Raw genomic sequence first — 57,671 nt, forward strand, 5'->3', positions numbered from 1 at the left:
TAAGGATTGTTAATATCCTATCTTTTTAGATATTGAATAATAGTTTACATTTAATGAATAAAATTACACTTATGAAAAAGAAACAAAAGTTGGCAAGTGCTTGTTATTTGATGTTGTTCTGCATCATGGTAAATTTAACTGCACAGAATAGTGGAATTGAACAAGACTTAGTTAAAAAGCATTTATACACATTGGCTTCAGATTCCATGGAAGGCCGTAAGGTTGGAACCCAGGGGATTGAAAAAGCGGCGCTCTATATTGAGGGAGAATTTAAAGCTCTGGGTTTAGAGTCTTTTAAGGGGACGAAAGGGTATCGTCAGACTTTTTCAAAAGAAGGAATGGAGTTGTCAAATATAATAGGGGTTTTAGAAGGAACTTCGAAAGAGAAAGAATGGGTAGTTGTTTCTGCACATTATGATCATTTAGGAATTCTAAAACCCGTAGCAGGTGATTCTATTGCTAACGGAGCAGATGATGATGCATCTGGTGTTGCAGCAGTTTTAACTTTAGCGAATTATTGGAAAAAAAGAGGAGACAATAAGAGAACAATTGTTTTTATCGCCTTTACAGGGGAAGAAAAGGGATTGTGGGGATCGACGTATTTTGGAACCCAAGTAAATCCAAAAAAATGCATTGCTGGAATTAATATTGAAATGATCGGAAAGGATTCTAAATTTGGTCCGAAAACAGCTTTTTTAACAGGATTTGAACGATCGAATTTTGGTAAAATTATTCAGAAGAATTTAAAAGGTACAGATTATACATTGCATCCTGATCCTTATCAGAAATACAATCTTTTTTATAGGTCCGATAATGCTTCTTTGGCAAGACTAGGTGTTCCTGCTCATACCTTTTCTACTTGTCCGATAAATACAGACCGTTACTATCATACGGTAAATGATGAGGTGGAAACTTTAGATATAGTGACAATCACCAATACTATTGAAGCGATTGCGATAGGTACAGAAAGCATCATTCAGGGAAAGGATACTCCTAGAAGAATAAAATTGACTGCTGAATAGATAGCGATAAAATATAAGTAAGAAAGACCATCCTTTGATGGTCTTTCTTGTTAGAATTAACAGGGGTTAAAATAAAATCACCTGTTTACTTAGGGTAGTTCCTTGTGCAGAAATTTTTACGATATAAGTTCCGCTATTAAGGTTTTTGTTACTAACGGTTTGTCCAAAGATATTATATACTTGAATATGACTTCCTTTAGGTGCATTTTTTACAAAGATATTTGAATTTTCCGTGGTTACATAGGTGTTAGCTTCCTCAAAAATAGTTTTATTATTTGCTGTAGCGTCTGACTCTATGATGATAGAAGTGAATGTAATTGTTTTTCCTGTGGCAATATTTCCTGTACTTGCTGTAAAACGAAATCTTAACTGAATATCGCCAGCAGCATCTTTAAAATTGGCGTCATCGCAAAATTCAATTGCTTGCGTGGATGTTAGTGCTATGTTTGTTGAAACTAAATTATTTGCACTTTGCTTTAAGATTAATCCATCTACACCTGTTGTGTTTGAGGTGTAATTGATAGTTACTTTATTTTGTCCATTTGTACTAAGATTGTTTACTCTTAATTCAAAGAAATTTGCAGTTCCGTCTGTTGTTAAAGTAATTCCTTCTCCGTTCACAGCGGAAAGCGTTCCTTTGGAAGGAGAGTATTTAGAGCTTACGACATTATCATTAATGGTAAGGTCTAAATTTTCTTGAGCGCTAACAGTTGCAGCCCCGAAAATGATTAATAAAATAATTAAAGTTTTGAGTAATTTTTTGTTCATAAGAATTGAATTTTAATTGATTATGTGACAAAGTTATCTTGAACAGAAAAAGCTATGATATCTGCCAATAAAGTGAATGTAGTTTTCAGTCAAATAAAATTATTTTTAGAATGTTAATTTTTTGTAATGATGGTTTTGATGACCAGTTCAATACGGTTTGTATGATTCACTGATGTTTTGTAGATCTGTTAAATCTTTTTTATTGAGATATGGGTTTTTTAGCCTAAAACAGTATCTTGTAATAGAAAAGGAATTCAAAAAATGGTTATGGCTTACAATGAATATTTAGCAGAGCGCATAGAGAAATATTTTAGAGAGAAAAAAGTTCAACACAGGGGCATGAAAATGATGGGTGGTTTTTGTTTTATGGTTGATGAAAAAATGTGTGTTGGTGTTGTTAAGGATGAATTGATGGCTCGTATTGGTGCAGATCGTTATGAAGAAGCTCTAGAAAAGGAAGGATGTAAAGAGATGAATTTTACAGGAAGGTCTATGAAGGGCTATGTTTTTTTAACAGAAGATGCTACAGATCTAGAATCGGATTTAGAATATTGGTTGGAATTGGCGTTGGCCTTCAATCCCTTGGCTAAAGCAAGTAAGAAAAAAAAGAAAAAGTAATAATATGAAATTTGATAGAAAGGAATTGGTACATCGTGCCAAAGTGTTTTTATATAGTTTGATTGACATTGAATACGAGAAGAAATCAATGGTGATTGAGGAGGTCGACGAAGAGGTGTATCTACCGGATGGTTATTTGGAACGATTTTCAATTTATCCTGTAGAGAATCTTACTCAGTTAAAAGGAAGAGAGGATGAGCTTAAGAATCTAAAAACGGCATATGAGAATTGGAAAATTAACAATGCTCCCTTATTGGTTGTTTCAGATTTTGGTGAAGGGTCGAGTTCACTTATGTATAGTAGTAGCGGCTTGTATGAAAATGTAAAAATCATTGAGAATAACAGTGCGATACATTCTCAAGAGAAGCTATTAAAGATATTAAAAGGAGTTTTTGATTTAGAAGGGGAGTATAAAAACATCAGTGCACTCAAGGAAGATTTATTTGAGCAAGAGAAGAATTATGTAATTGTTTTTGAGAATATTGAACGAATATTCCTCAGAGAAATTGGTGGTTTTAAGTTGATAGAGGAGTTTTTATTGTTTGTCCATAGAACTAAACTAAGAGTGTATTGGATTGTTACTGTGAACAAATACAGTAATTATTTTTTGAGTAATGTAAAATTGTTTAGTTCTAATTTTTCTTCAATTCTTAGATTGAGTCCGATGGCTAATGAAGTTTTGATTGAAGAATTAGTTAATAGAAATGAAGGTTATAAATTGGTGTATTTAAAGCCTACTAGACTGACAAAGAAACTCAATAAAACTTTGAAAAAAGCAGCTCCAGAACAGAGACAAGAATTACTTAAAAACGAATATGATAGATTATTAACCCTTTATGCTAAAGGAAATATTTCTAGAGCAATACATTTTTCTAAATTATCAGCTATTAGAGTTAAGGATGATACTGTTTTTCTAAAACCTTATCAGCAAAAAGCAATACCAACTTTATCTTTAAATGAGATGTTTTTAATAGAGGCACTTTTGCAGCATTCTAGATTAACAATAGTTGAGTTTAATAACATTCTTAGAAATACGAAAAGAGAAACACGTTTGGCAATTGAAAAATTATTAGAACAGCAATTGATTTTAGTATATAGAGAAAACTCGGGGAGAGTGGAGTATGGAATCAATATCATTTATTTAACTCCCTTGAAAATATTAATGCAAGATAGGTTGAACCGAAAATATGTAATATGAAAAAGATATATTTATTAATTGTGGCATTTTTTATTGTGTTTGTATCGTTCTCTCAAGAAATAGTGCCTGTTTCCGATGTAAAGGATAATGTTTCTGAAACGATTACAGCGGCAACGGAAATTATTTCTTTTACAAAGATTTTGACCATTGTTGTGGTTTTAATTTTAGTTTGGGGATTTATCAAAGTTTTAAATTGGTTTATTGAAAATTTGGTAAAGAATTTTAATCGTTATCGATTAAAAATTTTAAGAGTGCAGCCTATGATTATTGTGGTAGTGTGGATTACTGCAATTTATACTTTGATCTTGACATTATTCAAGCCATCAGCAGAAACGGTGTATGCATTGATGGGATCTTCTGCTTTAGCTTTAGGTTTTGCGATGCAAGATATTTTAAAAAATGTTTTTGGTGGATTGCTGATTATTATTGATAGACCGTTTCAAATAGGTGATAAAATAGATATCAATAATAATTATGGAGAGGTTGTAAAAATAGGAATACGAAATACCATTATTAATACAGCAGATGACAATCTAGTTTCGATACCAAATGGAGCTATTATTAGTACGGATATCTCTAATGCAAATTCAGGATCATTAGACTGTATGGTAGTTGTAGAAATGTGGTTGCCCATAAATATCAATGTTGAAAAAGTTAGAAAATTAGCTTATGAAGCTACTATTACATCAAGATATTTGAATTATGATAAGGCGGTTTCTATTTTGTTTTTTGACCATTTTGACAATAGACCTGCAACAAAATTAGTCATTCAAGCTTATGTTTTGGATAATCGCTATGAAAGAGTCTTTTCTGGAGATGTAACTGAAACAGCTAAAAAGGCTTTTACGTTGCATAAAATGTATGAATAAATAGTTGAAATTAGTCGGAGATTAGTCTCAGACTTAGGGGGGGCATGTTTTCTTTAAAAGAAAAGAATTTGCTATTCGTTACATCGCATAGATTATTGAAAAATACCTGATATAAACTTGATTTGTTTGTTAAGTATTTGTTTTGTAGTGTTTTATTGGTGGTCGTAAATGCTGTTTTATATATGGAATAAAACCATTTGTGATTAAAAGTTTGTTCTTTTATGAGGTTATTTGCATATCAAAAACCAAACTTTATTCAGATGAAATTATCCCTAAAATTATTAGTCTATTTTCTTTTTGTTGTTGTAAGTTCAAATGTGTTTGCCACTACATTCTATGTTTCCACTACTGGAAATGATGCAAATGATGGTTCTATTTCTTCACCGTTTAAAACTTTTGATAAGGCCGTAACTGTAATGTCTGCTGGTGATGAATGTATCATAAGGGCAGGTGTCTATAGACAAACTTTAGCAATATCAAAACATGGAACCAGTCAAAGTCCATACACTTTTAAGGCAATGGATGGGGAAGAAGTAATTATTAAGGCTACTGAGTTTGTTTCAAATTGGGAGATCCATGATGGTACTATTTTTAAATCATCAGTTTCAATGGATTTGGATGTTTACAATCAGGTATATAATAACGAAGCATTGATGCAAATAGCACGTTGGCCTAATGATACAGATGGGGATAGGTTTACTATTGATGCAAAAGCTGTTACTACTCAGGGTACGCTTACTTCAATTATTACTTCTGATGTACCAGAAATAGACCTTGAGGATGCTAAACTTTGGTATTTAGGGGGGCACACAGGAACAAGTTGGACTCGAGTTACTACTGGAGTAACTGCAAATGAAATTACTTTCGGTGAATTACCAGATAAATGGCCATTTTCAACTCATAATCCTACTGTTTATAGAGATGGTGGTAAATATGGGCGTTATTATTTATATGATAAATTGAGTTTGTTGGATCATGGCAATGAGTGGTTCTATGATGTAAATACCACTACCTTGTATTTTAAACCTTCTAATGGGATAATACCTTCAGACGAACAAGTAGAGGTTCCAACAAGAATTGAATGTGCAAATATAACAGGTGATTACGTTGTAATTGATGGAATTCAGTTTTTTGGTGGGAAAATAATAATTGATGGAGCGAATGTTGTTTTTAAAAATAATAAAGTAACTCACGGTTTAGAACGTACGGATAGTGTAACAAGTGAAAATGCGCAAATCAGTGAAGGGGCAATAGAAATAAAAGGTGATAATACCACTATTGAAAATAATATAATTGAACATGGGAGTTTAACGGGTATTTATATTATTAGTTATGGGCAAGATAGAGGTAAAGACTCAAGATTAGAAAATAATACAATTCGTTATTTTGATGCCGTGGGAATTCATGCAAGTCCTATAAGATCTACGTCTTCTGGAGTGAAAATATTGAAAAATTTAATTTCACACGGAGGGAGAGATGGTGTTTATGTTTCTGGAATAAACTGTGAGGTTGCCTATAATGATATTTCTCAAAGTCAATTGATAAATGATGATTCGGGTGTTTTTTATACCGTTGGGAATGAAAATGATAAAAATGTAGAAATTCACCATAATTGGATTCATGATGCCGTGAGTAGAAGTTACTCAAACCAAAAAGCTGCAGGGATTTATTTAGATAATGACAGTAAGGGGTTTTTAGTACATCATAATGTGGTATGGAATGTGACGTGGACAGGGTTTCAATTAAACTGGGATAACTGGAATAATAATATTTATCATAATACAGTACTAAATGTAGGTGATGTTATGGGGGTTTGGGTAAACGGTAAGTTGCAACAGAATAATAGGGTATGGAATAATTATACTAATACTCCAGACTGGTTAACTGAAACTGGATTTGATCACAAGGATAATATTTTAGATGAAGGAGATTTGCTGATCGAAGATATTGATACTAGAAATTTTATGCCATTAGCGGGATCAAGTTTAATAGATGGTGCTGCTGTTATTGATGACTTTTCAAAGGAATTTAAAGGAAATTCTCCAGATATCGGGGCTTATGAATATGGTGGAGTACTTTGGACGGCAGGTTTGAATGCGAAAGAGGATATAGAATTGATCATGAGTGTAACCTCTCAGCCGAATGCTATTAATTTTGATGATTTATCAAATCCAACAAAAATTAACTCAAATGTACCATTTAGTTTGAAAATAACAGGACTGGATGCTTCTGAAACTTATAATTTGTACAATCAATTTATCAATGATAATACGGATGTTCAGGTGGCAGGATATAGTCAAACAAGTATTACAGGGGTTACGAGTTTAGAATTGGATTTAAACTGGGGATATTTTCCAAACAATCCGTTAACTACTCAATTAACAGATACTTTTACCTGGAATGCAAATTTGTTTTTACCGGGTACTGGACAAGTAGGAGCTATTTCAGTTGCAAATATTGGGTATAGCGAAAGTCTTTCCGTAAATAATTTTTCTCATGAACAAAATAGAATAAATATATATCCAAACCCTACTAAGGGGGATGTTTCTGTTGTTGGTTTAGAAGGGGAAAGAGTTTCTTATGAAATTTTAAATACGAATGGACAGTTAATTAGAAGTTCTAAGGATTTTAATGGTTTACAAACCGGTGTTTATTTCCTGAAAATTACAACAGATAAATTTAGCGTAGTGAAAAAAGTAGCTGTCAAATAAAATACATTTTATTTGACAGTAATTCTAGAGCCTTTACTGTGACTGCTAAACTCAGGAGCATACATACATTGAATTGTGGTAACACCATTGCTGAAATTTCCTATGTTGTTTACACGAAGATCGTATTCAAAAATATAAGTTCCTTTGTCAATTCTGTCAAAGAAAAAGTTTGTACTCGCATCCTTTGTGCTTTGATAATATCCTAAGTTATTTTTCCATTTGTAACCTGAAATTACATCGACTGGTTCTAGTCCTGAGGCTCTCAAGTCTTTCATATGAACAAATTCCATATCTCTGTCTGCTTTAATTTCTATTTGAACTGTAATTAGATCTCCTAATTTTAGTTCAGAATTTGGATTTAGTGCTTTTAGGGTTACACCGGAGCTTGTATTTTGTTTTAAAAATATGTTTTTTGAGATAGAAAGATTGGTAGTAGCGGAGGTGATTTTATCTAGTTTTTCAAAATATTGCCAATACAAAGCTCCCCAAGCCATGCCTTCACTATTCTTTTTTACGGTGACTTTAGCCAATTCAGGTTTGATTTCGGATTCTTTCCAGTTAACTTTATAATAACCAGTCCCTGCTTCTACTTTCGTTTTTTCTAATTTGTTAGATGGTATTGGCTGATTTCCAATAGTTACTTCCACCGAATCCTCGATAGATATCCAATCGGTTCCATTGAGCAATAGGGCATAAACAGCCTCAGTTGTGGCTTTAGTGGTTTTCCATCTAGTGGTTTGTTTATTTTTTAACAACCATTTTTTTAGCCCATCAATATCTTTTAGGTTCTTGTCTATTTTAGAAAACACCTCTATTAGAAGGGATTGGGTTTCGATGGGAGATTCGTACCAATACCAGCTCGGTTGATTTTCTCTCCAGTAAGTTCCTAGCTCTTCGGATGTAATACTATTTTCTTTCAGAGAAGCTGTGATTTTTTTTGCAGTTTCTGGAGTATCTGTATATGTAATAAGCGCAGTTAATGCTTTATTATATAACGAGAAATCTTGCCAATAACTTTTTGCCTGACCATTGTAGTATGCAATTGCTTTTTTGGTTTCTTGCAGCAATTTATGTTCTTTAAAGTTTTTTCTTAGATATAGATATTGCAATTGTGAACTATGAATATGTTTTTCATTCATGTAGGTTTTTTCTGGAGTCACAATTAATTGAGAATTGTGAAATGATTTTCCATAAACTTTAGCTTTCTTTTGAAGTTTTTCAAAATCATTTTGAATTTGTTGATCCAAGTATTGCAAAGCCTTTTTGATGATTTTCTTTTCTTTTTTTGACTTTTTCAATACCCCTAGATCTTGTAAATGTGCAAAACCTACAAGTATTTGTTGTGTAATATTTCTATTCGCATCATTACTTCCATCAAACCAAGGAAAGGCACCATTGGTCATCTGCATTTGTTTCAGTTTGTCAATTAAATTGGATTGATTTTTAGTTAACTCCTTTAAGTCAAATAATAAGCCGATTCGTTTATTTTGTTCGGTTTCAGAAACAGCATCACGTAACCATGGAGTTTCTTGTATGATAATAGATTTGAGTTCTTTGTTTTTTTCTAGGTTGCTTAGAAGTGCATCACTATTCTTCCATTGTGTAAAAACTTTTTTGATTTTTGGGTTTGAATTTATTACATGCTCAGCTAGGGTATTGGCGTAATATTTTGAAAATGTCTGCTCCGAGCATTCGTAGGGGTATTCAATTAAATATGGTAATGCTTGCAAGGCATACCAGGCAGGATTGGAAGTAAGCTCTAAAGTAAGCTTATGATGTTTCAATGTTTTTGATGTGTTATTTTTAAGTTTTGCAAGTTCAAATTTTCTGGTTTCATTAGCATTTACCCAGATTGGCATTGTTTCAGTAATCAGTTTTTTGTTTGATAAAACAGGAAGAACATTTTGTTCTCCGTCAGAAAAATCACCGGCTTTTGCAACGATACGATATTGCACAGCTTCAATGTTTTCTGGAATGACAATTTTCCATGAAACGTCAGTATTTCCTTTTGCGGTTAGATTGAAGGATTTTTGTGGATGCTTATTTTTTAAAAGTACATCGATATTCTTTCCCGTGAGGGCATTTGATAATTGTAGTTGCGCAAACCCATTTAGACTTTTATTACAAAGACTTGCAATTTTGCTAGATAAAACCAAAGTATCTCCTTTTCTTAGAAATCGAGGTGGATTAGGACTAACCATTAAATCTTTTTGAGTAATCGTAGTCAGTGTTTTGCTTGCTTTTTTAGCATCTTTAGTATGTGCCAAAAGTTGCATTTTCCATTTTGTTAATGCTTCTGGCATCGTGAATTCAAAACTTACATTTCCTTCTTTGTCTGTTTTTAGATCAGGAAAGAAAAAAGCAGTTTCGTTTAAATTGGTACGAGCTTGTACTTGGTTCAACTCTTCTTGTATCTTTTTTTGTCCACTTTTTGTGTTGATAATAATTACTCCATTAGCACCTCTACTTCCATAGATTGCTGTTGAGGCTGCATCTTTTAAAACATCTATAGATTCAATATCACTTAAACTGAGTTGTGGATCTTTATCCATAGGAACTCCATCAATAATATATAATGGGGTTCCTTCAATATTTACTGAACTTAGTCCTCTTATTGAAAGATTAGATTCTCCTACTGAATAAACTACTTCTTCTAATTCCTCACTGCTTACGGTTGATACTGCTCCTGTAACTGTTGATTTTTTTTGAGTTCCATAACCAACAACAATTACCTCATCCATGGTAACTCCGTCATTCGAAAACATTGCTATTTCATACTCGTTTTTATTTCCTATTTTAAATTCTAAATCATCATAACCTACAAAACTAATTACAATAATATCATTCTTCTTTGCGACTAATGAGAATTTTCCATCAAAGTTGGTCTGAGTTACGTTTTTAGAACCTTTTATTTTAACATTCGCAAATGGTAGAGGTTCATTATTCATGTTGCCATCATAAACAGTTCCAGTAATAATTCCCTTTTTGAAGTCTTTATTTAGCGTTTGTTTTGAGATGAAAGATTTTACTCGAATTCCTTTTAAGTATTGGTAATTTGAATTTTTACTATTTTGAAAACTAAACCCAAACCAATGCAAATGGTCATATGCTGGATACTGATAATAATTTTTGCCATAGATTGGGTTGGAAGCAGATGCGTTTTGTGTACCAAAACTATTATACGCATGTGTTTGCTCTCCATAGGAACGGTAGTTTCTTTGTTCATTCGGATTGAAATACCAATTATGTTCTTTAAATTCATCTAGGGAAGCATCATACATTGAAGCAAGAACTTCCGCAGCTACTTTTTCTTTTTTATTGCCTTTTATTTTAAAAGACCATTTCTGGTCAGATCCAGGAAGTAACTTGTCTCTAAAGCTAATCGTTTCAACAGAAAGGTTTTGTTGTTTATGTGGAACGGATACAAACAAAGAACCATTTTCAAATGTATTGAAATTGACATAATTGTATCTGATAATAAAACCGCCTCTGTCTTTTTCTAGAACAGGTATTTCAATTGTTTTCGTTTGGTTGTGCAACACAATAAAATGACTGGAAACTATTTTTTGATTTTTTTCAATATCAATATTGATAGTCATGTTTGGTGAGGCAGTGCCAATTTTTAACTTCACTATGTCATTAGGAGAATATTTACTTTTGTCTTTTTTAATAAAGAACAATTTATTGTCGGCAACCTTGTTTTCAAGTAATGAGAAAACGGTAAACTCATTTTCTATTTTTATTTTTTGATCATATTTGTCTGTACATTCTACTGCGGCAATATATTTTCCAGATTTCCAGTTTTTTATGTTCTTAAGTTGAATTCCTGTGGTGTCTTTTGTGTTAAAAGATTGGGTGAACACCAAAGCCCCTTTTGATTCATCCAGTTTATGATATGGCTCGTTTGGGAATAAGTTTTCAAATTCATTCTTTGTAATGTTTTGATAGTCAGGTGCGCTCCAAATTCTAGATTTCATAGGCCTTTTAGGAGCTGTTATTTTGTAGATTTTTATCTTTCCTTTCGTATCGACAGGTGCATTGTTTAAGTTTTTGGAATCGATGAAAATAGTATTGTCTGACACAGTTTTGTCAATTTTACTATCCATATCAAAGGTAAGCTCTAGTGCGTGATAACCTACTTTAATTTTTGTGTTGGCGTCATGTGTTTCTCCATTGATATCAGTAACGGATGCATAAACAGCGTAGTTGAAAGTTGGTTGGTTTTTTTGCGCTATTTTGTTATCTGGAATAGCTTTAAATGTAATGTTGTAATTTCCGTTTGCATCTGTAACGGTTTCTCCATGACATATTTCAAGTTGTGGGGAGGTGTCGTATTGTCTGTACCAAAAGGGGAATTTAGCGGTTCTTTCAACTCTATAAGTTACTTTTGCATCGGAAATTTTACTTCCAGAAAAGGCGATAGCTTCTCCTGAAACGGTAATGCTGTCATTTAAACGAAATGTTTCTGTAATTGGAGTAAATTCTGTCTTAAATTTAGGTCGTTTATATTCTTCAACAGTTATGTTGTGCCCTCTATAATCAAAGTCGAAATCTTCATTATCATAGAATTTACTGTCATGTTCATAGGGCTCATGAAATTTAAAGAAATAATTTCCAGTAATCCCATTATTTGGGATGGTAAACTCTCCATGGAAGGATCCATATTCATTAAATTTCAATTCTAAAGTTTTTACTTCATCTCCGTTAGGGTTTTCAATTATGATTTCTATATATTCATTGGTAAATAATTCTGTTTTGTTTTGTGTTCTTTTTAAGAAAATTCCCTTGAAATATACTTTCTGTCCAGGTCTATAAATACTTCGGTCTGTAAATAAAAATGGTTTGATAAGAATCTCATCATCGTAATAATAATCATTTGATCTTCTGAAGTTTTCTTCAATGTAATAATCCCCAAAATATGCAGTTTCATCAGGGGTCTTAATTGTGGCAATTACTTTTCTGTTCGTACGCTTACTTCTGTAAATAAACTGACCATTTTGATCTGTTTTGAAGTTTTTGTTCAAAGGTTTATATCTATGGTCATAGTTCTCAAATGTGGATAAGTTTACTGAGGCTTTCTTTATAGAAGATCCGGTTGTTCTATTTACAACTTGATATACATTCCTATTATTTTTAATGCTCTCTGTTAATACAAGGTCTGTAACTTGAATTGTTGTACACGCAGTTAACGGTGCTTTTTTATTGTTTTCGTTAACTTCAGAAACTTGTAATAGGTAATGACCAGTAGTCAGCTTTGGGATAATAATTTCGGTTTTGTGATGTTGGTAGTCTTTTTCGTTGGTTAAACCGATTTCAAAATCTTTAGATAATTCAAGAGTTTTTATGAATTCTTTTCTAATAGAATCTTTTCTTATTTTTTGATAAACTCTTAGTTGCGGATAGGAGAGGTTTAAAATGTTTATTTTAAGTTTGTCTAGATTTTTGTAATCAATTAAAATTCTAGAAAACTGATTGCTAGGAATATTTTTTTCAGATTTTAATTTTAGTTGCGGAGTGATTATTTTGTTTCTTAACACAGCACAGTTTTCCGCTGCTTTGGTTTTAGGAAATAAGTCTATTGATATGTCACATATAGCTAAGGCATCTTGGTTTTTAAATTGATGGTTGGTGTTTCTAGTTGGAGTGTAACTATTTGCTTCATCGCGAAGTAGTTGGGCAAGTTTGAAATCTACTTGACAGGAACTAGGGTGTTTTCTATATTTTTTCTGTAGCGTATAATAGTTTTGTTTCAGTAACTCTTTTTTGTTTTTAATAGAACTGTTAGAGTGCATGTAACTATATGCTTCTAGTAAAACAGTCAAAAAAGCGGTAGGGTTTTTGTCTTTTTTATGAAAATTGCATAATTCTTGGTAAAGTTGCAGAGTTTTTAATTCTTGTGATGTACTGTCTTTGTGTTGAAGAGGGATGTCTAAGAAATCTGTAAAATATTGAACTGAGTCAATTTCAAATTGATAACTAGGTTTTGAAAGTAAATATTCGTTGGTGGCCAAAAAAGACAATGCATTATGTGCTAAAAAATCATATAGTGTTGGGCGAGCTGTTTTAGAATTAGGTGCTGTAATTAATATGTCATCGTATGCTTTTAGATCTGTGCTTTGTAGTAATTTTTTATTTTGAAGGGAGTTTTCGTAATGGATCGTAATTTGATTAAACAATGTGTTAAGTCCCCAGGTTTTAAAATCTTGATAATTTATTTTATCCGTTGTTTTAGTTCTTCTATATAATTTCCATCTTTCTTTTTTTAGATATTGCCAATAGATTTCTGCTATAACATTTTCTAAGATGTTTTTTGTAGGGGGATGTGTATTTTTAATTTCTTCTTTTATCAGTTCAATCAGCGTGTTTTCAGAATCTTCCAGAATTAAACAAAATTTGCTTTTGTAAATAATAGATTTTGTGATTTGAGCTGAATTATTGTCTTTTTTTGCTTTGATATAAATTTTTTGAAGTTCAGTATTGGCAGATTTCGGCAATGCCTTAAGTTCAAAGTGATATACTTTTTGCCATAGCTCTTCATATGAAAAATCGTCAGACTGAGAGTAGGTTGAAAATGAGAATAGGAATAGGGCAAGAATTACTAACTTTTTCATTATTTTTTTTTGACAAAATACTTTAAATTCTTGTTGTAAACTATTGATTATAATTAAATTTTTCCTATTTGATTTTATTACATTTACAATCGTACTAAAACGATCAAATGAAGATACATTTTATAGCAATAGGAGGTAGTGCAATGCACAATTTAGCCTTGGCATTACAAGCTAAAGGATATATGATTACAGGTAGTGATGACGCTATTTTTGAGCCCTCTAAATCTAGGTTAGAGAAGAAAGGCTTATTGCCAGAGCAATTTGGGTGGTTTCCAGAAAAAGTAACAAATAGTTTAGATGCTGTTATTTTAGGAATGCATGCAAAACCAGATAATTTAGAGTTGTTAAAAGCTCAAGAACTTGGGGTTAAAATATATTCATATCCAGAGTTTTTATTCGAGCAGTCTAAGGAAAAAACTAGGGTTGTCATAGGTGGTTCTCATGGTAAGACTACTATAACGTCTATGATTTTACATGTTTTGAATTATCATGATATGGCTGTAGATTACATGGTTGGGGCACAGTTGGAAGGTTTTGATACCATGGTGCACTTAACAGAAGAAAATGAGTTTATTATATTAGAAGGAGATGAGTATTTATCGTCTCCAATAGATAGAAGACCGAAGTTTCATTTATATAAACCCAATATCGCCCTACTGAGTGGTATCGCTTGGGATCATATTAATGTTTTTCCAACATTTGATAATTATAAGGAGCAGTTTAGAATATTTACTGACTCTCTTACCAACGGTGGAATTATGGTGTATAACGAGGAGGATCCTGAGGTGAAAAGTGTGGTCGAAGAAAGTACACATACTATAAAGAGGTATCCTTATAGGACACCGGATTATTCAATTGTTGATGGAGTAACCTACTTAGATACTCCTGATGGAGATATGCCTTTGGAGATTTTCGGGGGACATAATTTACAAAATATGGCAGGGGCAAAATGGATTTGTCAACATATTGGAATAGGAGAAGAGGAGTTTTATGAAGCGATTGCCACTTTTAAAGGAGCTAGTAAGCGTTTGGAAAAAATTGCCGAAAAACCAGGAACGGTTATTTTTAAAGATTTTGCTCACTCTCCTTCAAAAGTAAAGGCGACAACAAAGGCTGTTAAAAATCAGTATACCTCAAGAAAGGTTTTGGCTTGCCTAGAACTTCATACTTATAGTAGTTTGAATGCGGAGTTTCTAAAAGAATATGTTGGGGCATTAGAAAGTGCAGATACTGCCGTAGTTTTTTATTCTCCATCAGCGGTTAAAATAAAACAATTAGAAACTGTATCAGAAGAACAGATCAAGAGCGCTTTTCAAAGAGATGATCTGATTGTTTATACAGATCCAAAAGAATTTAAAGAATATTTGTTTTCTCAAAGTATGGAAGATACGGCTCTTTTGTTAATGAGCTCTGGTAATTATGGGGGACTTGATTTTGAAGAATTGAAAAGTATTATGTAAAAAAAAAGCTTCCCTTGGGAAGCTTTTTTTATATCAAATTTTTAAAATCGTCTACCGACTCCAATACCCATAGACCAGGTACCGAATTCTTTATGACGATAATCATAGAAGAAAGTAGGAGATAGGTCCCAGTTTTCTGCAAATTCTATTTCGTATTCTAGTCCAGCTCTAACAATATAGAGATTTTGGTTTTTTTCAAATTCAACACCAGCTCCAAACACAACTACTAAGTCCTTGTAAACTTTGGCTAATCCATCCAAAGTAACTACCACAGGGTATTCTCTTTCAACAGTGAGTTCTTCTCCTGCTTTTTCTATTTCGTAGTTAAAAAGTTCTAAGTCATTATGAAGTCCTATTCCAAATTTGCGACTGAACCAATACTCCAAATCTAATCCAATGGAGGGGACGATAATTGTTTGTGTGCCCTCAGAGGTGGCCGTTGGGATATAAGTATGACTTAAAACAGGGCTTACTCTAAAATGTTTACAAGATTTTTCTTTTTCTTGCTCATTTTCTTGGGCAAACAGATGAAACGAAAACATTACAAGAGCAATTGTAATGTATTTTGATAACATATTCTTATTCATGATTGAAAGGTGATAATTAGTTTTTTTTCAGTGGCAAAAGTATAGATATCTGACTTTGCTTTATATGATATTTGTTAAGTTCTTTTCCAAAAGAAAGGGGTAAACAATATTAAAACCGTAAAAAGTTCCAGCCTACCAATTAGCATAAGAAATGAACAGAATACTTTGGCAGGATCAGATAGGTGAGCATAATTATCTACAGGACTCAATGATCCCAGCGCAGGACCTACATTTCCTAGCGATGATGCCGCAGCACCTATGGCAGAATCAAATTCTAATCCCATAAAACTAAGAATTATAGCACTCGAAATAAATATAAGCATGTAAAGAACAAAGAAGGAGAGTATATTAAAAACAATAATTCTTGAAACTCCTTTATTGTCGTATCTAACCGGAATAATTGCATTTGGGTGTAGTAACTTTTTAAATTCTAAAACACTATTTTTTATCATAATGATGTGGCGTACAATTTTTACACCACCACTTGTAGAACCTGCAGATCCTCCAATTAAGAAAAGTGAAAAAATAAGCATAGTAGCCAAGGAATTCCATGTAGTGTAATCAGCCGAAACAAAACCTGTTGTGGTAAGCACTGCAACTACTTGAAAACCGGCATGTCTAAAAGAACTCTCGAGGGTTCCCCATGGCATTGGGTGTTCTATGGTTGATTCTATCCCAGGTGTTTGGAAATATTGAATGATTATTGTGATTACAATAGTCATGAATATAGATCCGAAAAAATAATATTTGAATTCTTCGTTTTGAAATATTTTTCTGATTTTTCCTTTAAGGGCAAAGTAAGTAAGTATAAAATTGGTTCCTGCTACAAACATAAAGGCAATCACAATGTATTGAATAATTGGCATATGGTTCCAGTAAGCCATACTTGCATTTTTTGTTGAAAAACCTCCCGTACTCATGGTGGCCATAGCATGATTTAAGGCATCAAACCACGTCATTCCTGCAATTTTTAACAAGAAAAATTCAGTTAACGTAAGGGAAACGTAAATTAACCATAAACGTTTTGCTGTTTGAGTGATTCTCGGGTGCATCTTATCTGCTGAAGGCCCAGGTGCTTCTGCCATAAATAATTGCATACCACCAATTCCTAAGAGTGGTAAAATAGCGATCGTCAATACAATAATTCCCATTCCACCAATCCAATGAGTTGCACTTCGCCAAAATAAAATTCCGTTAGGTAATGCTTCGATATCGTTCACAATAGAAGCCCCGGTGGTAGAGTATCCTGAAATGGTTTCAAAAATTGCATCCGCAAAATGAGGGATCGTTCCAGTGAATAAATAAGGTAGCGCACCAGTAAAGGTTAAAATTAGCCAACCCAAGGTTACAATGATGTATCCTTCTCGTTTGTGCAAGGTTTTAGGAGCGTTTCTATTCAAGAACCACATAAAAAAACCTATGCAGATAGTGATCAGTCCAGCAGAGAGAATTCCTGTGTAAGTTTCCTCTTGGTTGTATAGACTAAAAGGAACTGCAAATAGCATGAAAATACCATTTAACATAGCGGTTAATCCCAAAAAACTAACGACTATTTTATAATTTAATCCAGAAGATTTCATTGTTTAGTTGTTAAATAATTTTTCTACCTCTCCAATAGATTCTGGTAAACAGAATACAATTACTCTATCTCCCTTTAATATTTGAAAATCTCCAAAAGTCATAACAGCTTCCCCTTTTCTTACAACACCGCCAATTACGGCTTTGTCCGTTAATCCAAGGTCTTTGATTTTTAGTTTGGTTGCTTTTGCATTTCGTCTCACAAAAAATTCCAATACTTCGGCATCAACGTTGTGTAAGTTGGCAAGTGCTAGAACCTTTCCTTTTCGTACATGTTTGAAAATAGCCCCTGCAGCAAGTAGTTTTTTGTTAATTAATGTGTCTATTCCGATAGTTTGAGAAATGTTAATATAATCCATGTTCTCAACTAAAGCAATGGTTTTTTTAACTCCTTTTGACTTGGCAACAAGACAAGACATAATGTTGGTTTCAGAATTACCGGTAACGGCAACAAAAGCATCCATTTTATTGATGGCTTCTTCATCTAGTAATTCTACATTTCTACCATCTCCTTGAATGATCAGGGTGTTGCATAGCGAATCGGCAAGTTCAAAAGCTTTGTCTCTTTTGCTTTCGATTAATTTTACATTAAAATTGTGATCACATAAGTTTTTTGCAGCTTTTTGCCCAATTCTACTTCCTCCAAGAATCATTACATCCTTGATCCCAACTTTCTTTTTCCCAATCAGTTCGTAAACCTTTTCAATATGTTGTTTCGTTACAGAAAAATATACCTGATCGTGGTGCTTAAATTTAGTACTCCCTCTAGGAATAATCGTTTCAATAGTATTCTCTCTTTTTAGAGAGATAATAGTAAAATCTATTTCAGGGTACATTTCTTTAACTTCCTGAACTGTTTTTCCTAAACTTGGCGACTCAGAAGAGAGTCTAGCTCCTAAAATTGTGATCGCACCATTTTCAAATTCAAATTTGTCGTTAAAGACAGATTCATTTAAAAGCGCTTCAATTTCTTTGGCAGCCAAAAATTCCGGAGATATCATATAATCAATACCTACTTCCGCAAAATTTATTTCATTGGTTGTGAGGAATTCGGTATTAGAAATTCTAGCAATGGTTTTCTTAACTCCTAACTTCTTGCTAAGTGCAGCAATGGTTAGGTTCGTGTTCTGAGATTCAGTAACCGCTAAAATTAGATCGGCATTTTCCACACCTACTTCTTTTAATGATTTGATAGAAGTAGCATCTCCTTTTACAGAAATCACATCCAAATGATCATCAATATACTTAAGTTTTTTAGGATTTGAATCAATCACAAAGGTGTCTTGAGCTTCGTTTGAAAGAAGTTTTGCCAAGTGGAAACCAACGTCTCCAGCACCCGCTATAATAATTTTCATTGAAAATAAATTTATACAAAGATAAAGAAGAAATTATTCATTACTCTAATGATTTTGATAAATAGCGAAAACGTTTCTTTAAAAATATTTGAAGAAGTTATCTTATCTTGAATAGAAAAAGCAATATGAAAAAGGAATCTTTTACAATTAAGAATTGGGATATTTCTGATAGGCCACGTGAAAAGTTGATTTTGAAGGGAAAAAGAGTTTTGTCTGATGCAGAATTGATTGCGATATTGATTGGTTCTGGAAACAGAAATGAGTCTGCTGTTGAGTTAGCCAAAAGAATATTAGTGCAGTGTGATAATAGTTTGAACAAACTGTTTAAAATGTCTTTAACTGAATTAGAAGCGTTTCGTGGCATTGGAGAAGCGAAAGCTGTTTCTATAATAACCGGACTTGAGTTAGGCAGTAGATTACGGATGGCGGATACAAAAGTTCATGATAAGATTACAAGTAGCAAAGATGTGTTTGATTTAATGGAGCCTATTATAGGAAACTTGATGCATGAGGAATTTTGGGTGTTGTTCTTGAATAATTCCAATAAAGTACTGCAGAAGGTAATGTTGAGCAGAGGAGGTTTGACAGGTACTGTAGTGGATATTCGGTTGCTTTTTAAACAAGGGTTAGAACAATTAGCAACGGGTATTATTTTGTGTCACAATCATCCTTCTGGAAATTTGATTCCTAGTATAGCAGACAAAGAGGTTACAGAGAAAATTAAGGATGCTGGCCGGAGTTTAGATATTAAACTACTGGATCATTTAATAATTACAGAAAAAGCTTATTTTAGCTTTGCCGATGAAGCCTTGATTATTTAAGGTATCGTCTTTAAATAAAATAATTTCTCCAAAAATGGTATTGGTATATACTCATAAAATAACCCCTAGGCTTACTTATATTTTTAAGCATATTTTTATAAGGATATTGAATTCTAAGGTTAGTTTTACCACTAAAATAGAAGAGTTTGTTGCATTTAACGGAGCCAAGCTAAATTATTCTAAGGTGCCGTTGGGGAATGAATTTTTTATAAGGTCGTATGATTTATTGTTTGAACAAGGGATCAATGATATAGAGTTCTCTATTGCCAAATGGGATGAGGATGTACCTTGTTTTTTTACTGCAGGTAAAAAATCTTCGATACCCTATGATATTTTTGCGGCTAGTTTTTACTTAATAAGTAGGTACGAAGAATATTTACCTCATGTTCAAGATGAACATGAACGTTTTTCAGTGGAAGAGAGCATTGCTTTTAGAAATGGTTTTTTAAAAAGACCGCTGATTGATATTTGGGCATTTAAATTTTTAGAGGTTTTACAGGCAAAATTTCCAGAACATACTTTTGAAAAGAGAACGTTTTCATACATCAGTACTTTTGACATAAATCAAGCTTATATTTATAGAGCTAAAGGTTTGGTTCGTTCTATTGGTGGATTTATGATAGATTTTTTTACTTTTAAATTAAGTGCTTTTATTGATCGTGCCTTGGTTTTGTTAAAGGTGAAAAAGGATCCGTATGATACTTATGATGAAATTGTAAGATTGAAAAAAGTATACCAGTTTCCAACGGTATTATTTTTCTTAATATCTAATGTAAGTACTTATGATAATAATGTTTCTATCACAAAAGATAAATATAGATTGTTAATTAAATCTATGTCTGATTATGTGAAAGTAGGTTTGAACTTGTCTTATTTTACAATGAAAAAGGAGGAGTTGATGAAAAAGGAATTGAAAAAAATGGAGTCTATTATCAATACCCCTGTTTCTAAAACGAAACAACATTTATTAAGAAACCATTTGCCAGAAACCTATCAGAAATTAATTGATTTAGAGGTTGAGGAAGATTATACCATGGGCTATTCTGATTATCTTGGTTTTAGGGCGAGCACTTGTACTCCTTTTTATTTTTACGATCTTGATTTTGAAATTCAAACTCCTTTAAAAGTATTTCCTTTTGCAGTCAATGATTATGCATTAAATGAGGTGATGAGTTTATCTTCGAAACAAGCCTTGTTGAAAATTAAAGAATTGTTGCAAGAAGTAAAAAAGGTAAATGGAACTTTTGTGACTTTATTCCATAATGAAATACTTAGTGATTATGGAATTTGGAAAGGATGGAAAGGTATTTATGGTGATGTTTTAGATATGATAAAGAATGATTAAATATATCAAACGAAAGAATCTCGATACACAGAAATATGACAAGTGTATTGAAAAAGCATTGAATTCAAGAGTGTATGCATTTTCTTGGTATTTGGATATAGTAGCTGATAATTGGGACGTTTTAGTGCTGAATGATTATGAAGCGGTAATGCCGTTGCCATGGAGACAGAAGTTTTTTATTAAGTATGTATATCCACCTTGTTGGACACAACAATTGGGTGTTTTTTCAGTAAATAGAATTTCTGAAGATTTGGTAAATGAATTTATTGGAAATATTCCTTCGAAGTTTAAGAAAGTAACAATTCAGTTTAATTCGGGCAATCCTAAGTTGTCTTTATCTAAGACTAGAATAAATTATTTGTTGTCTTTATCTAACTCATATGAAGAAAATATAAAGAGATTAAATAAAAATAGAAAAAGAGAATTAAAAAAGAGTCATACTATTAAAGACATTTTTCTAGACAAAAAACTTAGTTCATCTGAGTTTTTAAGTTTCCTTTTTAGTCAAAAATTACCTTATGAATTATCAAAAGAAAGTGCAGGGAAATTAAGGGGGATTTTAGAATTAAAACGAAAAGAGATTTTAATTTGGGGTGTGTTTAAAGGAGGAATTCTTTTGTCGGCTATTTTATTAATAAAAGAAAAGAAAAGAATTACCTATCTTTTGCCTGTGTCTTCTATTGAAGCCAAGAAATACGGAATACATACATTATTGATCACAGAATTGATAAAAGAGTTTTCAGATTCTGAATTAATTTTAGATTTTGAAGGGTCAATGATAAAAGGTGTTGCTTCTTTTTATAGGAGTTTTGGTAGTATTTATGAAAATTATGGAAAATTGGAGATGCCCTTTAAACTTATTAATAGATGAATAGTAATTCGGAAAAAGCACTCAAAATTTGTTTTTTAGCAGACAAACATGAGTTGTACGATGATCGTATATATTGGAAAATGGCTGTTCCTTTAGTCAAAAGAGGATATCAAGTTGTTTATCTACTGATAGGGGATTCTAATGACCGAGGAATGACCAAAGAAGGAGTGGAATTTGTTGTTTTTAAAGTTAAAACGTTTTCGAACAATAGATATATAAATTTTATTTTGAAACGATTGAATCCAAATAATAATTATAAAAAGCTTTATTTGGAAGCTAAAAAGCAGCATTCGGATATTTATCATTTTCATGATTTTTGGTTAAATAGAATTGGAGGTAAACTTAAACGATTAAAGCAGAAACCTGTAGTTTTTTATGACTCTCACGAACCTTATGCTGAAGACTATGTTTCTCTTTCAACTGAAAGAGGATTGTTGAAAATTGTTGTTGTTTTGTTTTCAAAGTGGGTTGATTATTGGGAAAAGAAAAAATCAAAAAAATATGATCTTGTAATTTCTACTGAAGAAATTGTTAGAAACGCTTTTAGAAAAGCGATAGGAACTGAAAAAGCTGAGGTAATTTATAATTACACTGATAATCAAGATGAGTATCGTGATCTAAAAAACTCTGATAAAAAATATGATTTTATTTATACTGGTTCAATTACCGAATTAAGAGGGGTTATATCACTTTTAAAGGCATCTTCCTTGGTGAAAAAAGAGTTTACAAACTTTAAATTATTATTTATAGGGAAATATACACCCGTTGGTTTAAAGGAACGAATGGAGGATATCATTGAAAAAGAAGGCTTAAAGGATAATGTTATTTTACATGATTATGTTAGGTATGATAAAATGGAGAATTATTATAATTTGAGCAAAGTAGGCGTTTTAATACCATTACCAGAAAAATCATTTAAAATAAAAATGTTTATTAAAATTTTTGAATATATGACTTTTGGATTACCGATAATTGGTAGTGATTTTGGTCATATCAAAGAATTTATTGAGAAGGATAATTGTGGACTACTAGTAGATCCAGAGAATATAAATGGCATTGTTGAGGCAATGATTAAAATGCTTTCAGATACCAACCTATATGAAACTTTTAGTAGGAATGGTAGATCTGCGGCTGTTTTAAAATATAATTGGGGTAGTGAATTTGAAAAGCTATTGGAATACTATAAAGTTGCGCTAGAAAAAAGAAAATTAGAGTTAAATGAATAAGGTGTTTCTAAAAGATTTTTCTTGGTATTTTCTGGCTTCTGTAATTCCAATAATTTTGGGACTTGCTAAGGTAGGAGTGTTTACGCGACACTATTCGGTGGCAGATTATGGTGTCCTTGGAATTGTAAGTGTGTCTTTTTCTTTTATTGGAGTAATTCTTTATTCATGGATTAGTTCATGCATTTGGAGATTTTATGAAAATTATAAGAATAACAACAGATTAAAGTTTTTATTCGGAAATTTAACATTATTATTTGGAGCATCTTTTGTGATTACTTTTGTTATAGTTGTTGGTTGGTCTGTATTGGATGTACGGAATATCGTTCAAAAGTTGATTCTGTTTTCTTTTTTGCACTTGGTTTTTAGTCAAATATTTTCGTTTTATATGATTGTTGTTAGAATAGAAGGAAATTCAAAATTTTATTCTGTTTTTCAAATTATCAGAAGTATTATTGCTTTTTTATTGCTTCTTTACTTTGCGTTTATGTTGGATGTAGATATTTCAGCAATGATTTCAAGTTTGATGATTGTCGAAATTTTATCCTTTTTGGTGCTATTGATTTTAAACCCTTTGAAGTTGAAATTGAAATCATTCAAAATGGATATAATTTCATTAAAAGATATTGGTAACTATGCAATTACAGGTTTGTTTATACATGTTTGTGTATTATTAATAACACTTAGTGATAGGTATATAATCGCCTTGACGGGAAGAATAGAAGAAGTAGGTATTTATGACCAAATATATAAAATTAGTCAACTTTCAATTTCTGCAATTGTTACAGTGTATTTTAATACAGTAAACCCTAGTTTGATCAAATTGTTTGAAAAAGGGACAGACACTTCAATATTAAAAATTAGAAATTATATTAAAGTATTCTGTGTTATTGGTATACCCATAGTTTTGTATTTAAGTTTTTTCTCAAAAGAAATATCAGCTTTGTTTTTAGGGCCTAAATTTAGGATTGCATACGATATAATGCCAGTTGTCTTTTTTGTAGTGATATTAACAGGTCTTACAAACTTTTATGAATTACGATTTAAATTCACCAATAAACTAAGGAGATTGAATGTTTTCTTCTTGATAGGAGTTGTATTTAATTTAGTAACCACTTTTTTTGCAGTTAAATATTTAGGTTACAAGTCTGCAACCGTAACTACTTTAGCTACCTATATTTTAGTTTTGACTCTTTTCTTGATAGGAGATAAAAATTTCATAAATTTGAATAAGAAAAACATCCGATACTTTTTAAAGTATGTACTGTTTTTAAGTGGGCAAATTATTTGTTATTTTTTTGTAATGGATTTTTTTGAATTTAAAATAGTTACTAAATATATACTTGTTTTATTGTTCGCTTTAAGTTATTTCTTTTTGTATCGTAAGGATATCACACTAATTTTAAAATTAAAATAGTACAAATGACAAAAACAATTCTCTTCTTTCTGTTTCTAACGATCACTGTTTCTGCCCAAAAAACAATTAATAACTATGCTTATGTGGTTGTTCCAGATCAATTTTCATTTCAGAACTCTAGAGATCAGTATCAATTGAATTCTCTGACTCGGTTTCTATTAGAAAAAGAAGGAATGAAAGTGTTTTGGGATACAGAAAAAATTCCAAGAGAATATGTCGTGATGGAGTGTGGTGGACTAAAATTGAAGATGAATAAAAAATCTTCGATGTTTAGAAGTAAAGTGAATTTTGACTTGATGGACTGTTATAACAATGTTGTGTTTTCCAGTGAAATAGGGTCAAGTAGTGAGAAGGAATTTAAAAAGGGATATCAAGAAAGTATTAGAAATGCTTTTAAAAGTTTTGCAGCGTTGAATTATACCTACATTCCTCAACCAGCGGCGGAAGTTCCGATTGATGTGGTAGCTGCACCTACAATAACTCCCAAAAACACCAAAGTGCCTGTTTTGAAAGATGTTTTGGTTTATAAGAACAATACAAATTTGGTGGTAGAATTGACTAAATCAGGTGGTAGTTATATTGGTAAGGTTAGTTCTAGCGAATCTATTAACTACGCACAAGGTGATGTTATTTGCAAGTTATTTGAAACATCTTTGCCTAATGTATTCAAAACCCAATGGAAAGATTCTTATGGGGATTTTATCAATACAATTGCTTATTTTGACGAAGATGGCTTATTGTATGTAGATTTTTCTGCCCCAACAGGAATTACCACAATGAAGTTTACAAAACAATAATTTAGTAATTATACTTTTCTCGCCAACGTGCTTTTAGCGTATTCCTAAAGTCGTTTTCTCTTGCATTATTACTAGGCTCATAAAATTTGGTGTTTTCAATTTCTTTTGGTAAAAATTCTTGAGAGACAAAATTATTTTCATAATTATGAGAGTACTTATAGTCCTTTCCATAGTTAAGATCCTTCATCAATTTTGTTGGCGCGTTGCGTAAGTGAAGAGGAACGGATAAGTCACCTGTGTTTTGAACAAGTTGTAAAGCTTCATTAATAGCAACGTAAGAGCTATTACTTTTCGGTGAATTGGCTAAATAAATGGCACATTGACTCAACAGAATTCGAGATTCAGGATATCCTATAGTTGCGACTGCTTGAAAGGTAGAATTGGCCATAATCAATGCCGTTGGATTGGCATTTCCGATGTCTTCTGATGCAGCAATTAACAAACGCCTTGCAATGAATTTTACGTCTTCTCCTCCTTCAATCATTCTTGCCAACCAATATACGGCTGCATTAGGGTCACTCCCGCGAATTGATTTAATAAACGCAGAGACAATATCATAGTGTTGTTCCCCTGTTTTGTCATATCGTACCGTATTCTTCTGAACTTTACTTAAAACTAACTCGTTGGTAATTGTAACAGGTTTTTCCTCTGAGGACACCACTAATTCAAATACGTTAAGCAGTTTTCTTGCGTCACCACTTGAAACTTGAATTAACGCATCTGTTTCTTGCAATGTAACTTCCTTTGATTTAATCAAATCATCTTTTTCCATAGCTCTTTCCAAAAGGTTGATAAGATCCGTTTTGTCAAAAGAATTTAAAATATAAACCTGGCATCGTGATAATAAGGCAGGAATCACCTCAAAACTTGGGTTTTCAGTAGTTGCGCCAATAAGTGTTACCCATCCTTTCTCAACGGCTGCTAATAAAGAGTCTTGTTGTGATTTGCTAAATCTATGAATTTCATCAATAAATAAAATTGGATTCTTTGCAGTGAACAAACCTCCGCTTTGACGTGCTTTTTCAATTACCTCTCTCACATCCTTTACTCCAGAATTAATTGCACTTAATGTGTAAAAAGGCCTTTGAGATTCTTTGGAAATGATATTAGCAAGGGTTGTTTTTCCGATACCAGGAGGCCCCCATAAAATTAAGGAAGGTATGATCCCTTTTTTAATATGTTGGGTCAATATCCCTGTTTGCCCAACCAAATGTTGTTGACTAATGTAGTCTTCTAAGGTTTTCGGACGGATACGTTCTGCTAATGGTTCATTCATGATGTAAAAATACAATTTTGAGAGAGATTTTTTTCGGAGAATAAGTTTAAATTAGCTTTTAGATATACCCAATAATTCATGGAAGAGAATAATCCGTTTACTTATTCAAAAAAAGTTTTTAGAATTCCAGTGCTGGTGGTTTTTTTGATGTGGTTGGTGTATTGGATAGAAATAAAGTTCGGACTTAATTTCACCAAATTGGGGGTTTATCCAAGAAAAGTTGATGGGCTGATTGGCGTTTTATGTTCTCCTTTTATACATTCTGATACCAAACATTTATTTAATAACAGCATTCCTGTGTTTGTGTTTATTGGAATGATCTATTATTTCTATCATGAAATTGCTTTGAGACTACTAATTTTAGGAACTTTATTAACCGGGTTTTCTACTTGGTTGATAGGAGGAGAGGGGTTTCACGTTGGAATGAGCGGTGTGGTCTACCTTTTATTTAGTTTTATTTTCTTCAGTGGTATTTTAAGAAAACATTTCCGATTGATATCCGTTTCATTAGTGGTAATTTTTCTATATGGAAGTATGTTTTGGTATGTTCTTCCTATAGAAAAAGGGATCTCATGGGAGGGGCATTTATCAGGATTGATAGTTGGATTCATTTTTTCTATCATGTATCGAAAAATTGGCCCTCAAAAGAAAGAATACATCTTCAAAAAAACTGAATTTGATTCTTGGTTTGATGAAGATGGTAATTTTAGTCCCCCTCCACCTCCAGTAATAGAAGAAGAGGAAGTAGACAATGATTGATTATTTTACTTTTTTTAAATAACCTTTAAATGTCTCTGTTTTTGTTTCTCCTTTGATAACAGAAACATAAGGCATAATGTCCCCATTAGGAATACCGAATTCTACTAAAATTCCACCTCGAGTATTAATATTGATATGAAAAGGGGATAAGTGCATTTTTTTCTTGTCAAAAGAAAGTTTGTAGGAGCAATCATTCAGCCATTTTACATTAGCAAATAAGGTGTCTCCTTTGCTGTTTATTTGTTGTTGACTAGTTTTGGTTTTGATAAGGGTTGCAGCATTTTCAAATAAAGTGTCATTTGCAATTAAAAATGTACCTGTTTTAAAATCGGTACATGCAGTTTTTTGATTACATGAATTTAGACTAATTGCTACTGTGCATAATAATGCGAATACATAAGTTTTCATAGGGGTATATTTAGATTTTAAAGATACATAAAACAATGAATAACCCTTTAGAAACTAAATTTATTTTTTAGCAGCAACAACAAGCTCAATTTTATCTAAAGTTGCTTGTGTTGTAAACATTCCGTAATCAATAACAACCTTGTTTTTTTCTATTTTATCAATAATTCCACAAGCCTTTCCATCAATCAGTCTTACTTTGTCATTTACCTTAAATTTATAAGAAGCTTTTTCTTTCGCCTTGCGTTTTGCTTCTACTTCTTTTTCTTTTCGTACCTCTACAACTTTTGTTAGAATCTCTTTTTCTATTTTTTCTAACTGTACCTCTTTTATTTTTTCGGCTTTTATTTTTTCTTTTTTCGCTGCTTTTGCTTTTTTATCTTTCTTCACAGGTGGGTTCAATTCTAAATATTTAGTTTTTTCTATCAATACCCATTTGTTGAATTCAGCAAAAAGTGCCTTTTTGTTGTTGGTTTGGAAGTATTTATTAAGCAATTCGTTTGATTTCCTTCCAAAAGTTAACATTTTTTGGTTTTTATCGTATAGCTCTTGAAAACTGTTTAGTTTCGCCTTTATTTTTGATTCTTTGTCAGATAAATTTTGAGTTTGGTTTTTTGCCTTTAGTTGTTCGTTTTCTAGTACTTGAGAATTTCGTTGTAACTGATTTCTTTCTTTTTGAAGTTTAGAAATTGTTTTATCCAATCTGATTTTTTCTCCCTCTACCTTTTTCTTTGCTCTGTTGATCAAACTAAAAGGGATTCCGTTTTTTTGAGCAACCTCAAAAGTAAAGGAGCTTCCTGCTTGTCCAATATGTAATTTGAATAAAGGTTCTAAGGTTCGCTCATCAAACTGCATGTTTGCATTACTTACATTTTCCAATTCATTAGCCAATACTTTTAAATTGGAGTAGTGAGTTGTAATTACCCCAAATGCTTTTTTTGTATAAAATTCTTCTAAAAAAATCTCAGCAAGGGCTCCTCCTAAATCTGGATCACTTCCTGTACCAAATTCATCAATTAGAAATAAAGTATGTTCGTTACATCTTTTTAAGAAACCGCGCATGTTTTTAAGGCGATAACTATAGGTACTTAATTGATTTTCTATGGATTGGTTGTCTCCAATATCAGATAAAATGGTGTCAAAAAAATAAGTTTCACTATGTTCATCAACTGGAATTAGCATACCGCTCTGTACCATTACTTGCAGTAAACCAATTGTTTTTAATGTGATACTTTTTCCACCAGCATTAGGCCCTGAGATAACAATAATTTGCTGTTGTTCACTTAATTCAAGGGTTTGAGGAATAATAGGTAATGCTGCCTTTCTGTTTTTTTCTAGTAATATTGGATGATAGGCCTCTTGAAAATAGATTCTTTTTGAGTCAGAGAATTTAGGTAATAATGCGTTATTGGCATAGGCATGTTTGGCCTTTGCACCGATACAATCTAGTTTTGTTAAGTAGGATTGATAACTGATGAATAAAGGAAAAAACGGGCGAATTGTTTCGGTTAAAACTTTAAGTAGCCTGTTGATTTCTTGTTTCTCATCATGCTGTAGATTTTGTATTTCTCTATGTAGCTCTAAAGTCGCTTGCGGGGCAATAAAAACAATACTTCCTGTTTTAGAACTTCCTAATAAACTTCCTTTTACTTTTTTTCTATGCATGTTTTGAACCGCTAAAACACGCTGGTTGTCTACAACAGACTCTCTAATATCATCTAGATATCCTGCACTGTCATACCTGCTCATTTCTCGAGAAAAAGAACTACTTAACTTTGCTCTTGCAATATTTATTTCTTTTCGAATTTCTCTTAAAAAAGTAGAGGCTTTATCTTGTACTTCTCCATAGGGAGTAATTATTTTTTGTATTTCGTCTATCGCAGTCTTTGTATATTCAATTTCAGACGATTTAGAAAGAAGTGTAGGGAAATAATCAGCAAATTTCTTGAAGAAAAGTAAAAGTTCATTAACAGTTTCAGAGTTAGTTGCAATTTTTAAAAAAGAAGCTGCGTCTAAACGGCTGTTTTCTATTTTTAAAAGATGTATTTCTTTTGTAAGATCTTCAAAATAATGATTAGGAATTCTGTTTTCACTTATAAGCGAAGAATTATATTCTTTTACCTGAGCTAGCTCAACAAATAAATCAGGTTTGTTAGAAATCGGTTTGATTTCTTGTACTAATTTTTTTCCTAAGTCAGATATGCAGTGCTCTTCAACACTATTTAAAATAGAATTAAATTCTAAGTCGTCTAATGTTTTTTGTGATATAAATCCCATTGATATACGTAGTTTTTCTTCTACAATTTAAGATGATTGTAGTGCTTACAAAAGTAAGGATATTTCATAAAAAGAATTGTTTTCTGTCAAGAGTTACACGATAATTTTTTTAGAATTAAGAAGAATGATTTTATATTTGTGCCAATTGATACCTTATGTTAGAAAATTTAAGTGCCGAGTGGAAAGATATTTTAAAAAATGAGTTCCAAAAACCTTATTTTAAAGAGTTAGAAAGTTTTGTAGAAAAGGAATACGAAACAACAACTTGTTTCCCTAAAAAGGAAGATATTTTTGCTGCATTTAATGCTTGTAGATTGAAAGATATTAAAGTAGTACTATTAGGGCAAGATCCTTATCATGATGTTGGACAGGCACATGGCTTGAGCTTTTCGGTGTTAGATGGTGTAAATCCACCACCTTCCTTGAAAAATATTTATAAAGAGTTAGCAACAGATATTGGGTTAGAAATTTCAAATTCAGGCAACTTGTCTCATTGGGCAGAGCAAGGTGTCCTTTTGTTAAATGCCACGTTAACCGTAGAGGCTCATAAAGCGGGATCGCATCAGAAGAAGGGCTGGGAAAAATTTACGGATGCTGTTATTGAAAAAATTTCAAATGATTGCGAGCATGTAGTTTTTCTTTTATGGGGAGGTTATGCTCAAAAAAAAGGTAGAAAAATTGATGAGACTAAACATTTTGTTTTGAAAACAGGTCATCCTTCTCCATTAAGTGCAAATAGAGGCTACTGGTTCGGAAACAAACATTTTAGTAAAACCAACCAATACTTACAATCAAAAAATAGTGATGTAATTAATTGGTAATGTCTGAAAGAGTTTTGTGAGTGATGCTGCAGGTAAAACAAAGATTAATTAACCACCAACTCGTTTTACGTTGTAACCATCTGCTTTTAAGATTTCCATGATTTTATCACGGTATTTACCTTGAATTATAATTTCTCCGTCTTTAATAGAGCCTCCAACGCCACATTTAGTTTTAAGTTTTTTTCCTAAAGCTTTTAAGTCAGCTTCTGATCCTTCAAAACCTTTAATTACGGTTACGGTTTTTCCTCCTCTTCCTTTGTTAGAAAATAAGGCCTCTAATCTTTGATCCTTAGGAGAAAGAGTTTCTAGTGCTTCGTTTTGATTTAAATCGAAATCATCGTTTGTAGAGAATACAAATCCTCCCAAATCTGATAAGTCTGTTAATTTCTTTTTAGCCATGCTAACTCTCTATTATTTGTTTTTAATTTTTTTCCAAAAGAACATAATGAGCGCAACAGATTCTATGGAAAGTCCAATTGCTAGTGCCAAAACTCCTGCACCTTCTTCCTCTTTAGTTAGGTTGATCACTATCCCGGTAGCAACCCAAATAAAACCCAGAATAAATACTCTTACTATATTTTTATCCATGCCTATGCTTTTATCAGTCCTAATTCAATTAACCGTTCTGTTAAAAATTCACCTGCGGTAATATCTTCGTATAATTTGGGGTTGTTTTCATTAATGCAAGCATCCAAACAGTTCAACTTCATTTCAGCTTTTGGATGCATGAAAAAAGGAATAGAGTATCTAGAGGTTCCCCAAAGTTCTTTCGGAGGATTGATAACCTTGTGGATGGTAGATTTTAATTTATTGTTTGTTAATCTAGAAAGCATGTCCCCTACATTAATCATTAATTCATCAGGTTGCGCAATCGCGTCAATCCAATCTCCATTATGATTTTGTACCTGAAGCCCTTTTCCATGTGCTCCCATCAATAACGTTATTAAATTGATATCTCCATGTGCAGCGGCACGTTCTGCTCCCTTAGGTTTATCTTCAATAGGAGGATAGTGGATCGGTCTAAGAATACTGTTTCCATTTAAAATATAAGGATCAAAATAGAATTCATCTAATTTTAGATGCAAGGCAATAGCGCGTAAAACATATTTTGCAGTTTTTTCTAATAACTGAAAAGCTTCTTTCCCAATCCTGTTAAATTCAGGGATTTCAGAAACAATAACATTTTCTGGGTATTGTTTTTTTAATGTAGCGTCATTTTGTACATATTGTCCAAAGTGCCAAAATTCTTTTAGGTCAGCTTCTTTTTTACCTTTAGCACTTTCTTTTCCAAAAGAAGTATATCCTCTCTGTCCGCCAATACCTTCAATCTCATATTTTTTTTTCACATCTTCCGGAAGTTCAAAAAAATGTTTGATTTCTTTGTATAGGCTATTTGTTAATGGATCACTTAAAAAATGACCTTTTAGAGCCACAAAACCAATTTCATTAAAAGCAGTACCAATTTCTTGAGTAAAAGCTTTTTTCTTTTCAGGATTTTCAGATAAAAAATCCTGTAAATTAACACTAGGTATTTTTTGCATAGAGGTTATCTTTTGTACAATGGTATTCTATAAGCGATAGTGTATCCAAAACCAAGACCTGTTCCGGTAGAAAAAACTTTGTTAAATCCGGGAACGTATAGATTTTGGAAATTATCAGGTTGCGTTTGATTCAGCATAAAATTAAATTGAATGTGAGCACCCAGATATAAATTTTTGAGAGTTTCTACCTTCAACCCGAATAACAACCCAAACCAATGCGCTGTTAAGTTTTCGTATGTTCTTGGAGTTAAATTTGTTCTCGGTTCAAAATAAGGACCAGAGATACCATCAATTTCAGTTCCTTCTTGATAAATAGTATATTGATCTACGGTTTGATCAAATAAACTAAAACCATAACGAGCACCAACATAGATTTCGTTATCCATTTCCAGCCAGTTTTTAAAGGTGTTCCAGTTAACACCTGCAGAAATGTATGATCCACTGGCGGTAAAAGCATAAGTATCTCTTCTTTTTACTTGCTCAGCAACACCAATTTCTGCTGCAATGTATAAGTTTTTTTTAATTCTATAATCACCTACAATTTCAAAACCACTGTAGTTGGTTTTTACTGCAGATAATATGGGTTTGACAATATCAATCCCCAATCTTAATCCATAGTTTTTTTTATATACAACAATAGAGTCTGTATCTATGGTAGAAGTTTTTGCTACAACCTCTGTATCTTGTTTTGTTTCCGGTTCTGTTTTTTCTTGACTGTTTGCAAGGGTTACAAACAGAATAAAACAAAAACTAATGGAAAACCTTAATATGTGTCTCTGTTTCATTTTCAATTTTTGTAACGCTTACTTCCATTCTATCTATCCAACTGTCTTCACTATCATCTATAGGTTCCAAGATGGCACCGAAATCATTAAAGTGAGCAATATAGCCGCATCCTTCCGATATAAAAACATCTGAAGTTGTATAGGTTAAATCAATAGTTTCAACAATATTTGTAGTTGCTAATTTGTATTTGGTTGAAGTTGACTGGGTGTTTAGTGGCAGTAAAATAGAATCAGTCAATACCAATTGATAAATAGAGTCTTTTTGATCAGCCCAAGCATAAATAGGTACTTGTTTTTTAGTAGTAGGATCTTCTTTATCGTAAAATCCAATAATTAGTCTTGGAGTCGTTGGGTCATCACAAAAATCATCATCTTCACAAGAAGTAAATAATAGTAATAAAAGTGTAAAAACAAATAATATTTTTTTCATTGTAATGAAGTCAATTCTAATATGCTGCCAAAGATACTAAAGTATCATCTAGTTTATTTTATTTTTTTTTAGTTATCAGATATTTAACACTACTTAAATTATTTTTTTGATTACCCGCAGTTTGTGGGTGTGTCTTTTAGAATCCACATTATAAATTCCAGAATGGTCTAGTCTATCTATTCTAACTTTTCCATGGGCATGAATGATGTAATTATCTTTCATGATAATTCCAACGTGAGTGATGGCTCCTTCATCATTATCAAAAAAGGCCAAATCTCCTGGTTCACTTTCTTCAATAAAGCTCAATACTTCTCCTTGTTTGGCTTGCTGCGATGCATCTCTTTTTAAACTATAACCGTTCAATTTGTAGACCAGTTGTGAAAAACCTGAGCAATCAATGCCAAATGGAGTTTTTCCACCCCATAAGTAGGGACTATTTAAAAATAAAAAAGCAGTTTGAATTAAATTTGATTTAGGGCGTTGAGAGCTTAAAACATCTCCATCATAACTATAGTGTTCGTTTGCAATGGAAAACTTGTTATTGCTGAAATTTGGAAGATTTGCCCCAATGGGAACCGTCATCAATTCATTTTTTTGATTAGAAATAAAGTCTACTAGATTGCCTGCCAAAATTTTGGGAGCCTTCTCTAGTGATTCATACATTTCTTTTTCAATCAATTCAAATTGTTTGTTGTCTAACCAGCCCTCATAGCTGTCAAATGCCAAACGAATTTTGCTCCATTTTTTACGGATTTCGAGTACTTTAAAATGTTCTCCGAACAATATTTGAGATACCAATTCAGCTTTATCAGAGGGTTCGTCGCGTAAAGGAACGATGCTTAAATTACAAATTCCGTAATCCATTAATTGTTTTTGTTTTTTTCAATAATAATTGCAGTGGCACCACCACCGCCATTACAAATTCCTGCAGCTCCAATATTACCATTGTTGCTAAAAAGAATATGGGTCAAAGTAACTAAAATTCTTGCACCTGAACAACCCAAAGGATGTCCTAATGCAACCGAACCTCCTTTTATATTTGTTTTGTTTAATGGAATATCTAAGATGTCGCAATTGGCAAGTCCAACTACAGAAAAAGCTTCGTTTAATTCAAAATAATCTACCTCGTCTAAAGTTATGTTTGCTTTTGAAATCGCTTTAGGTAATGCTTTAGAAGGACTAGTAGTAAAAAATTCCGGTTCTTGCGATGCATCTGCATAGCCAAGAATGCCGGCAAGGGGAGTTAAATTAAGTTCCAAAGCTTTTTCTTCTGACATAAGAACTAAAGCGGCAGCACCATCATTTAAAGTAGAGGCATTGGCTGCGGTTACGGTTCCTTCTTTTGAAAAAGCAGGTTTCAAGGCTCTCATTTTTTCAAAATTAACTTTAAGGAACTCCTCATCTCTATCCACAACAATAGCATCTCCTTTTCTTTGCGGAATGCTTACAGGTATAATTTCTTCAGAAAATCCATTATTATCCCATGTTTGTTTGGCTTTTTTATAGGAGTTTTCTGCAAAATCGTCTTGTTTGGTTCTGCTTATTTTATAGGTTTCTGCACAAAGGTCTGCACATACTCCCATGTGTTGTTGGTCATATACATTGGTTAACCCATCTTTTAATAATCCGTCTACCAAATTTAAGTTTCCAAATTTAGTGCCTTCTCTTGCTTTGAAATAGTGAGGAGCCTGCGACATGTTTTCCATACCTCCTGCAACAATAATTTCTGCATCTCCACAAAGAATGGATTGTACGGCTTGCGTTACGGTTTTCATACCAGAGGCACATACCTTATTGATAGTAGTACAAGGAACTGTATCAGGGATTCCTGCTTTTAATGCAGCTTGTTTTGTAGGCGCCTGTCCTAGGTTAGCTTGAAGTACATTCCCCATTAAAACTTCTTCCACCATATGGGGCGCTAAATTTATTTTTTCCAAAGCCCCTTTGATAGCGATAGCACCTAGATCTGTTGCTGATATGCTAGATAAGCTTCCAAGAAAACTACCTATCGGAGTTCGTACGGCTGAAACAATCACTACTTTTTTGTTCATAAGCTTTAAGGATTAAGAAAGAGGTTCTTGCGAAAGTACTCAAATAAATCGAGAAAATATTCGGATTTACATTGAGAATAGACGCTGCTTAAATGTAAAAAATAATCTAGAATTAATAAAATATTGGTTAGAAATCATACTCCCTTTAAATTTGTTTATTTTTGACTATCAATTAAGATTACATGAAAAAAATCATCAATACAATTTATCAGAATAATTCTGTAATTTATAAAGTTTTTCTGTTTATCATTACTGTTTTTTTAGTAGTGTATTTTTTTCCAAAAGGAGGGAAGTTTAAGTATGAATTTCAAAAAGGAAAACCATGGCAATATGAAAATTTATATGCTCCATTTGACTTTGCAATTCAGAAAAGTCCTGATTTAATTGAACAAGAAAAAAGGGAATTGACTGTAAAGTCAAAATTGTTTTTTGAGTACGATTATACCGTTTTTCCAGAAGTTCAAAAGCAAATGTTGCAAAAAGTGAAAGAATTGAATGTAGATTCTTTAACCGTGCGTGTCATTATGGCTAAAGGGAATTCAATATTGTCCGGTTTGTATAAAAAGGGCTTTGTGGATGCTGCGAGTGAGGCAAAAGTTTCAGATCCTTCAGAACAAGTAATTCTTAGAAGAGGGAATGAAATTATTGAAGTGTCTTTTGATGATTTTATCGCCTCTAATGAGCTATTTCAATTTATACAATCTAAAATTTCTTCACGATCAAATTATAAATATAATGATGATTTGATTCGAATAATTCCGCAGGTGGTAAAAGGAAATATTCGATATGATGAAAATTTCACGAATAAGGCGCTTCAGAATTCGATCAATTCTATTTCCTATACAACTGGTTTGATAAGTGCTAATCAGTTGATTGTTTTTAAAGGAGATATTGTAGAAGGTAAAAAATTCGACATCCTGAACTCTTTAAAAAATGAATACAAATCTCAAACATGGAGTCAAGCTAATTATTATTGGATTGTGTTTGGGTATACCGTTTTGGTTTCTTTGGCATTGTTGATGTTGTTGCTGTTCTTAAGGAAAGATCGAGCTGAGATTTTTGATGATAACATGAAGGTAACCTTTATTTTCTTCAATATATTATTGATGATATTTTTAGTTACGTTTACAATTAAATATCAGGTAGATTACCTTTATGTGGTGCCTTTGAGTATTTTACCCATTGTATTAAAAGCTTTTTTTGATGCTCGATTGGGACTTTTTACACATGTTTTAACTGTTTTGTTGTTAGGGTTTATTGTACCTAATAGTTTTGAATTTATTTATCTTCAGATCATTGCTGGGATCGTTACAATTTTAACCGTTTCTGAGTTGTATAAGCGTGCTAACTTATTTATTTCGGTTGGCCAAATTACATTGATTTATATGTTAACGTATTTCGCGTTTTCAATTATTCATGAAGGATCCATTACACAGATAAACTGGGATTACTTTGTCATGTTTGCTTTGAATGGTGTTTTGTCATTTTTGTCATTGTTTTTGATATGGATGTATGAGAAAACTTTTGGTTTGGTTTCTGATGTAACTTTATTAGAACTGTCAAATACAAATTCAAAATTACTCAGAGATCTGAATGAAAAAGCACCAGGTACTTTTCAACACTCTATGCAGGTTGCCAACTTGGCGGAAGCAGCAGCCAATGAAATTGGAGCAAATTCTATGCTGGTTAGGACTGGAGCTTTGTATCATGATATTGGTAAAATGGTAAATCCAATGTATTTTACCGAAAATCAATCTACCTCAGTCAATCCGCATGATGATTTAACGCCAAAGGATAGTGCTAGAATCATAATCAATCATACTTTAAATGGGATTGAGCTGGCTAAAAAATATGGACTACCGGATAGAATTATTGATTTTATAAGAACCCATCATGGAACTAGTACCGTGTATTACTTCTTAAAAAAAGAAGAGGAAGGGAATTTGGAGGACATCAATAAAGAAGATTTTCAATACCCAGGACCAATTCCATTTTCTAAAGAGACTGCGATATTAATGATGAGTGACGCTGCTGAAGCTGCTTCTAAAAGTTTAAAAGAGCCAACAGCCCAATCTATAGATGTGTTAATTGATAGGATTGTAGCAAAGCAAATGGAAGATGGCCAGTTTAGAAATGCCGACATTACTTTTAGAGAAATTGAAACGATTAAAAAGGTGCTAAAGAAAAAACTGAAAAATATTTATCACCTAAGAATTGAGTACCCAGAATAAAATAAAGAGGGGTTCTGACGTAAATGGGGAAGAGGACATGAAATTTTAAATTAAAAAGGATTTCTTGTTATCTGAGTTTTTTTGGTAATTTATTTGATTTCAGAGAGTTGGTGTGTTTTGGTCGTTGTAGAGAAAAAAAAAGCGAAATATTATTGAAAAAAAACCTCAAAAAGGTTGTGTAATACGTAAAGGTAGTGTAGATTTGCACACGCAAAAAATAAGTTCTTTTACAATATTAAATAAACAGATTGTTAAAAATCTAGGAGAGGTGCCGGAGTGGTCGAACGGGGCTCCCTGCTAAGGAGTTGTACCTTTACGGGTACCGGGGGTTCGAATCCCTTCCTCTCCGCAATTTTTTACAATTTTCTATACTTCGGGGTGTAGCGTAGCCCGGTCATCGCGCCTCGTTTGGGACGAGGAGGTCGCAGGTTCGAATCCTGCCACCCCGACGAAGTAAAGAATTTAATTGCATTATCAATACTTAGTATTGTTAATGGGCGCATAGCTCAGCTGGATAGAGCACCTCCCTTCTAAGGAGGCGGTCGAAGGTTCGAATCCTTCTGCGCTCACAGATAAACAAGCCTCACAAATTAAATTTGTGAGGCTTTTCTGTTTTATAGTTTTTTATTTTCGTGGCCTATATAAGTTCGTTAAATAATATCATTCTTATATTTAGGCTTTTCATAATAAGTTTTTACAGATCGCTTAAATGATACCCTCACGAATGCATTTTGTAACTAGTTCGGTGATGTTTTTACAATGCGACTTTTTTAATATGTTTTTTTTGTGAGTCTGGATTGTATGAGGAGACAGGTTGAAGTGTTCCGCTAGATTATTAAAATCATTACCTTCAGAAATTTTCTTTATAATTTCCTTTTCTCTTTTCGTAAATAATTTAGCAAATCGATCTCTCATTAGATGGTATTCTATATCAGTTTCTGTTGCAAAATAGGAAGGTTTGGTTTGACTAATAAAAGATATTTTATGATCAATCGGCATGTTTAAATGAGTCACATCAGTATGAATTCCGATCACTCGCTGTATTTTACCATCTTCTGATACAGTTAATGTTTTTACTTGGTGCAGAATCGTTTTATACACTCCCTCCGCGTTTCTTAACCTCATCAAGTAAACAACCTTGTATTCAAGCATTTCTTCTAGAGATATTTTATGCAAGAAAAAATTTAAGACTTTCTGTTCTTTTTGATGCATTTTAGATAAATCTTCTGGATGCATTACATCAAGAACTACATCAACCGAAAAATTAATTGGATTAATTCCTAGAACGTCATCAACAGATGGGTGTACGTATTCCATTTTAAGATTTTCAAAATTTAGAATGTAATAATAATAGGAGCCTATGGTGAATAAGGATGCTATTTGGTCTACTAATTCTAGGTAGAATTTTTGTTTCGTAGGCTTTAAAACTTTATTATCATCTTCCCAAACTTTCCTGATTTTAGCAATATTAGTTTCTTTCATTTAGGGGCTAGTGGTTTTTATGAAATTTCAATATAGCTATTTATAGTTAAATATACCCCATATAGGGTATGTTTTGTGTTGTTTATTTGAATTATATTTGTCTATAAGCTGCTCCAATGATGTTCATTAGCGTAGAGTACGTTTATTAAACTTTTTTTAGCAAAACAGTACTAGTCGAAACAATCAAAGTGTATTCTTTGCTAAAGAAAAATATTGAAGATTCATGAAAAAGAGAACTAGGGGTAGTTTAGAATCGAAAACCGGATGCTGTTATAAGGCATCCGGTTTTTCTATTTAATATTAAAAATTAGCATTGAGATCAATCAATGATGTTGTCTAAAATATGATTGGGTTAATACAAAGCTATTTTTTGTTTTATAATTCCCTCCGAGGTTTTAATCTGTATGATGTAGATTCCCTGGATTAAGTGATTCACATTAATTGATATCGGGGTACGATCGAATTCAAAAGAATCCTGAACGATTCCTGAAACAGATATTAGTTTGACTTCGGTTATATCAATATGATCTGGGTTGATAAATTTAATTTTTTGTTCTTTCTCAGAGAATCTGATAGAGAAATTTATATGCTCCGGAATATCTGTATCGAGGATGTCTTCTTGGTTTTGTTCTTTAAACACAATAGTAAATCGATCTGAGTAGATACCAGGTTCAAGGGTGAGTTCCACCGCAGAATTAGTAATGTCATAAGTAGTTTGTTCAATTTTGTCATAAAGATAAACTGAACGTTCTAAATTACGGTATTCGTCTACTAACACCCTTACAGGTTCTTTTTCGTTGATGGTAATTGTAAACGGAAGTTCCAAATCATCCTTAATAAATTGAACTCCAGCGATGGATAGTTTAGTCCCATTTTCATCAAATTGCCAATATGCATCTGTTGGTTGAACATCATATGCATAACTGTCATATCCGTAGTCTAATTCAAAACTATGTCTTTCATCAAAGGTAGCTCCAATTTGACGATGAATATTAATGCCATTTTCATTATTATATTCAAAACCAATTTTCAAATAGGTACCTATTTCAGTCTCACTAAAGTCTGTTTGCTGGTCTTGATTGTTTGATTTTTTACCTTTTCCTTTATGAAAAACAGAATCCCCACCATTGATAGATTGGAATTTTCTTTGAGAGTTCTCAAAGGTAATTTCACCCGTGCTGACTGCACCAACATAGAAGGCTTGACCTACTGCTATATATTGACCAGGAGCGTTATAGTCATTAAGATCTCCTAAACCATCAACTCCAGACGTAGGTGTTTTAGCTGCAACGGAACTTCCTAGGTTTCTTGTAGAATATCCACCTTTGTAACCAGCAATATTATGACCTTCGGTAGTTCCTTCCGCACTTTTAACCTCACCTGTATGTTCCCAAAAGTATAGGGTACCTCCATCGATGATATCGGAATTATCTGTTATGAATTGAACAGCGTCGAGTGCAGATGGATAAGGGTTTCCAACTAAACTATTAGTGTTTTCATCTACATTGATTTTAATCGTTCCATCATTAGGTTTCCCAACAAAAGTAAAGTTTTGTGGACTTCTACCGGTACTTTTCATTGTAAATCCTTCCCCTCTGTTAATTACACCAGTATCTTTCTTCTGACTCCATTCAGCAGAAGAGCTTCCGTTGATGTAAGTCCAAATCCAATAATTTGCAATGGTAATAGGATCTGTAGTATCTCCATCATAACTTTCTGTGTATTCCACAAAATTTATGTCTTTTGGAGTTGATGTTTCAGAGGTTGGAGAGGTACCGTCTTTCATAACGGAACCTACCCTAAATGTCGATTTTTGAATCTCTACAACCGGAGAAGACCAATAATGGTATCGATAAACGTTGTCCACTGTTGCTTTTTGATCTCTATATACTTTTCCGTTACCTTCAACATTTGTTTCTAAAGTATGGGTTTGCACTAATTGTGCATCACCAATCATTCTTACATCTCCTTCTAAAATAAAATCTTCATCAAATTCAAGATATTTATCAGTATCGATGGTTAATTGAGATCCTTCTTTTACCCATAAACATTCGACTACAGCATCTTGTTCTAATAAAGCGTGATTGTTAGATGTTTCTGAGTCAATAACCATCACTTTGTCTTTGTCGGCCAGATTAGTATTCGGAGAGCCGTTTGCTTCAGATCCTCCAGACCAACTGTTCGTATCTCCATTCCAAAATATTCCATTAACCTCGGCATAAGTAAAATATTTTGTTCCATTAAAGTCGTAGGTGGTAGAATATTGTTGTGATCCGTTCAATGTTTTTGAGGTAAGCGGTGCATAGTGAACGTTTACCAGAAAATCTTCATCATCAGCTATTTTTAATACTTTTTGTGTGTATCCGGTGTTTAATAAATTGTCAACTGTGGTTTGATCTATTGCGATTTCAACAGTCCCAACTGATCCATTTTCAACGATTTTCCAAGTTCTGTTCAAATGTTTTTCTGGAGCACATACCAAAACTTCTGTAGTGGTAGTTAGTAAGCTTCCATTGTTATTCCCCCAAGCAAGGAAATCTTTGTTTGAGTTAAAATTGTTATTATTATTTGCATTTGTTGTTGCTATTGAATTTAATCCGATGGTGATGATTGCATCAGAATTTTCAGATTTAGATTGTTTTTGATTCAATACCATTCCATCATCCTTTCCAATCGCAGCAACATCATTATGGAATGAGCTGTTGGTTGAATAATTCCATATTTTAGTAGATAAGTCAGATAGGACATAGTCACCTTCCACAATGCTATTTTCAGAGTCTGTATCGCCTAGTGTAATACCATATTTTATGGCAAGATAAGATTCAACTTGTTGTTTTTTGCTCAAGCTATGCTCATCACTAAACAGCATTATTTCGGCAACACTTCCGTCAATAGTTCTTCCTGAGAATCCTCTATCACTACCTACGTAATAATTGTATGTGTTGTTAGAAAAATTACTGGTATAAATATTAGAAATTATTTCGAAGTTAGTAGGTCTTAAATGAGCAGTTAATGTTGTGCTTTGTCCGTTTGAGTATTGATCACCTCCTGTAGCCCCTGCCGCTGTATAGTTATTTCCACTAGCGTCATATACATAAGTTCCATCATCTCCATGTCCAAGACTTGTTCCATCATTGTTAAAAGGAGTTGTCCAAGAAGAGGTAGACAAATCATTATATACGATGTAGATACTACGTGGGTTAAGGTTTCCGTTATAGGTTAATACATCGTTGTTTCCAGGAGTAAATGTTACAACCGGGTTAAAGTTTAAATTGTTTGCACTTGTGGTGTTACTTGGTTCTGTTCCTACTGAGCCTATAAAGTCTGCATTTGATTCAGATTGATCTTCCCATAAGGTGACGTTACTTCCACCTGTAACTCCAATGTCCGCTCTCAGCCAAAGGGTGTTACCAACGACACTTGGCAAAACTTCATCCACAATGGCATCCCTGTAATCAACATCTTGTGTGTCCACATCAGAATCTGTATCTGGTAGGTTGGTTGAAGGGGTATCCAATTCATCATTAACATCAAAGCCATCATTAACGTCACTTCCTTCGAAATTGTCGTCCAAACCATCACCATCAGAATCGAACCCGCTAATAGAATTATCAGAATCATGGTTCTCTGAAATATCAGCAGTACCATCATTGTCAGAGTCACTGTCTAGATAGTCAAAGATGGCGTCGATGGCAGCATCGGTGTTTACTAATGAGAGATAAGAACCACCTTCAGTAGTTTCATAATTATCATCTAATCCATTAGCATTGGCATCTGTAATTCCTGCACCTGTTCCGCTAGGGGCTATATATCCAAGGGTCGTTTGTGCTTCGATATTGTCAGGAATACCATCGTTATCAGAATCAAGATCAAGGTGATTGTAAATTCCATCATTATCAGAATCTAAATCACAGGAAGCGTATAGTTTTCCAAAAGGAAGATCTTGCTTAGAAATTGATGGACTTGAGTACATTACTGTCATGGACTCATTTCCTGTTTTTTCAAAGTATAAAATTGTGATTGGATACACCCCTGGTGTCAGATCAATCGTTCCAGATTGTTCATTATTCGCAGCATGAAGTCCATCATGATCCACAACATACAATCCATTTATATAAATTATTGATCCATCGTCGGAGTTTAGGTGAAAAGTATAAGTTTCGGTAGTGTTAATTTCAATAAACCCGGTATATCTTATTGAAAAATTGTTAGTATCGCCAGCGTCAATAGTGTTTTGTAATGCACCAACATCAAAATTATCAATTGTTCCTGTGGCTAATGCATTTTCAAAATCTATATCATCAACGGAGTCAGTAGAGGGTGAAGTATCATAAAATTCATAGTTCAAATTACCATTGCTGCAGGCTTCCTTTTCTGCAAAATCCAGTACACCATCATTGTCATCATCTATATCAACATCATCTAAGATTCCATCTCCATCAGTGTCAATACCATTGGAAATATCTCTATAATCTAGATCTCCACTTGGTGTATTCACATCTCCATCAGAGTCTGTTAATATTGTTGTGAAGGAATCGTCATAACTTCCATTTACATCAATATATGTATCTCCGTTATCTAGTGTGTTGTCTAATCCGTTAGTTCCTACATCACCTGTTGTTCTTCCGTTACCATCAGCTGTTAAACCTGCGCCTGATTCTACAATGTCTAGGGCTAGGTCATTATCAGAATCCAAATCTAAATAATCGGCTTCATCGGTTCCGTCTGTGTTTTCCGGAGTCAACCCCGCATCGTATGCCAAATCAATTCCGAATAAGCTATAGCTTCCAGAGGGGACAATGTATTCTTGTGTGCTTTGTGCTTCAATATTGTCGGGAATACCATCATTATCAGCGTCTAGGTCTAAAAAGTTGTTAATGCCATCAGAATCAGAGTCTATAACCGTGAGACCATTACCATAAGCGAGGTCGATTCCATCCGAACTATAATCTCCACTCGGTGCTATATAGCTACTCGTATTTTGAGCTTCAATATTGTCAGTGATTCCATCATTATCAGAATCTAAATCACGAAAGTCAAAAACTGTATCACCATCGGTATTTGCTGGAGGGCAAAAAGAAAAATCTCCAATAGCAATTTCTTGAGTACCAGCTGGGTCATTGGTGTCTGTGTTGCTAAAGGTAATAATCATTTTAGAAATCCAAACAGGTAAATTTGAAATTAGAATATCTCCTGTATTTGTAAAACTTGAAGCAGCGCTAGTTCCTTCAAAAATATTACCACTTGAGACAACTTTTGTATTTGAGGCTCCAAGCGTATAGTCAGAAGCTTGCATTGTATACAGCGAGCCGTTGTAATCCAAAATTGCAATTTCAATATTATCTTTAGAGTCAGCGTTGGCATCTACATCATGTAAAGTAAAACTAAGGTTGTAAACTGGCGCATCAAATGAAAATGTGTGCGTTGAGGAACCGTTTTGAACAGCAGCTTGAGATATTGTATAAGAACTGTTAGAGCTTATATAGTCATTTACTGCGTAGTTGTTGTCAGTACTAATTCCTGTGTATCTTGTTATTGTAGTACCAACATTGTCTATAGTTTTTGTGTTGTCAGTAACCACAGGATCATCACCTGTACTTTCAGAGCTTCCCCCATTTGTGTATAAAGTTGTCCAAGAAAAAATAGAACTAGAACCAATACAAGTTCCAAATTCTTCTATGTCTGTTATTCCATCATTGTCATCGTCTAAATCTACGGTGTCATTTACGTTATCATCGTCGTTGTCATTATTGAAAATGTTATCTCGGTAATCTACGTCACCACCAGCTAAAACATCTTCATCGGCATCAGGAAAATTATCTGTTTGTGTGTTGTCAAAGTTACCTTGTGGATTTGCATAGTCATTACCATTTTGATAGTTGTAGTCTAATCCGTTTACTCCAAAGATATACGACAATGTAATACCTGCTTCTTCAGTATCGGTTAAACCATCATTGTCTGAATCTAAGTCGAGGTAATCTACTGCGTCTTCTGCGTTGTCAGAATTTACAGGTGTTAAGCCTCCGGTATAGGCAGTGTCCAATCCTGTCCCATCATATACTCCGTTTGGAGGAATGTATCCTACTGTTGATTGCGCTTCAATATTGTCAGGAATACCATCATTATCAGAGTCTAAATCTTGATAATTTGGAATTCCATCACCATCAGAATCAATATGTCCAATAATAGCATCTGTGTATGAAGAGTTACAACTGAAGTCCAACATGGTTTCCCTAAAATTAGAACTCGCATTGGCTTGATTTGAAATAAATCCAAATCTTACTTTATATTCTGTGTTTCTTGCATGGACTGTAGTATAGTTTACTTCTGGATTTGTTGGAGACACCCCACCAAATTCTGTTCCTCCTGCTGTTCCTACAAACCATTCACCATCTCTGCTAAAGGTTAGTTGAGTATCACTGTTATAAACGTAGATAGATGGGTTAAGTGACCATGATTGTTCATTGTAACTATTATTTCCGTCAATATCATTAAAGCTGGCATTAAAGTCGTTTAATTGATAAGGTGTGGTAGTGCCTGAAACCACAAAATTAAAAGTATATTCTACATATGCTTGTGTTCCAACTCCTGAAATACTAAATTGTGTATTCGCTACAATCGAACTTGCATACTGGGTGTCATTATCTAAGCTGTTCAGAGTAAGATTGTTGATTTCTGATAAGGTAACAAGGGCATCAACACCAGAAAGAACATTGGAAAACCGAAATACATCTCCTTGATCAAAGTTTCCATCTACACTTCCAGATTCTTGCACAGCACCCGAAAATGTTAATTCTTCAATTCCTTCACAAGATAAAATGGCATTGTTGGTATAATTTTGTTCTTCTGTGTCCAGTATACCATCATTATCATCATCAACGTCTACTGAATCAACTATTCCATCTCCATCGTGATCATCATTAAGTGTAATTTCTCCAGAAATATCAATATTGTCAATATAAAATAACTCATCCGTATAACTTATTTTACTTCTAAATCTGATATAGGTAGTTGATCCTCCACTAACAGGTAGTGCTTTGATGTAACTACCACTATTTTCTACTTGTCCAGGACTCATTACGATATTACCTGAATCGGCTGTGTTTCCCTGAAATGTGTCAAGTAGTAACCAATCCACTCCATCGTTTATCGAGTATTCGATATAAACAAAGTCATTATTTTCCATTAACCCGGTACCGCGATAATCGAAAGAAAGGGTTGCTGAAGTGTATGTTGATAAGTCTATTTTTCTGAGAATACTAGCGTCATCTACTCCAGAGGCTGCTCCTGTCATCAATAACTCGCCTGATACGATTCTTACCTTACCCGTGCTTGCGGCTGTGTCATCATCATTTTCAATCCAGTCTCCAGTCCAACCTGATCCAGAAGTATAATTACTATTGGTCCAGTTTTCTGAAGCAATATTTGTTTGAGCTGCTCCAGCATAAGAACAAAATATTAGTACCGTAACTAAATAGAATTTATAAAAACTGAAACATTTCATCATCAGTGAAAATCTAATTTATAATTGTTAAAATTCTGGAAAACAAGTGTTACAGGTTTAGGGGTATCCAAAAAAAATAAATGCAAAAATATCTAAATTTGTTGATAATATTCTTTGTTTTTTAGATGTTGTAACCGTTAAAGCTACATTTATAAACGTATGTTTATTTTTGTTAAAAAAATGACCGTATTTTATTTATAAACGACCTAGTTAGAGGTGGTTGTTTAAAATCAATTTATTTTTTAACTTAGAGTAGATAAATCAAATAAAATTATTTAGAATGAAGTCTTTTAAAATAACCGTAATTATTCTTTTTAGTCTTGCAAGTCTTACGGCTCAAACAAAAAAGGATAAAAAACAACTGGAAAAACAAGAGAAATATGAGGAAATGATTTCTATTGTAAAAGATCGAAAAATTGAATTTGAGGCTGAGTGGGCCTTGGCCCAACAAGGAGCTCGGATTAATTTAATAGGGAATCCAAATCATGTTAGGATTATTGGAGATAGTATTTCTGTATATCTACCTTATTTTGGTGTAAGAACCACTGGTGGTACATATGGAGGTAGTAGAGGTATAAAGATTGAAAATAAGATTGAAGATTTGAAAGTTGAATATGATGATAAAAAAAGAAAAATAAATCTAAAATTTAATGCATTTGATGGAACCGAGAAAATTGAATTTTACATGAGTATATTTGGCGGAGGGAATACGAATATAAATGCTTACAGCAATACAAGAAGTAACATAAGTTATGATGGAGGTAGTGAACTCTATGTTAAGGAAGAAAAGGAATAAAAAAAGGTCTGTTATGAATCTTAGCAATAACAGAATTTTCATAAATAAACAGTGTTTTACCTAGGGATTCATTGCAAATTTTAGTTGCTATTTAGTTTAAAATGAAATAATTTCAGATCTATCAAAATGAAAGTTTCTTTCTATGATAGCGTTTTCATTACTGTCGGATCCGTGTATAGCATTTTTTTCTATTGATGTTGCAAAGATTTTTCGAATCGTTCCTTCTGCTGCTTCTTTTGGGTTTGTAGCACCTATTAATTTTCTAAAATCTTGAACTGCATCTGCTTTCTCTAAGCAAGCTGCAACTATAGGGCCACTTGTCATATATTCTATTAATTCATCAAAGAACGGCTTACTTTTGTGGATGCTGTAAAATTCACCAGCTTTTTCTTTTGTTAGTTGAGTTAATTTCATTGCAGTAATTTTATATCCTGATTTTGAAATGATATTTAAAATTTCTGTCATATGACCATTTGCAACAGCATCTGGCTTTATCATTGTAAAAGTTATATTATCCATTTTTTATAAATGTTATGTCTACTGACTTCACCTTGGTTAAGTGGGTGAAAATGTTACTAAATTTTGTACTTTTAATACTCATTTGAATTAGTAGTATTCCTTATGGTTTGTCTATTTCTCCGTAAAAGAGTTATATGCTTGTTCGTAGGCATCTATTCTTGAAATTGTAGGGTTGGCGTTCATTAATAATGAAACTTTATCAAGAACTTTAATTCGAATTCCCTTCTTGTCTGATTGATACAAGATTTCCATAATCGCATCTTCGGTTGTCATAGCAAAACGTTGTTCGTGTTAATAAAAATGTAATTGATTTTATGGTTGTTTGATTAAATGAGGCTGAAAAGCATCTGTTTTTTGGCAACAAATCTGTTCCATAACTTGCAGTAGTTCACGCTTCATTAATGATATAGTGTGATCTCCACCTTGTTTTCCTAATGCACCGACTCCGTACATAAAGCTTCTTCCCATAAAGGTGAAATCTGCACCGCTTGCCATTGATCTTGAAATATCTGGGCCACCTCTCAAACCTGAGTCGACCATAATTTTAATCTGATCTCCGTATTTTTCAGCTAAATTTGTCATCGGAACAATAGAAGACTGACCTGCGTCTAACTGTCGTCCACCATGATTGGAAACAATGATTCCGTCAACCCCCAGTTTAATGGCTTTTAATGTGTCTTCTTCACTTACAACACCTTTGATGACTAATTTCCCTTTCCATTGTTCACGAATAGAAGCAATGCGTTCTTCGTTAAGTCTTCCTGAGAAAGTACTATCCATAAACTCACCTAGTTTTTTTAAATTTAAACCTTTAGGCATGTACTTTTCAAGAGTTTTGAAACTTGGTTGACCATGTATAAGAGTTTGAATCGCCCAATCGGGTTTCTTCATAACTTCAACGATATTCTTGATACTCATACTTGGGGGCATCGCTAGACCGTTTCGTACATCACGAGGTCTGTACCCAAAGGTAGGGACGTCTGCCAAAATTACTAGAACATCTGTTCCAGCTGCAGCGGCTCTATCCAATAAATCACGTTTCATAGTTTCCTCTGCAGGGTGGTACAATTGAAACCAAGATTTACCTTCGGTAATCTCTGCAATACGTTCAATACTTGAAGTGGTTACGGTACTTAGTATAAATGGAATATTATGTTTATGAGCCGATTTAGCCAAAATCTCAGGGGAGTTCGGCCACATAAGTCCTTGAAGACCTACAGGTGAAATACCAAAAGGAGCATCATATGTATGCCCAAAAAGTTCGGTTTTCATTTCTGATTTATCAAAAGTTGATAAATATTGAGGCATCAATTCAATTTTCTGTAGGTCTGTTCTGTTTTTATCTAGGTTTATATCTTCATTACATCCACCATCTAAATACTCAAATGCAAACTTTGGCATTTTACGCATTGCTTTTTTTCGCAAGTCATCGACGGATGGATATTTAGAGTTGATTGTTAATTCCATAAATTGAAATGTTTTTAGCTTTGTTGATGTCACCAACAAGGATTGTCTTGAAATAAATTATTTGTAAACTTTTAATGTTCGGTATCCATAAAAAGCTATAAAACTAAAACAGAAGAATGGTAAGAAGAATGAAATGTTCACAGCGGCATAAGTGCCTATAGTTTTCATGTCAATAATCAGTCCTTGTAATATTGGCATTAAGGCTCCTCCAACTATTGCCATAACCAATAATGCTGCTCCTAAAGTAGTGTCTTCTTCACTCAAACCATTCAACGCGATACCGTAGATAGTTGGAAACATTAATGACATAAAAGCAGAAGTAGCAACTAATAAATACAATCCCATATGCCCTTCGATAAATATTGCACCGAGTGTTGTAGTCATGGCACCAATAGCGAATATAAATAGTAGTTTTTTTGAATTCACATACTTCATCAAGAATGTGCTGATAAATCTACTTGATAGAAATATTGACATCGCAACAATGTTATAATTTTGAGCAGTAGCCTTTGAAATACCTAAATTATCTGCATACTGAATGATGAAGGTCCAACACATGATTTGTGCTGCTACATAAAATAATTGCGCAAGAACACCTTCTCTAAATTTACCGTTTGCAAAGAGTCTTTTAAAAGAATCTATAGCTGAACCATATTGTGCGGTTTCCGTTCTTTTAGGCATTTTGGAAATAAGAATGATGATCAACATAACGATGACAACTCCTCCCAAAATTAAATATGGGTTTCTGATGATTCCCAAATCATGTGTTCTAATAATCGCACGTTGAGCTTCATTCAATGATGAAAATATGAGTTCACCCATTTCATTTCTTTTGTCAGAATCTAAAGCTACTAGTATGAATTTTGAAGCAACAAACATTCCTAACAAAGAACCTATTGGGTTGAATGCTTGGGCTAGGTTCAGTCTTTGAGTAGCTGTTTCTTGAGCTCCCATAGAAAGAATATATGGGTTTGCTGTAGTCTCTAAAAATGCAAGTCCAAACGTCAAAACATACAAAGAAACTAAGAAATATGCAAACATTTCAAAATGTGCTGCAGGGTAAAACAATAAGGCACCTATTGCATATAAAGATAGCCCCAATAAAATTCCTTTTTTATAGCTGTAATATCTTACAAAAAGTGCAGCAGGAATTGCCATGGTTGCATATCCACCATAAAAAGCTAATTGTACTAGTGCTGCTTTTGCTGTTGATATTTCCATCACAGTTCCGAATGCAGCCACCATCGGATTGGTTATGTCATTTGCGAAACCCCAAAGTGCGAATAACGAGGTTATTAAAATAAAAGGAAATAACATTTCCTTTGCAACTACGGGAGTTTTTTTTGAAGTATCCATGTGTTTTATTGTTTAATTGAATTCGAGGTAATGCTTGATTTTGGAATTTAAAAAACACTATAACCCAGATAAGCTATAGTGTTTTTTGTTTGTATGACTTAGGGGTAGGAAGGGGATTATCTGTATTGAGCGTATACAAGTTTAGTTTGTAAATACTCTTCCATACCATGCTTACCATCAGCACCTCCTAAACCAGATTTCTTCCAACCTGCATGAAATCCTTGAATTGCTTCAAAGTGTTCTCTATTTACATAAGTTTCTCCAAACTCTAATTCGTTTGATGCATGCATAACTTTATTAAAGTTTTCAGAGAAAATTGAAGATGTCAAACCGTATTCGCAATCATTTGCTAATTCGATAGCTTCGTCTAAAGTACCAAATTTCATTACTGGTAACACAGGTCCAAATACTTCTTCCTGAATTATTTGCATGTCTTGTTTTACGTTTGTTAAGATTGTAGGGTTGTAGAAGTATCCCTTGTCAAATTGACTTGATCTACCACCACCTAGTACAATTTCAGCTCCTTCTGACTTAGCAAAATTCACCATTTCTTCAACTTTATCAACTTGAGCCTTAGATACCATACTACTCATGTCTGGGTTGTTCGTAGAAAAAGCATCTTCGACCTTTACCGCATTCATTTTAGTAGTTAACATTTCCATAAATTCATCATGAATAGATTCTTCAACGTAAACTCTTTCAGCACAGTTACAAACTTGACCACTGAAGATTACTTTTGAATTTACAATTGCAGTAGTGGCTAAATCTAAATTAGCATCAGCACATACGATTGCAGGAGCTTTACCTCCTAATTCTAAAGAAACTTTTGTAATGTTCTTAGCAGCAGACTCCATAATTTTTTGACCAGCATAAACACTTCCTGTTAAGCTAATGATACCTGTTTTTGAATTGCTTGTAAGGGCATTCCCAACAACTGGACCACTTCCGCATACGAAGTTTAATACACCTGCAGGAAGTCCTATTTTCTCAATTAACTTAGCAAATTCCATTACTGTATTTGGTGCTACACAACTTGGCTTGATTACACAAGTATTTCCTGTAACTAAAGATGGAGCTATTTTACGTGCCATTACAAAAAACGGAAAATTCCAAGGTAAAATTCCAACTGCCACTCCGATAGGAGATTTATGTAAGAACATGTGTTCTTTTCTTCTATCACTTTGAATGATTTCTCCTTCAATTCTTCTTGCCCATCCAGCATTGTAGTCGAAATAATCTGCCGTTACGTCGATTTCTACTTGTGCTAATCCTATTACTTTTGCTTGTTCTGACGCTAATGTTTCTGCTAAAAACACTCTGTTTTCACGAATGATATTAGCCATTTGGTTCAAATAATTCGCTCTTTCGATAGCAGCATAAGTTCTCCATTCTTTTTGAGAATGATACGCAGCTTCGATAGCAAGGTTGGCATCTTGCACAGACCCAGCCGGAATTACAGATAAAACTTCTTCAGTACAAGGGTTCAATACTTCTGTTACATCAGATGAAGTTGAGTTTACAAACGCTCCATTGATGTATTGTTTAAATTGTTTCATGTTATAAGTGTGTTTATGTGTTACAAAATTATTTTGATAAGAAAATAGTTTCTTATCGAGTGTGTCGGTCAATTCACTTAACTGAATTGGTTTCAAGTTTGACAAATTTATGTAAACATGACTCATTAGAAATTATCTATTATAACCAAATACATGAATAATTTAAACATATGTGTTTTTAAATAATGCTTTAGCGTTGTTAATCAGTTGTTTGTGTAATTCTGGTTTTTACAAAATAACTACATCGATGTAAGTTTTTGAGTCGGAAGCATGGTTTTACAGATGTTTTTCGATAGGGATACACAAGGAAACATCTCGTATTTGGACAGAAGATTGTTGTGAAGCTGTTTAAAAACAGATGGTTGTGATTTTTATGTGTAGCGACCAGAACGATATACGGCAGGAGTAATTCCGGTGGTTGATTTGAAGACTCTTGAAAAATGGTATCGATCAGAAAATCCTAAATCAAAAGTTACGTCTTCTATAGTTTTATCGGTATGTTCAAACAAATCACAAGCTCTAGCTATTTTTCTTTTTTGAATGAAATTATGTAGGGTGATGTTCATTTCTTGACGGAATAATCTAGCAAAAGAGTTCGGCGCCATGTTTACGATCATTGCGAGTTTTGAGTTGGTAAGTTTTGAGTCGATATTAATTTCAATATACCTTAATACAGAAAGAACACGATCATCAATATTTATGGTTTTCCATAATTCAGTTCCAAGATTCGATATGGCTTCTTTAATGAATGACTGTAATTTTAAATTAAATGTGAGTTTAAAATCTGAGTTTTCTATTTTTAATCTTGAGGTCAAATAGTATAAACGATCTTTTAAATGATCGGTAAGTTCTATTTTAAAAATTCCTGGATAAACATGATCAAAAGGTATTCCTAAATTAAAATGTGTGAAAAAATGGAACAATGATTTGTCTTCATAGCTCGATTCATTAATGTATTCTGTCAATTGTTCTCCTGATACATGGATTCCATCGTTATAAACATGATTTTTTGTAAACTTTGAAGAGAAAGATGTAAATGGTGATATTATATAAATATAATTAGGAGTCATTTCAAATATATCTTCTTTATGTTTTAATACACCACCACTGTTTTTATTCCAGTAAATCCTCCAGTATGGGAAAACCATATCATGACAATCCCACATATTTATTAGCCAATACCTACAACACGATATGTTGATTTTGATATCGATAAAGTTCTGTTTGTTAGATGAAGGATCTCCTAATTCTATGTTTTTTGTGAATTTCAAATTTTGACAGATGTTTATTTTAGATACAAAAATACAAATTTTAAATATTTCTAAACTTCTTCTAGTGAACTAATTTTGTGGTATAAATTTTAATAATACAATTATGGCTACACTTAAGCTTCCAGTAGAAGTACAAAATGAATTAAAAAAAGTTTCAAAGGTTGCAGGTTACCTGTGGCAGAGAGAATGGGCAGAAAGAAATGCTGGTAATATATCTATGAACTTGACTTCGTTTTTTTCGAAGGAAGAAGTGAAAGCAGCAGCGGGTGAAGAGATCCCTTTTGATTTTCCAAAAGGAGCAGGAGGTTTTGTTATTTACATTACAGGAACGGGTTGTTATTTGAGAGATTTAGTTGATTCTATTGATAAGGTTTCTTGTATTTTATATATAAATGAAGAAGCAACAGCTTATTCTATTATTTGGGGTGGCGATCGTGAAAACTTTGGTCCTACATGTGAGTTGATTTCTCATACAAGTATTCATTTATTTAACTCTATCAATCATCCAGAAAATTTAGCTGTGGTTCATACCCATCCACTTGAGTTGATTTGTATGAGTCATCATGAGTTGTTTGATAACGAAGAAGAATTGAATAGACAAATTTGGATGATGTGTCCAGAAGTTAAAGTGTTTGTTCCTAAAGGAATTCACTGTACACCATACGCATTATCAAGTACTGCTGATTTGGCTAAAGTTACTATTGAAGCTTTTAAAACTAGAAATGTATCACTTTGGGAGAAGCATGGAGCTACTGCTACCGCGCCAGATGTTGAGAAGGCATGGGATTTCTTAGATGTCGCAAACAAAGGAGCAAAATTGTTAATGATGTGTTGGGCAGCTGGTTTTCAACCTGCAGGTCTTTCAAATGAGCAATTAGTAGAATTAGAGCAATTTACATAAACCAAAAAATTTAAATACAATATTATGAGTAGATTAATAGGAAGTTTACCTAAAGTTGGAATTCGACCAGTTATTGATGGTCGTGAAGCAGGTGTTAGAGAATCATTGGAAGTCCAATGTATGGATATGGCAAAAGCAGCTGCTAAATTGATTGAACAAACATTGCGTTTTCCTAGTGGAGAACAAGTAGAATGTGTTATAGCTGATACTACTATTGGTGGAGTTGCAGATGCTGCAGCATGTGCTGATAAATTTAAAAGAGAGGGAGTTGAAGTTTCTTTAACAGTAACACCTTGTTGGTGTTATGGAACAGAGGTAATGGATACGAACCCTTTAATTCCTAAAGCTGTTTGGGGATTTAATGGAACAGAAAGACCAGGTGCTGTTTATTTAGCAGCAGCATTGGCAGGATACTCTCAAAAGGGATTGCCAGCTTTCGGTATCTATGGTAAAGAAGTACAAGATGGAGGTGATCAAACGATTCCTCAAGATGTATCAGAAAAAATTATTCGTTTTGTAAAGGGAGCATTGGCAGTTGCTCAAATGAATGGAAAATCTTATTTGTCAATAGGGTATAGTTCAATGGGTATTGCAGGATCGATGGTAGATGTGAATTTTTTACAGGACTATTTAGGAGTGAGAGCTGAGTTCGTAGAGTCTGTAGAGATTTTAAGACGTATTGACGAGGGAATTTACGATAAAGATGAGTATGCAAAAGCTTTAGCTTGGACGAAAGAAAACTGTATTGAAGGAAAAGATTACAACAGTCCAGAAGCACAGAAATCGGCAGAGGTTAAAGAAGCTGAATGGGAGAAAGTTGTAAAAATGACTCTTATTTGCAAGGATTTGATGAATGGAAACCCAAAGTTGAAAGAAATGGGATTCGGTGAAGAAGCTAAAGGTAGAAATGCTATCATGGGTGGTTTTCAAGGTCAACGTCAATGGACTGATTATCAGCCAAATGCTGATTTTACAGAGTCTATATTGAATTCATCTTTTGATTGGAATGGAATTCGTGAAGCATATACATTTGCTACAGAAAATGACTGTTTGAATGCAATTTCTATGTTATTTGGACATTTGTTGACTAATAAAGCACAGTTGTTCTCTGATGTGCGTACATATTGGAGTTCTGAGTCTGTAGAGAGAGTTACTGGTAAAAAATTAACTGGTATCGCGAAAGATGGAATTATCCATTTGATCAATTCAGGTTCTACTACTTTAGATGCTACAGCGCAACAGACAGATGAAGATGGAAATCCTACAATGAAACCTTTTTGGGATATTACTAAAGAAGAAGTTCAAAAATGTTTGGACAATACCAAATGGCCGGCTGCAATTGGTGAGTATTTTAGAGGAGGAGGGTTTTCTTCTCAATTTAAAACTAAAGGATCAATGCCAATCACTATGTGTAGGTTGAATTTAGTTAAAGGTTTGGGACCAGTATTGCAAATTGTCGAAGGATGGAGTGTAGAACTTCCAGAAGATGTACATACTATTTTGGATGAAAGAACAAATCCAACTTGGCCGACTACTTGGTTTGTACCAAGATTAACGGGTACAGGTTTCTTTAAAGATGTATATACGGTAATGGCGAAATGGGGAGCAAATCACGGTGCGATTTCTCATGGTCATATTGGAGCAGATTTAATTTCTTTAGCGGCAATGTTAAGAATTCCGGTAAACATGCATAATGTGAGCGAAGAGGATGTATTTAGACCAAGTGCATGGTCAGCATTCGGAGAAGGTTTAGAAGGTGCTGATTACAGAGCATGTAAAAACTATGGTCCTTTATACGGGTTTAAAGAGTAATCATTAAGGTGTTTGCCTAAAAGGCAAACACCTTAAACTAATTTCTATTGTGAAGATGAAAGTAATAGCAGTAATTGATATAGGTAAAACGAATAAAAAAATTCTCCTTTTCGATGAGTCATTCGAGATAGTATATAGAAATGCTACGAGGTTTGAAGAAGTGTTAGATGAGGATGGTTTTGCTTGTGATGATATAGCTTCTATAGAGAGTTGGATTCAAAGTGAGATAAAAAGGATTCAAGAAGAAGGTGTTTATAAAATAAAAGCCATAAATTTTTCTACTCACGGAGCAAGTTTGATTTATCTTGATAAAAATGGAAGGAGAATTACACCATTATATAACTATTTAAAACCTCTTAATTTAGAAGATTACAAAGAGCTTTATGAAGCTTATGGAGGTCAAGAAGAATTTTCCAGAAAAACAGCTTCACCAGCATATGGTATGTTGAATACCGGAATGCAAATATTAAAACTCCAAAGGGAAAAACCTGAGTTTTGGAATCAAGTAAGCTCTATTTTACATTACCCACAATATTTGAGTTATCTTTTTACCAAAAAAATAACTGCAGATTTTACTTCTGTGGGTGCACATACTGCAACATGGGATTTCGACAATATGCGTTATCATGAGTGGCTTCAAGATAAGAACATAAATCTACCTGAGCCATGTAATGGAAAAGATGCTATATTGAGTTTGATCAATAATGAGACGATTGCCGTTGGTACGGGGCTACATGATAGCTCTTCTTCTATTATACCTGTTTTACAAAACAACAATAACAACGAGTTTGTTTTGCTTTCTACAGGAACTTGGATCATTGCGATGAATCCATTCAGTAAGGAAAAACTTACACAGCATCAGTTGACAAATAATTGTCTGTGTTTTATGACACCCGAAAAACAACAAATAAAGTCTTCTATGCAATTCTTAGGAAGAATTCATGAAGTGTATTTAGAACCATTGGCGAAACAATTTAATGTTCATATTGACACACATCTTGAACTAGAATTAGACAAGGGATATTGTGAAAAGTTGATAAAATCCGATGCCAGAGTATTTTTAGCAGAAGGAATTGATGAAGATTTTACTGCGGTTTCTAGTCTGTTGGTTCAGTTTGAGAGCTATAAAGAGGCGTATTATCAATTGACATATGAGATCAGTAAAAAGGTGGTAGCTGGT

42 protein-coding genes and 3 tRNA genes (1 of these 45 running past the window's edge) are annotated in these 57,671 nt (G+C 33.3%); 22 read left to right on the forward strand and 23 right to left on the reverse strand.

Annotated elements, in window-relative coordinates; genetic code table 11:
- Positions 1–71: 71 nt before the first annotated feature.
- On the forward strand, positions 72–1,022 hold the full coding sequence (locus AC2DGP_RS15265; protein ID WP_484490924.1) for a M20/M25/M40 family metallo-hydrolase: 951 nt from the start codon (positions 72–74) through the stop codon (positions 1,020–1,022).
- A gap of 66 nt (positions 1,023–1,088) precedes the next feature.
- On the opposite strand, the gene AC2DGP_RS15270 is transcribed toward AC2DGP_RS15265, so the two are convergent.
- Positions 1,089–1,790, reverse strand: coding sequence for a T9SS type A sorting domain-containing protein (locus tag AC2DGP_RS15270; protein WP_484490925.1), 702 nt, complete (start codon positions 1,788–1,790; stop codon positions 1,089–1,091).
- Positions 1,791–2,057: 267 nt separating this feature from the next.
- Here AC2DGP_RS15270 and AC2DGP_RS15275 point away from each other — a divergent pair, with 267 nt between their 5' ends.
- From AC2DGP_RS15275 to AC2DGP_RS15290, 4 genes are all read left to right on the forward strand, one after another.
- Positions 2,058–2,408 (forward strand): TfoX/Sxy family protein, encoded by a 351-nt coding sequence (locus tag AC2DGP_RS15275; RefSeq protein WP_484490926.1) that lies wholly within the window; start codon positions 2,058–2,060, stop codon positions 2,406–2,408.
- A 4-nt stretch (positions 2,409–2,412) separates the two neighbouring features.
- Complete coding sequence (locus AC2DGP_RS15280; protein WP_484490927.1) at positions 2,413–3,606, forward strand: hypothetical protein; 1,194 nt, start codon at positions 2,413–2,415, stop codon at positions 3,604–3,606.
- Positions 3,603–4,475, forward strand: a complete 873-nt coding sequence (locus tag AC2DGP_RS15285; protein ID WP_484490928.1) for a mechanosensitive ion channel family protein — start codon at positions 3,603–3,605, stop codon at positions 4,473–4,475. Before AC2DGP_RS15280 ends, AC2DGP_RS15285 begins: the two co-directional genes overlap by 4 nt.
- A gap of 260 nt (positions 4,476–4,735) precedes the next feature.
- A complete protein-coding gene (locus tag AC2DGP_RS15290; RefSeq protein WP_484490929.1) occupies positions 4,736–7,186 on the forward strand; it encodes a right-handed parallel beta-helix repeat-containing protein in 2,451 nt (816 codons plus the stop codon).
- A gap of 8 nt (positions 7,187–7,194) precedes the next feature.
- Here AC2DGP_RS15290 and AC2DGP_RS15295 read toward each other — a convergent pair whose 3' ends face one another.
- Positions 7,195–13,797, reverse strand: a complete 6,603-nt coding sequence (locus AC2DGP_RS15295) for an alpha-2-macroglobulin family protein (RefSeq protein WP_484490930.1) — start codon at positions 13,795–13,797, stop codon at positions 7,195–7,197.
- 107 nt (positions 13,798–13,904) lie between these two features.
- On the opposite strand from AC2DGP_RS15295, the gene AC2DGP_RS15300 reads away from it, so the two are divergent.
- Positions 13,905–15,257: a UDP-N-acetylmuramate--L-alanine ligase gene (locus tag AC2DGP_RS15300; protein WP_484490931.1), complete on the forward strand. Its 1,353-nt coding sequence runs from the start codon at positions 13,905–13,907 to the stop codon at positions 15,255–15,257.
- 41 nt (positions 15,258–15,298) lie between these two features.
- On the opposite strand, the gene AC2DGP_RS15305 is transcribed toward AC2DGP_RS15300, so the two are convergent.
- The 3 genes from AC2DGP_RS15305 to trkA form a co-directional block, all read right to left on the reverse strand.
- Positions 15,299–15,844, reverse strand: coding sequence for a hypothetical protein (locus tag AC2DGP_RS15305; protein ID WP_484490932.1), 546 nt, complete (start codon positions 15,842–15,844; stop codon positions 15,299–15,301).
- Between the two features lie 74 nt (positions 15,845–15,918).
- Positions 15,919–17,424 (reverse strand): TrkH family potassium uptake protein, encoded by a 1,506-nt coding sequence (locus AC2DGP_RS15310; RefSeq protein WP_484490933.1) that lies wholly within the window; start codon positions 17,422–17,424, stop codon positions 15,919–15,921.
- A gap of 3 nt (positions 17,425–17,427) precedes the next feature.
- The gene (trkA, locus tag AC2DGP_RS15315) at positions 17,428–18,777 is read right to left on the reverse strand and encodes a Trk system potassium transporter TrkA (RefSeq protein WP_484490934.1); all 1,350 of its coding nucleotides are present in this window, start codon (positions 18,775–18,777) and stop codon (positions 17,428–17,430) included.
- Between the two features lie 125 nt (positions 18,778–18,902).
- Here trkA and radC point away from each other — a divergent pair, with 125 nt between their 5' ends.
- Genes radC through AC2DGP_RS15345 form a run of 6 tightly spaced genes read left to right on the forward strand, consistent with a single transcriptional unit; the run spans position 18,903 to position 25,251 of the window.
- Positions 18,903–19,598, forward strand: a complete 696-nt coding sequence (gene radC, locus AC2DGP_RS15320; RefSeq protein ID WP_484490935.1) for a RadC family protein — start codon at positions 18,903–18,905, stop codon at positions 19,596–19,598.
- A 34-nt stretch (positions 19,599–19,632) separates the two neighbouring features.
- Positions 19,633–20,943 (forward strand): polysaccharide deacetylase family protein, encoded by a 1,311-nt coding sequence (locus AC2DGP_RS15325; RefSeq protein WP_484490936.1) that lies wholly within the window; start codon positions 19,633–19,635, stop codon positions 20,941–20,943.
- Positions 20,936–21,814, forward strand: coding sequence for a hypothetical protein (locus tag AC2DGP_RS15330; protein WP_484490937.1), 879 nt, complete (start codon positions 20,936–20,938; stop codon positions 21,812–21,814). The genes AC2DGP_RS15325 and AC2DGP_RS15330 overlap by 8 nt, the downstream gene beginning before the upstream one ends.
- Positions 21,811–23,040, forward strand: coding sequence for a glycosyltransferase family 4 protein (locus tag AC2DGP_RS15335; RefSeq protein ID WP_484490938.1), 1,230 nt, complete (start codon positions 21,811–21,813; stop codon positions 23,038–23,040). The genes AC2DGP_RS15330 and AC2DGP_RS15335 overlap by 4 nt, the downstream gene beginning before the upstream one ends.
- Positions 23,033–24,454 (forward strand): lipopolysaccharide biosynthesis protein, encoded by a 1,422-nt coding sequence (locus AC2DGP_RS15340; protein WP_484490939.1) that lies wholly within the window; start codon positions 23,033–23,035, stop codon positions 24,452–24,454. Before AC2DGP_RS15335 ends, AC2DGP_RS15340 begins: the two co-directional genes overlap by 8 nt.
- Positions 24,455–24,459: 5 nt before the next feature.
- On the forward strand, positions 24,460–25,251 hold the full coding sequence (locus tag AC2DGP_RS15345) for a hypothetical protein (RefSeq protein WP_484490940.1): 792 nt from the start codon (positions 24,460–24,462) through the stop codon (positions 25,249–25,251).
- A 1-nt stretch (position 25,252) separates the two neighbouring features.
- On the opposite strand, the gene AC2DGP_RS15350 is transcribed toward AC2DGP_RS15345, so the two are convergent.
- Positions 25,253–26,527 (reverse strand): replication-associated recombination protein A, encoded by a 1,275-nt coding sequence (locus AC2DGP_RS15350; protein WP_484490941.1) that lies wholly within the window; start codon positions 26,525–26,527, stop codon positions 25,253–25,255.
- Positions 26,528–26,605: 78 nt separating this feature from the next.
- On the opposite strand from AC2DGP_RS15350, the gene AC2DGP_RS15355 reads away from it, so the two are divergent.
- Positions 26,606–27,286 carry a rhomboid family intramembrane serine protease gene (locus AC2DGP_RS15355; RefSeq protein ID WP_484490942.1) on the forward strand — a complete coding sequence of 227 codons (681 nt, stop codon included), beginning with the start codon at positions 26,606–26,608 and terminating at the stop codon, positions 27,284–27,286.
- Here AC2DGP_RS15355 and AC2DGP_RS15360 read toward each other — a convergent pair whose 3' ends face one another.
- Both AC2DGP_RS15360 and AC2DGP_RS15365 read right to left on the reverse strand, forming a co-directional pair.
- The gene (locus AC2DGP_RS15360) at positions 27,287–27,694 is read right to left on the reverse strand and encodes a hypothetical protein (RefSeq protein ID WP_484490943.1); all 408 of its coding nucleotides are present in this window, start codon (positions 27,692–27,694) and stop codon (positions 27,287–27,289) included.
- Between the two features lie 60 nt (positions 27,695–27,754).
- Positions 27,755–29,968 carry an endonuclease MutS2 gene (locus tag AC2DGP_RS15365; RefSeq protein WP_484490944.1) on the reverse strand — a complete coding sequence of 738 codons (2,214 nt, stop codon included), beginning with the start codon at positions 29,966–29,968 and terminating at the stop codon, positions 27,755–27,757.
- A gap of 155 nt (positions 29,969–30,123) precedes the next feature.
- Between AC2DGP_RS15365 and ung the strand changes: the two genes are divergently transcribed.
- Positions 30,124–30,789, forward strand: a complete 666-nt coding sequence (gene ung / locus AC2DGP_RS15370) for a uracil-DNA glycosylase (protein ID WP_484490945.1) — start codon at positions 30,124–30,126, stop codon at positions 30,787–30,789.
- A gap of 48 nt (positions 30,790–30,837) precedes the next feature.
- On the opposite strand, the gene AC2DGP_RS15375 is transcribed toward ung, so the two are convergent.
- The 7 genes from AC2DGP_RS15375 to AC2DGP_RS15405 all read right to left on the reverse strand — a co-directional run bounded on the left by AC2DGP_RS15375 (position 30,838) and on the right by AC2DGP_RS15405 (position 35,596).
- Entirely contained in the window at positions 30,838–31,188 is a 351-nt protein-coding gene (locus tag AC2DGP_RS15375; protein ID WP_484490946.1) for a translation initiation factor, read from the reverse strand.
- Between the two features lie 12 nt (positions 31,189–31,200).
- Positions 31,201–31,377 (reverse strand): hypothetical protein, encoded by a 177-nt coding sequence (locus AC2DGP_RS15380; protein ID WP_484490947.1) that lies wholly within the window; start codon positions 31,375–31,377, stop codon positions 31,201–31,203.
- A 2-nt stretch (positions 31,378–31,379) separates the two neighbouring features.
- Entirely contained in the window at positions 31,380–32,330 is a 951-nt protein-coding gene (locus AC2DGP_RS15385; RefSeq protein WP_484490948.1) for an isopenicillin N synthase family dioxygenase, read from the reverse strand.
- Positions 32,331–32,335: 5 nt separating this feature from the next.
- On the reverse strand, positions 32,336–33,115 hold the full coding sequence (locus AC2DGP_RS15390; protein ID WP_484490949.1) for a DUF6048 family protein: 780 nt from the start codon (positions 33,113–33,115) through the stop codon (positions 32,336–32,338).
- A complete protein-coding gene (locus tag AC2DGP_RS15395) occupies positions 33,081–33,545 on the reverse strand; it encodes a DUF6452 family protein (RefSeq protein WP_484490950.1) in 465 nt (154 codons plus the stop codon). The genes AC2DGP_RS15390 and AC2DGP_RS15395 overlap by 35 nt, the downstream gene beginning before the upstream one ends.
- A 93-nt stretch (positions 33,546–33,638) precedes the next feature.
- A complete protein-coding gene (locus AC2DGP_RS15400; protein WP_484490951.1) occupies positions 33,639–34,409 on the reverse strand; it encodes a C40 family peptidase in 771 nt (256 codons plus the stop codon).
- Positions 34,409–35,596: an acetyl-CoA C-acyltransferase gene (locus AC2DGP_RS15405; protein ID WP_484490952.1), complete on the reverse strand. Its 1,188-nt coding sequence runs from the start codon at positions 35,594–35,596 to the stop codon at positions 34,409–34,411. The genes AC2DGP_RS15400 and AC2DGP_RS15405 overlap by 1 nt, the downstream gene beginning before the upstream one ends.
- Positions 35,597–35,778: 182 nt before the next feature.
- Between AC2DGP_RS15405 and AC2DGP_RS15410 the strand changes: the two genes are divergently transcribed.
- The 4 genes from AC2DGP_RS15410 (at position 35,779) to AC2DGP_RS15425 (ending at position 38,396) form a co-directional block, all read left to right on the forward strand.
- Entirely contained in the window at positions 35,779–37,827 is a 2,049-nt protein-coding gene (locus AC2DGP_RS15410; protein WP_484490953.1) for an HD family phosphohydrolase, read from the forward strand.
- A gap of 262 nt (positions 37,828–38,089) precedes the next feature.
- Positions 38,090–38,176 (forward strand) — tRNA-Ser (locus AC2DGP_RS15415).
- A 25-nt stretch (positions 38,177–38,201) separates the two neighbouring features.
- Positions 38,202–38,276, forward strand: a tRNA-Pro gene (locus tag AC2DGP_RS15420).
- 46 nt (positions 38,277–38,322) lie between these two features.
- A tRNA-Arg gene (locus AC2DGP_RS15425) sits at positions 38,323–38,396 on the forward strand.
- A gap of 136 nt (positions 38,397–38,532) precedes the next feature.
- Here AC2DGP_RS15425 and AC2DGP_RS15430 read toward each other — a convergent pair.
- The gene (locus tag AC2DGP_RS15430) at positions 38,533–39,309 is read right to left on the reverse strand and encodes a LuxR C-terminal-related transcriptional regulator (protein ID WP_484490954.1); all 777 of its coding nucleotides are present in this window, start codon (positions 39,307–39,309) and stop codon (positions 38,533–38,535) included.
- Positions 39,310–39,661: 352 nt separating this feature from the next.
- Positions 39,662–46,816: a DUF8202 domain-containing protein gene (locus tag AC2DGP_RS15435; RefSeq protein WP_484490955.1), complete on the reverse strand. Its 7,155-nt coding sequence runs from the start codon at positions 46,814–46,816 to the stop codon at positions 39,662–39,664.
- Positions 46,817–47,093: 277 nt separating this feature from the next.
- Here AC2DGP_RS15435 and AC2DGP_RS15440 point away from each other — a divergent pair, with 277 nt between their 5' ends.
- Positions 47,094–47,609 carry a DUF4251 domain-containing protein gene (locus tag AC2DGP_RS15440; protein WP_484490956.1) on the forward strand — a complete coding sequence of 172 codons (516 nt, stop codon included), beginning with the start codon at positions 47,094–47,096 and terminating at the stop codon, positions 47,607–47,609.
- Positions 47,610–47,705: 96 nt separating this feature from the next.
- On the opposite strand, the gene AC2DGP_RS15445 is transcribed toward AC2DGP_RS15440, so the two are convergent.
- From AC2DGP_RS15445 to AC2DGP_RS15470, 6 genes are all read right to left on the reverse strand, one after another.
- A complete protein-coding gene (locus tag AC2DGP_RS15445; RefSeq protein ID WP_484490957.1) occupies positions 47,706–48,128 on the reverse strand; it encodes a nucleoside-diphosphate kinase in 423 nt (140 codons plus the stop codon).
- A 111-nt stretch (positions 48,129–48,239) separates the two neighbouring features.
- Positions 48,240–48,401: a hypothetical protein gene (locus AC2DGP_RS15450; RefSeq protein WP_484490958.1), complete on the reverse strand. Its 162-nt coding sequence runs from the start codon at positions 48,399–48,401 to the stop codon at positions 48,240–48,242.
- Between the two features lie 39 nt (positions 48,402–48,440).
- The gene (locus tag AC2DGP_RS15455; protein ID WP_484490959.1) at positions 48,441–49,595 is read right to left on the reverse strand and encodes an alpha-hydroxy acid oxidase; all 1,155 of its coding nucleotides are present in this window, start codon (positions 49,593–49,595) and stop codon (positions 48,441–48,443) included.
- A 57-nt stretch (positions 49,596–49,652) separates the two neighbouring features.
- Positions 49,653–50,951 (reverse strand): L-fucose:H+ symporter permease, encoded by a 1,299-nt coding sequence (gene fucP, locus AC2DGP_RS15460; protein WP_484490960.1) that lies wholly within the window; start codon positions 50,949–50,951, stop codon positions 49,653–49,655.
- A gap of 116 nt (positions 50,952–51,067) precedes the next feature.
- Positions 51,068–52,507 (reverse strand): aldehyde dehydrogenase, encoded by a 1,440-nt coding sequence (aldA, locus tag AC2DGP_RS15465; RefSeq protein WP_484490961.1) that lies wholly within the window; start codon positions 52,505–52,507, stop codon positions 51,068–51,070.
- 371 nt (positions 52,508–52,878) lie between these two features.
- Positions 52,879–53,778 (reverse strand): helix-turn-helix domain-containing protein, encoded by a 900-nt coding sequence (locus AC2DGP_RS15470; RefSeq protein WP_484490962.1) that lies wholly within the window; start codon positions 53,776–53,778, stop codon positions 52,879–52,881.
- Between the two features lie 103 nt (positions 53,779–53,881).
- Between AC2DGP_RS15470 and rhaD the strand changes: the two genes are divergently transcribed.
- The 3 genes in view from rhaD to AC2DGP_RS15485 are tightly spaced (at most 55 nt apart) and all read left to right on the forward strand, a layout consistent with a single transcriptional unit that may run on beyond the window.
- On the forward strand, positions 53,882–54,679 hold the full coding sequence (rhaD, locus tag AC2DGP_RS15475) for a rhamnulose-1-phosphate aldolase (RefSeq protein ID WP_484490963.1): 798 nt from the start codon (positions 53,882–53,884) through the stop codon (positions 54,677–54,679).
- A 24-nt stretch (positions 54,680–54,703) separates the two neighbouring features.
- The gene (locus AC2DGP_RS15480) at positions 54,704–56,491 is read left to right on the forward strand and encodes an L-fucose isomerase (protein ID WP_484490964.1); all 1,788 of its coding nucleotides are present in this window, start codon (positions 54,704–54,706) and stop codon (positions 56,489–56,491) included.
- Between the two features lie 55 nt (positions 56,492–56,546).
- Positions 56,547–57,671, forward strand: partial view of an FGGY family carbohydrate kinase gene (locus tag AC2DGP_RS15485; protein ID WP_484490965.1) — the 5' portion only. 183 nt of this gene lie beyond the right edge of the window; the window shows 1,125 of its 1,308 coding nt (coding positions 1–1,125); the start codon lies at positions 56,547–56,549; its stop codon lies off the right edge, out of view.

Source organism: Flavicella sp. IMCC45537, from assembly GCF_057197705.1.

Excerpts from the sequence above, each read along its gene's own strand:
- AC2DGP_RS15265 (WP_484490924.1), top strand. The coding sequence starts at position 72 with ATGAAAAAGAAACAAAAGTTGGCAAGTGCTTGTTATTTGATGTTGTTC.
- AC2DGP_RS15270 (WP_484490925.1), bottom strand. The coding sequence starts at position 1,790 with ATGAACAAAAAATTACTCAAAACTTTAATTATTTTATTAATCATTTTC.
- AC2DGP_RS15275 (WP_484490926.1), top strand. The coding sequence starts at position 2,058 with ATGGCTTACAATGAATATTTAGCAGAGCGCATAGAGAAATATTTTAGA.
- AC2DGP_RS15280 (WP_484490927.1), top strand. The coding sequence starts at position 2,413 with ATGAAATTTGATAGAAAGGAATTGGTACATCGTGCCAAAGTGTTTTTA.
- AC2DGP_RS15285 (WP_484490928.1), top strand. The coding sequence starts at position 3,603 with ATGAAAAAGATATATTTATTAATTGTGGCATTTTTTATTGTGTTTGTA.
- AC2DGP_RS15290 (WP_484490929.1), top strand. The coding sequence starts at position 4,736 with ATGAAATTATCCCTAAAATTATTAGTCTATTTTCTTTTTGTTGTTGTA.
- AC2DGP_RS15295 (WP_484490930.1), bottom strand. The coding sequence starts at position 13,797 with ATGAAAAAGTTAGTAATTCTTGCCCTATTCCTATTCTCATTTTCAACC.
- AC2DGP_RS15300 (WP_484490931.1), top strand. The coding sequence starts at position 13,905 with ATGAAGATACATTTTATAGCAATAGGAGGTAGTGCAATGCACAATTTA.
- AC2DGP_RS15305 (WP_484490932.1), bottom strand. The coding sequence starts at position 15,844 with ATGAATAAGAATATGTTATCAAAATACATTACAATTGCTCTTGTAATG.
- AC2DGP_RS15310 (WP_484490933.1), bottom strand. The coding sequence starts at position 17,424 with ATGAAATCTTCTGGATTAAATTATAAAATAGTCGTTAGTTTTTTGGGA.
- trkA (WP_484490934.1), bottom strand. The coding sequence starts at position 18,777 with ATGAAAATTATTATAGCGGGTGCTGGAGACGTTGGTTTCCACTTGGCA.
- radC (WP_484490935.1), top strand. The coding sequence starts at position 18,903 with ATGAAAAAGGAATCTTTTACAATTAAGAATTGGGATATTTCTGATAGG.
- AC2DGP_RS15325 (WP_484490936.1), top strand. The coding sequence starts at position 19,633 with ATGGTATTGGTATATACTCATAAAATAACCCCTAGGCTTACTTATATT.
- AC2DGP_RS15330 (WP_484490937.1), top strand. The coding sequence starts at position 20,936 with ATGATTAAATATATCAAACGAAAGAATCTCGATACACAGAAATATGAC.
- AC2DGP_RS15335 (WP_484490938.1), top strand. The coding sequence starts at position 21,811 with ATGAATAGTAATTCGGAAAAAGCACTCAAAATTTGTTTTTTAGCAGAC.
- AC2DGP_RS15340 (WP_484490939.1), top strand. The coding sequence starts at position 23,033 with ATGAATAAGGTGTTTCTAAAAGATTTTTCTTGGTATTTTCTGGCTTCT.
- AC2DGP_RS15345 (WP_484490940.1), top strand. The coding sequence starts at position 24,460 with ATGACAAAAACAATTCTCTTCTTTCTGTTTCTAACGATCACTGTTTCT.
- AC2DGP_RS15350 (WP_484490941.1), bottom strand. The coding sequence starts at position 26,527 with ATGAATGAACCATTAGCAGAACGTATCCGTCCGAAAACCTTAGAAGAC.
- AC2DGP_RS15355 (WP_484490942.1), top strand. The coding sequence starts at position 26,606 with ATGGAAGAGAATAATCCGTTTACTTATTCAAAAAAAGTTTTTAGAATT.
- AC2DGP_RS15360 (WP_484490943.1), bottom strand. The coding sequence starts at position 27,694 with ATGAAAACTTATGTATTCGCATTATTATGCACAGTAGCAATTAGTCTA.
- AC2DGP_RS15365 (WP_484490944.1), bottom strand. The coding sequence starts at position 29,968 with ATGGGATTTATATCACAAAAAACATTAGACGACTTAGAATTTAATTCT.
- ung (WP_484490945.1), top strand. The coding sequence starts at position 30,124 with ATGTTAGAAAATTTAAGTGCCGAGTGGAAAGATATTTTAAAAAATGAG.
- AC2DGP_RS15375 (WP_484490946.1), bottom strand. The coding sequence starts at position 31,188 with ATGGCTAAAAAGAAATTAACAGACTTATCAGATTTGGGAGGATTTGTA.
- AC2DGP_RS15380 (WP_484490947.1), bottom strand. The coding sequence starts at position 31,377 with ATGGATAAAAATATAGTAAGAGTATTTATTCTGGGTTTTATTTGGGTT.
- AC2DGP_RS15385 (WP_484490948.1), bottom strand. The coding sequence starts at position 32,330 with ATGCAAAAAATACCTAGTGTTAATTTACAGGATTTTTTATCTGAAAAT.
- AC2DGP_RS15390 (WP_484490949.1), bottom strand. The coding sequence starts at position 33,115 with ATGAAACAGAGACACATATTAAGGTTTTCCATTAGTTTTTGTTTTATT.
- AC2DGP_RS15395 (WP_484490950.1), bottom strand. The coding sequence starts at position 33,545 with ATGAAAAAAATATTATTTGTTTTTACACTTTTATTACTATTATTTACT.
- AC2DGP_RS15400 (WP_484490951.1), bottom strand. The coding sequence starts at position 34,409 with ATGGATTACGGAATTTGTAATTTAAGCATCGTTCCTTTACGCGACGAA.
- AC2DGP_RS15405 (WP_484490952.1), bottom strand. The coding sequence starts at position 35,596 with ATGAACAAAAAAGTAGTGATTGTTTCAGCCGTACGAACTCCGATAGGT.
- AC2DGP_RS15410 (WP_484490953.1), top strand. The coding sequence starts at position 35,779 with ATGAAAAAAATCATCAATACAATTTATCAGAATAATTCTGTAATTTAT.
- AC2DGP_RS15430 (WP_484490954.1), bottom strand. The coding sequence starts at position 39,309 with ATGAAAGAAACTAATATTGCTAAAATCAGGAAAGTTTGGGAAGATGAT.
- AC2DGP_RS15435 (WP_484490955.1), bottom strand. The coding sequence starts at position 46,816 with ATGATGAAATGTTTCAGTTTTTATAAATTCTATTTAGTTACGGTACTA.
- AC2DGP_RS15440 (WP_484490956.1), top strand. The coding sequence starts at position 47,094 with ATGAAGTCTTTTAAAATAACCGTAATTATTCTTTTTAGTCTTGCAAGT.
- AC2DGP_RS15445 (WP_484490957.1), bottom strand. The coding sequence starts at position 48,128 with ATGGATAATATAACTTTTACAATGATAAAGCCAGATGCTGTTGCAAAT.
- AC2DGP_RS15450 (WP_484490958.1), bottom strand. The coding sequence starts at position 48,401 with ATGACAACCGAAGATGCGATTATGGAAATCTTGTATCAATCAGACAAG.
- AC2DGP_RS15455 (WP_484490959.1), bottom strand. The coding sequence starts at position 49,595 with ATGGAATTAACAATCAACTCTAAATATCCATCCGTCGATGACTTGCGA.
- fucP (WP_484490960.1), bottom strand. The coding sequence starts at position 50,951 with ATGGATACTTCAAAAAAAACTCCCGTAGTTGCAAAGGAAATGTTATTT.
- aldA (WP_484490961.1), bottom strand. The coding sequence starts at position 52,507 with ATGAAACAATTTAAACAATACATCAATGGAGCGTTTGTAAACTCAACT.
- rhaD (WP_484490963.1), top strand. The coding sequence starts at position 53,882 with ATGGCTACACTTAAGCTTCCAGTAGAAGTACAAAATGAATTAAAAAAA.
- AC2DGP_RS15480 (WP_484490964.1), top strand. The coding sequence starts at position 54,704 with ATGAGTAGATTAATAGGAAGTTTACCTAAAGTTGGAATTCGACCAGTT.